General features: G+C 63.4%; 41 protein-coding genes and 1 rRNA gene (1 of these 42 running past the window's edge). 21 read left to right on the top strand and 21 right to left on the bottom strand.

The genetic code is table 11. The features are described from left to right. Together ampD and ampE are read left to right on the top strand one after the other, a co-directional pair. Nucleotides 1-299 carry the 3' portion of a 1,6-anhydro-N-acetylmuramyl-L-alanine amidase AmpD gene (gene ampD, locus ACIOAU_RS21740; RefSeq protein ID WP_401184562.1) on the top strand. It extends 268 nt beyond the left edge of the window, so the window shows 299 of its 567 coding nt (coding positions 269-567); its start codon lies off the left edge, out of view; the stop codon is at nucleotides 297-299. Further along, nucleotides 296-1,126: a regulatory signaling modulator protein AmpE gene (ampE, locus tag ACIOAU_RS21735; RefSeq protein ID WP_401184559.1), complete on the top strand. Its 831-nt coding sequence runs from the start codon at nucleotides 296-298 to the stop codon at nucleotides 1,124-1,126. Before ampD ends, ampE begins: the two co-directional genes overlap by 4 nt. An 8-nt stretch (nucleotides 1,127-1,134) precedes the next feature. Here ampE and ACIOAU_RS21730 read toward each other — a convergent pair whose 3' ends face one another. Beyond that, the gene (locus tag ACIOAU_RS21730) at nucleotides 1,135-1,911 is read right to left on the bottom strand and encodes a TatD family hydrolase (protein ID WP_401184557.1); all 777 of its coding nucleotides are present in this window, start codon (nucleotides 1,909-1,911) and stop codon (nucleotides 1,135-1,137) included. A 2-nt stretch (nucleotides 1,912-1,913) separates the two neighbouring features. Further along, nucleotides 1,914-2,909 carry a catabolite repressor/activator gene (gene cra, locus ACIOAU_RS21725; protein WP_101316594.1) on the bottom strand — a complete coding sequence of 332 codons (996 nt, stop codon included), beginning with the start codon at nucleotides 2,907-2,909 and terminating at the stop codon, nucleotides 1,914-1,916. A 282-nt stretch (nucleotides 2,910-3,191) separates the two neighbouring features. On the opposite strand from cra, the gene ptsP reads away from it, so the two are divergent. Genes ptsP through ACIOAU_RS21710 form a run of 3 tightly spaced genes read left to right on the top strand, consistent with a single transcriptional unit; the run spans nucleotide 3,192 to nucleotide 8,724 of the window. Beyond that, nucleotides 3,192-6,044 (top strand): phosphoenolpyruvate--protein phosphotransferase, encoded by a 2,853-nt coding sequence (gene ptsP, locus ACIOAU_RS21720; RefSeq protein WP_220633102.1) that lies wholly within the window; start codon nucleotides 3,192-3,194, stop codon nucleotides 6,042-6,044. Further along, nucleotides 6,044-6,991, top strand: coding sequence for a 1-phosphofructokinase (gene pfkB / locus ACIOAU_RS21715; RefSeq protein ID WP_401184553.1), 948 nt, complete (start codon nucleotides 6,044-6,046; stop codon nucleotides 6,989-6,991). The genes ptsP and pfkB overlap by 1 nt, the downstream gene beginning before the upstream one ends. Beyond that, nucleotides 6,988-8,724, top strand: coding sequence for a PTS fructose-like transporter subunit IIB (locus ACIOAU_RS21710; protein WP_101316600.1), 1,737 nt, complete (start codon nucleotides 6,988-6,990; stop codon nucleotides 8,722-8,724). The genes pfkB and ACIOAU_RS21710 overlap by 4 nt, the downstream gene beginning before the upstream one ends. A 34-nt stretch (nucleotides 8,725-8,758) precedes the next feature. Here the strand turns inward: ACIOAU_RS21710 and ACIOAU_RS21705 are convergent, their stop codons facing one another. Further along, nucleotides 8,759-8,980, bottom strand: a complete 222-nt coding sequence (locus ACIOAU_RS21705; RefSeq protein WP_401184550.1) for a DUF3820 family protein — start codon at nucleotides 8,978-8,980, stop codon at nucleotides 8,759-8,761. Nucleotides 8,981-9,179: 199 nt separating this feature from the next. Between ACIOAU_RS21705 and ACIOAU_RS21700 the strand changes: the two genes are divergently transcribed. Beyond that, entirely contained in the window at nucleotides 9,180-9,656 is a 477-nt protein-coding gene (locus ACIOAU_RS21700; RefSeq protein WP_401184547.1) for a PA2169 family four-helix-bundle protein, read from the top strand. Here ACIOAU_RS21700 and ACIOAU_RS21695 read toward each other — a convergent pair. From ACIOAU_RS21695 to norR, 15 genes are all read right to left on the bottom strand, one after another. Next, nucleotides 9,653-11,149, bottom strand: coding sequence for a sensor domain-containing diguanylate cyclase (locus tag ACIOAU_RS21695; RefSeq protein WP_101322943.1), 1,497 nt, complete (start codon nucleotides 11,147-11,149; stop codon nucleotides 9,653-9,655). The genes ACIOAU_RS21700 and ACIOAU_RS21695 overlap by 4 nt on opposite strands. A gap of 203 nt (nucleotides 11,150-11,352) precedes the next feature. Then, the gene (locus ACIOAU_RS21690) at nucleotides 11,353-12,675 is read right to left on the bottom strand and encodes an OprD family porin (protein WP_401184544.1); all 1,323 of its coding nucleotides are present in this window, start codon (nucleotides 12,673-12,675) and stop codon (nucleotides 11,353-11,355) included. A 205-nt stretch (nucleotides 12,676-12,880) separates the two neighbouring features. Beyond that, entirely contained in the window at nucleotides 12,881-13,105 is a 225-nt protein-coding gene (locus ACIOAU_RS21685) for a hypothetical protein (protein ID WP_188035371.1), read from the bottom strand. Nucleotides 13,106-13,235: 130 nt separating this feature from the next. Beyond that, nucleotides 13,236-14,648 carry a heavy metal sensor histidine kinase gene (locus ACIOAU_RS21680; protein ID WP_150570081.1) on the bottom strand — a complete coding sequence of 471 codons (1,413 nt, stop codon included), beginning with the start codon at nucleotides 14,646-14,648 and terminating at the stop codon, nucleotides 13,236-13,238. Continuing rightward, nucleotides 14,623-15,297: a heavy metal response regulator transcription factor gene (locus ACIOAU_RS21675; protein ID WP_103436083.1), complete on the bottom strand. Its 675-nt coding sequence runs from the start codon at nucleotides 15,295-15,297 to the stop codon at nucleotides 14,623-14,625. Before ACIOAU_RS21675 ends, ACIOAU_RS21680 begins: the two co-directional genes overlap by 26 nt. A 9-nt stretch (nucleotides 15,298-15,306) precedes the next feature. Beyond that, on the bottom strand, nucleotides 15,307-18,399 hold the full coding sequence (locus tag ACIOAU_RS21670; protein ID WP_150573626.1) for a multidrug efflux RND transporter permease subunit: 3,093 nt from the start codon (nucleotides 18,397-18,399) through the stop codon (nucleotides 15,307-15,309). Beyond that, nucleotides 18,396-19,559, bottom strand: coding sequence for an efflux RND transporter periplasmic adaptor subunit (locus tag ACIOAU_RS21665; protein ID WP_401184539.1), 1,164 nt, complete (start codon nucleotides 19,557-19,559; stop codon nucleotides 18,396-18,398). Before ACIOAU_RS21665 ends, ACIOAU_RS21670 begins: the two co-directional genes overlap by 4 nt. Nucleotides 19,560-19,720: 161 nt before the next feature. Beyond that, nucleotides 19,721-20,455 (bottom strand): YkgJ family cysteine cluster protein, encoded by a 735-nt coding sequence (locus ACIOAU_RS21660; protein ID WP_401184536.1) that lies wholly within the window; start codon nucleotides 20,453-20,455, stop codon nucleotides 19,721-19,723. Then, nucleotides 20,452-20,763: a hypothetical protein gene (locus ACIOAU_RS21655; RefSeq protein ID WP_101316620.1), complete on the bottom strand. Its 312-nt coding sequence runs from the start codon at nucleotides 20,761-20,763 to the stop codon at nucleotides 20,452-20,454. Before ACIOAU_RS21655 ends, ACIOAU_RS21660 begins: the two co-directional genes overlap by 4 nt. Nucleotides 20,764-20,867: 104 nt before the next feature. Continuing rightward, nucleotides 20,868-21,767 carry a chemotaxis protein gene (locus ACIOAU_RS21650; protein WP_101316622.1) on the bottom strand — a complete coding sequence of 300 codons (900 nt, stop codon included), beginning with the start codon at nucleotides 21,765-21,767 and terminating at the stop codon, nucleotides 20,868-20,870. A gap of 246 nt (nucleotides 21,768-22,013) precedes the next feature. Beyond that, complete coding sequence (locus ACIOAU_RS21645; RefSeq protein ID WP_101316624.1) at nucleotides 22,014-23,198, bottom strand: HlyD family type I secretion periplasmic adaptor subunit; 1,185 nt, start codon at nucleotides 23,196-23,198, stop codon at nucleotides 22,014-22,016. Next, on the bottom strand, nucleotides 23,195-25,387 hold the full coding sequence (locus ACIOAU_RS21640) for a type I secretion system permease/ATPase (RefSeq protein ID WP_188035374.1): 2,193 nt from the start codon (nucleotides 25,385-25,387) through the stop codon (nucleotides 23,195-23,197). The genes ACIOAU_RS21645 and ACIOAU_RS21640 overlap by 4 nt, the downstream gene beginning before the upstream one ends. Continuing rightward, nucleotides 25,384-26,817, bottom strand: coding sequence for a TolC family outer membrane protein (locus tag ACIOAU_RS21635; RefSeq protein WP_150570087.1), 1,434 nt, complete (start codon nucleotides 26,815-26,817; stop codon nucleotides 25,384-25,386). Before ACIOAU_RS21635 ends, ACIOAU_RS21640 begins: the two co-directional genes overlap by 4 nt. A gap of 58 nt (nucleotides 26,818-26,875) precedes the next feature. Next, nucleotides 26,876-39,409 carry a BapA/Bap/LapF family large adhesin gene (locus ACIOAU_RS21630; RefSeq protein WP_401184530.1) on the bottom strand — a complete coding sequence of 4,178 codons (12,534 nt, stop codon included), beginning with the start codon at nucleotides 39,407-39,409 and terminating at the stop codon, nucleotides 26,876-26,878. A gap of 168 nt (nucleotides 39,410-39,577) precedes the next feature. Next, complete coding sequence (gene norR, locus ACIOAU_RS21625) at nucleotides 39,578-41,128, bottom strand: nitric oxide reductase transcriptional regulator NorR (protein WP_188035377.1); 1,551 nt, start codon at nucleotides 41,126-41,128, stop codon at nucleotides 39,578-39,580. Between the two features lie 150 nt (nucleotides 41,129-41,278). Between norR and hmpA the strand changes: the two genes are divergently transcribed. From hmpA to ACIOAU_RS21565, 12 genes are all read left to right on the top strand, one after another. Then, a complete protein-coding gene (gene hmpA, locus ACIOAU_RS21620) occupies nucleotides 41,279-42,451 on the top strand; it encodes an NO-inducible flavohemoprotein (RefSeq protein ID WP_101316634.1) in 1,173 nt (390 codons plus the stop codon). A gap of 281 nt (nucleotides 42,452-42,732) precedes the next feature. Then, nucleotides 42,733-43,239 carry a disulfide bond formation protein B gene (locus tag ACIOAU_RS21615; protein ID WP_101316636.1) on the top strand — a complete coding sequence of 169 codons (507 nt, stop codon included), beginning with the start codon at nucleotides 42,733-42,735 and terminating at the stop codon, nucleotides 43,237-43,239. A 559-nt stretch (nucleotides 43,240-43,798) separates the two neighbouring features. Continuing rightward, nucleotides 43,799-44,743: a ubiquinol oxidase subunit II gene (cyoA, locus tag ACIOAU_RS21610; RefSeq protein ID WP_101316638.1), complete on the top strand. Its 945-nt coding sequence runs from the start codon at nucleotides 43,799-43,801 to the stop codon at nucleotides 44,741-44,743. A 3-nt stretch (nucleotides 44,744-44,746) separates the two neighbouring features. Continuing rightward, the gene (cyoB, locus tag ACIOAU_RS21605) at nucleotides 44,747-46,765 is read left to right on the top strand and encodes a cytochrome o ubiquinol oxidase subunit I (protein WP_101316640.1); all 2,019 of its coding nucleotides are present in this window, start codon (nucleotides 44,747-44,749) and stop codon (nucleotides 46,763-46,765) included. Nucleotides 46,766-46,768: 3 nt separating this feature from the next. Continuing rightward, nucleotides 46,769-47,392, top strand: coding sequence for a cytochrome o ubiquinol oxidase subunit III (locus tag ACIOAU_RS21600; RefSeq protein ID WP_101316642.1), 624 nt, complete (start codon nucleotides 46,769-46,771; stop codon nucleotides 47,390-47,392). Further along, entirely contained in the window at nucleotides 47,392-47,724 is a 333-nt protein-coding gene (gene cyoD, locus ACIOAU_RS21595; RefSeq protein WP_150570092.1) for a cytochrome o ubiquinol oxidase subunit IV, read from the top strand. The genes ACIOAU_RS21600 and cyoD overlap by 1 nt, the downstream gene beginning before the upstream one ends. A gap of 11 nt (nucleotides 47,725-47,735) precedes the next feature. Continuing rightward, entirely contained in the window at nucleotides 47,736-48,623 is an 888-nt protein-coding gene (gene cyoE, locus ACIOAU_RS21590) for a heme o synthase (RefSeq protein ID WP_103436097.1), read from the top strand. Between the two features lie 134 nt (nucleotides 48,624-48,757). Beyond that, nucleotides 48,758-49,882 (top strand): hypothetical protein, encoded by a 1,125-nt coding sequence (locus ACIOAU_RS21585; protein ID WP_401184522.1) that lies wholly within the window; start codon nucleotides 48,758-48,760, stop codon nucleotides 49,880-49,882. A 191-nt stretch (nucleotides 49,883-50,073) separates the two neighbouring features. Beyond that, nucleotides 50,074-51,282, top strand: coding sequence for an alanine transaminase (gene alaC, locus ACIOAU_RS21580; RefSeq protein WP_101316650.1), 1,209 nt, complete (start codon nucleotides 50,074-50,076; stop codon nucleotides 51,280-51,282). A gap of 149 nt (nucleotides 51,283-51,431) precedes the next feature. Next, nucleotides 51,432-51,806, top strand: a complete 375-nt coding sequence (locus ACIOAU_RS21575) for a YkgJ family cysteine cluster protein (protein WP_101316652.1) — start codon at nucleotides 51,432-51,434, stop codon at nucleotides 51,804-51,806. 86 nt (nucleotides 51,807-51,892) lie between these two features. Further along, nucleotides 51,893-52,456 (top strand): GNAT family N-acetyltransferase, encoded by a 564-nt coding sequence (locus ACIOAU_RS21570; RefSeq protein ID WP_101316654.1) that lies wholly within the window; start codon nucleotides 51,893-51,895, stop codon nucleotides 52,454-52,456. 52 nt (nucleotides 52,457-52,508) lie between these two features. Next, nucleotides 52,509-53,048, top strand: coding sequence for a hypothetical protein (locus tag ACIOAU_RS21565; RefSeq protein ID WP_150570100.1), 540 nt, complete (start codon nucleotides 52,509-52,511; stop codon nucleotides 53,046-53,048). A gap of 11 nt (nucleotides 53,049-53,059) precedes the next feature. Here the strand turns inward: ACIOAU_RS21565 and ACIOAU_RS21560 are convergent, their stop codons facing one another. Then, a complete protein-coding gene (locus ACIOAU_RS21560; protein WP_101316656.1) occupies nucleotides 53,060-53,533 on the bottom strand; it encodes a DMT family transporter in 474 nt (157 codons plus the stop codon). Nucleotides 53,534-53,623: 90 nt separating this feature from the next. Here ACIOAU_RS21560 and ACIOAU_RS21555 point away from each other — a divergent pair, with 90 nt between their 5' ends. Continuing rightward, nucleotides 53,624-54,532 carry a LysR family transcriptional regulator gene (locus ACIOAU_RS21555; protein ID WP_401184517.1) on the top strand — a complete coding sequence of 303 codons (909 nt, stop codon included), beginning with the start codon at nucleotides 53,624-53,626 and terminating at the stop codon, nucleotides 54,530-54,532. A 95-nt stretch (nucleotides 54,533-54,627) separates the two neighbouring features. Continuing rightward, nucleotides 54,628-55,020: a lysozyme inhibitor LprI family protein gene (locus ACIOAU_RS21550; RefSeq protein ID WP_258197239.1), complete on the top strand. Its 393-nt coding sequence runs from the start codon at nucleotides 54,628-54,630 to the stop codon at nucleotides 55,018-55,020. An 18-nt stretch (nucleotides 55,021-55,038) separates the two neighbouring features. On the opposite strand, the gene ACIOAU_RS21545 is transcribed toward ACIOAU_RS21550, so the two are convergent. Both ACIOAU_RS21545 and ACIOAU_RS21540 read right to left on the bottom strand, forming a co-directional pair. Further along, on the bottom strand, nucleotides 55,039-55,932 hold the full coding sequence (locus ACIOAU_RS21545; RefSeq protein ID WP_101322946.1) for a bestrophin family protein: 894 nt from the start codon (nucleotides 55,930-55,932) through the stop codon (nucleotides 55,039-55,041). Nucleotides 55,933-56,035: 103 nt separating this feature from the next. Continuing rightward, nucleotides 56,036-56,686, bottom strand: a complete 651-nt coding sequence (locus tag ACIOAU_RS21540) for a trypsin-like peptidase domain-containing protein (RefSeq protein ID WP_101322947.1) — start codon at nucleotides 56,684-56,686, stop codon at nucleotides 56,036-56,038. 638 nt (nucleotides 56,687-57,324) lie between these two features. Here ACIOAU_RS21540 and ACIOAU_RS21535 point away from each other — a divergent pair. After that, a 16S ribosomal RNA gene (locus ACIOAU_RS21535) occupies nucleotides 57,325-57,671 on the top strand; the annotation flags it as partial.

The following is a 57,671-nucleotide window of genomic DNA, read 5'->3' as shown; positions in this document are numbered from 1 at the left end:
TCTCTTTGCTTGACCGTGCCTGGCATGCTGGCGTGTCGCGCTTCGATGGGCGGGAAGGCTGCAATGACTTTTCCATCGGCATTGAACTGGAAGGCACCGACGAAATGCCTTACAGCGATGCTCAGTACGCGACCCTGGCGCGCCTTACGCAACAGATATGTGCGGCCTGGCCGGCGATCGATGTGCAGCGCATTCGCGGCCATGACGAGATCGCGCCGGGGCGCAAGACCGACCCCGGCGCCGCCTTTGACTGGCCACGTTATCGCGCCGACTTGCTGAACAATGAGGGACAACCATGAGTTTTCTGGTGTTGGTGCTGGTGCTGTGGGTCGAGAAGTTTTCGGCGCTGCGTCAGCGGTTGCAACGTGACGGCTTTTTTCTAGGCGAGCTGGCCCGGCTTGAGCGCAGTGGCAAACAACAGCCCTGGTGGCAGTTGGCGGTTCTGGTACTGGCGCCGGTCGCGCTGCTTGTTTTGCTGCTGCATGTGCTCGAGCCGGTGGCGTACGGCCTGCTGGCATTGCCGGTGCACTTGCTGGTGTTGATCTACAGTCTAGGCCGCGGTGATGCCAAGGCGGCGTTGGGGCCATTGCGCGATGCCTGGCACCGGGGGGATGAGCAGGCGGCGCTGCATGTCGCTGATCGTGACCTGGGCATGCAGGCCGATGATGCGCCGAGTTTGCTGGTGAAGGTGCAGGGGTATCTGTTGTGGCACGCCTACCAGAGTTTCTTTGCGGTGATCTTCTGGTACTTCCTGCTCGGGCCTGGCGCGGCATTGGCCTATCGGCTGCTGGTGCTGTGTAGCGAGTACAGCGGACAGCCCGCGCTTAAAGCCAGGGCCGAGCAGCTGCGGCATGTCATGGATTGGCTGCCAGTGCGGGTGCTGACCCTGAGCTTTGCCCTGGTCGGCAACTTTGTCGCGGTGATGCGGGTAATGCTGCACGAGTTGCTCAATTGGCGTATCAGCGCTGCGCTGCTGGTAACCCGGGTTGGGCGTGCCGCTGACGACATCCCCGAACAGGAAGATAGCCAGTTGGGCCTGGCCCGTCTGGACAGCTTGTGGGAGTTGCTGTTGCGCTCGGCAGTGCTGTGGTATGCGGCCTTTGCTCTGTGGACGGTGTTGCTGTAGAGGAGGCGCTACCAGCCAAACAGCCCGCAGGCTGTGCGGCTGGACGCGGCCGCCAGCTGCTCCGGGGCGACGCCCATCAACTCGGCCAGCACCTGAGCGATCTGCGGTAAGTGCTCGGGGCTGTTACGCAGGCCTGGGTACATTGCCGGCGCCATGTCCGGCGCGTCGGTCTCCAGTACCACGCTTTCCAGCGGTAAGCGTGCCACGGTCTTGCGCAGGCGTAGCGCTTGCGGCCAGGTCGCCGCGCCGCCCAAGCCCAGCTTGAAGCCGAGCTTGATGTATTCGCGGGCCTCTTCGAAGCTGCCGGCAAAGGCGTGGATGATGCCAGCCCGTTGCAAGCGATAACGCTTGAGCGTGGCGATCACCTGGGCATGGCTGCGGCGTACGTGCAGCAGCGCCGGTAGGTCGAAGTCGCAGGCGATCTGCAATTGCGCTTCAAACAAAGCCTGTTGTTCGGCAGGGTCGAGCTCCGGCAGGTAGTAGTCCAGGCCGATCTCGCCCACCGCACATAGGCGCGGGTCGCCGCGCAGGCGCTCGAACCAGTTGCGCAGTTCCAGCAGATGTTCAGGCCGATGCTGGGCCAGAAACACCGGGTGCAGACCTAGTGCGGCATACACACGCGGGTCGCTGCAAGCCAGTTGCCAGACCCGCTGCAGGTTATCTGCCGTCACCCCCAGTACCACCACCCGTTCCACGCCGCTCGCTGCGGCATTACCCAAAACATGCTCGCGGTCGGCGTCGAACTCTGGGAAGTCCAGATGGCTGTGGGTATCGATCAGGCGCATGGTCAGGTCGGCTGAATACGTTGCTTGAAGGTTCGCGGTACCGCGTGCACACCCGGCTGGTAGCGCTTCTGTTCGATGGCCGCCAGGGCCAGCTCCAGCGCGGCGGCGGCGATCAGCCCGTGCTGCTGGGCCATGGCATTGACTGGCAGCGGCAGGAAATCGAGCAATTGGTTGTCACCGAAGGTGCCCAGCTGCAGCTGGCGTGATTCGGCCGGGCGGGCCTGGAGGGCGTCGAACACCCCTTGCAGCAGTACATAGGAGGTGGTCACCAGCGCATCCGGCAAGCCGCCATGCTCGGCAATCAATTGCTCCATCAAGCGCTGGCCGCACTCGCGGCTGAACGCTTCGCCCTGATAGCGGCGGATCTCCCCGGTGAACTGCTGCAGGGCTTGATCGAAGCCGCCGGCCCGGGCCTGGCTGACCGACAGTTCTGGGCGTGCACCGATCAGGGCAATGCTGCGCGGGGCGGTTGCCAGCAGGCTGCGGGCGAGTTGCTGGCTGGCATCGCGATCGTCGCTGATGACCGAGCAGAAGTGCGTAGGGTCAAGGCCACGGTCGATGGCAATTACCGGCAGGCCTTTGTCTTGCAAGGCGCGGTAGCTATCGTCCTCACCTGGCAAGCAACTGGCGACGAACAGCGCATCGCAGCGCCGGGCCCGGAACAGCTGCTGCAGTTGCCGCTCGATGTCCGGCTGGTCGTCGCTGCTGGCGATCAGCAGTTGGTAGCCACGCGCGCGGGCCGCCTGTTCGAGTTGCTTGGCAATGCGTGCATAGCTGGGGTTCTCCAGATCCGGGAGAATGAAGCCCAACGTGCGCGTGTGCCGGCTGCGCAGACCCGCCGCCTGGGGGTTTGGCGTGAAACCATGGGCGTCGACAACCGCCTGGACACGCTCGACGGTGGCGCTGCTGATACGCTGCTGTTCGGCCTTGCCGTTGATGACATAGCTGGCGGTGGTGACTGAAACACCTGCCAGACGGGCGATATCACTGAGTTTCACCGAATTTTCCTTGTTATTTCCGGGACTGGCTGTGGCACCTGATTGGGTAGTTTGACCCAGCCTCAAGCCTGCGCGCAGGCGACCATTGTCGCAATTGTCCGACGGGATGGGGCTTTTTCGTCGCAAGATTATCGAGTAACGTGGCCGCCTGGTCAGATTAAACGTTTCAGCCGACAATTATCAGCGGGCACTGCCGCCTGCGTCGGCTGTTGAGCTGGTTGTTTTGCTGAATTTCACAACAATACCTCAGTACCCGCTGCGGGACTGCAAAAGGAGAAGGTCATGCTCGAGCTCGCCAAAGAGCAGATAGCCATGGGTCAGTCTGCCGCCGACAAAGGCCAGGCTCTGCGCCTGCTGGCTGACTGCCTGGTTGCCGATGGGCTGGTTGCCGAGGGCTACCTGCAAGGCTTGCAGGACCGCGAGGAGCAAGGCTCGACCTTCCTCGGTCAGGGCATTGCCATTCCCCACGGCACGCCGCAGACGCGTGATCAGGTGTTTGCCACCGGCGTGCGCTTGATGCAGTTCCCCGAGGGCGTGGACTGGGGTGATGGGCAGATGGTCTACCTGGCGATTGCCATCGCCGCCCGCTCCGACGAACACCTGCGCCTGCTGCAACTGCTGACCCGCGCCCTCGGTGAGACCGACCTGGCCCAGGCACTGCGCCGGGCCAGTTCGGCCGAGGCGCTGCTCAAACTATTGCAGGGCGCACCGCAGGCGCTGGCGCTGGATGCGCAGTTGGTCAGCCTGAACCTGCCGGCTGACGACTTCGAAGAGCTGGCCTGGCGCGGCGCTCGTTTGCTGCAACGCGCCGGCTGCGTCGAAAGCGGCTTTGCCGCCATGCTGCAGCAGGCCGAGCCGCTGCCGCTGGGCGAAGGCCTGTGGTGGCTGCACAGCGAGCGGCAGGTACGCCAGCCGGGGCTGGCGTTCATCACCCCGCAGCAGCCGCTGCGTTATCGCGATCAGCCGCTCAATGGTCTGTTCTGCCTGGCCAGCCTGGGTGCTGCCCATCAGGCGTTGCTCGAGCGCCTGTGCGAAGTGCTGATCGAAGGCCGTGGACAGATGCTCTATCAGGCCACCAGCAGCCGCACCGTGCTTGAAGTGCTCGGCGGTGAAGTTCCGGCCGACTGGCCCAGTGCACGGATTGTGCTGGCCAATGCCCACGGCCTGCATGCACGCCCGGCCAAGGTGCTGGCGCAACTGGCCAAAGGCTTCGAGGGTGAAATCCGTATTCGTCTGCTCGACGACAGCCAGCCGGCGGTATCGGTGAAGAGCCTGAGCAAGCTGCTCGGCCTCGGCGCCCGCCGTGGTCAGACGCTGGAATTGATTGCCGAGCCGAATATTGCCAACGATGCCCTGCCGGTGTTGCTGGCGGCCATCGCCGACGGTCTTGGTGAAACCGTTGAAGCACTGCCCCAAGCTTGCACCGAAGAGGTCGTAGTGGTTGCCGAACCGCTCTCGGCACCTGTGCCTGGCAGTCTGATTCAAGGCGTGCCTGCGGCCCCGGGGATTGCCTGCGGGCCGGCGCATATCTGCGTCGAACGTGACATCGACTATCCGCTGCGCGGTGTCTCGCCAAGCCAGGAGCGAGCGCAATTGCGCGCTGCGCTGGAAACCGTCAATGCAGAATTGCAGGCACTGGTGCAGCGCAGCGACAAAGCCATCGGCGAGATATTCATCACCCATCAGGAAATGCTCGCCGACCCGGCCCTGATGGACGAAGTCGAGCAACGCCTGGGCCAGGGCGAAAGCGCTGCCGCCGCCTGGATGAGCGTTATCGAGGCCGCCGCGCGCCAGCAGGAAGCCCTGCACGACGCACTGCTCGCCGAGCGCGCCGCCGATCTGCGTGACATTGGTCGGCGCGTGCTGGCGCAACTGTGCGGCGTCATCGATACCCCTGAGCCAACAGAGCCGTATGTGCTGGTGATGACCGAAGTCGGCCCGTCCGACGTCGCCCGGCTCGATCCGCAGCGGGTCGCCGGCATCGTCACCGCCCAAGGTGGCGCTACTGCCCATAGCGCCATCGTTGCGCGTGCGTTGGGCATCCCGGCGGTAGTCGGTGCAGGCGCGGCGATGCTGTTGCTGGCCCCCGGCACGCCGCTGCTGCTCGACGGCCAGCGCGGCCGGGTCAGCGTGGCGCCGGCCGCGGATGAGCTGCAACGCGCGTTGACCGAACGCGACCAGCGTGAACAGCGCCTGCAGCAAGCCTGGGCCAGCCGCCATCAACCCGCCGTCACCCGCGACGGCCATGCCATCGAAGTTTTTGCCAACATCGGCGGCAGCCAAGGCATCGACAAAGTGGTCGAGCAGGGCGCCGAAGGGGTTGGCCTGCTGCGCACCGAGCTGATCTTCATGGCCCACCCGCAGGCGCCCGACGTGGCAACCCAGGAAGCCGAATACCGGCGCGTACTCGATGGTCTCGACGGGCGGCCGCTGGTAGTGCGCACGCTGGATGTCGGCGGCGACAAACCGCTGCCGTACTGGCCGATCGCACGCGAAGACAACCCGTTCCTTGGCGTACGCGGTGTGCGCCTTACCTTGCAGCGCCCGCAGATCATGCGCGACCAGTTGCGCGCATTGTTGCAGGCCGCCGACGGCCGCCCCCTGCGGATCATGTTCCCGATGGTCGGGCAGATCCACGAGTGGCGCGAAGCCAAGGCCATGGTCGAACAACTGCGCGAAGAGATCCCGGTCGCCGACCTGCAACTGGGGATCATGGTCGAGGTGCCTTCCGCGGCCTTGCTGGCGCCACAGCTGGCGCGCGAGGTGGACTTCTTCAGCATCGGCACCAACGACCTGACCCAGTACACCCTGGCCATCGACCGCGGCCACCCGAGCCTGTCGGCCCAGGCCGATGGCCTGCACCCGGCAGTGCTGCGCCTGATCGACATGACCGTGCGCGCCGCCCATGCCGAAGGCAAGTGGGTGGGGGTCTGTGGCGAGCTGGCCGCCGACCCGCAAGCGGTGGCCATATTGCTTGGGCTTGAGGTCGACGAGCTCAGCGTGGCCTCGCGCAGCGTCGCCGAAGTCAAGGCGCTGGTGCGCCAGCGTGATTACCAGACGGCCCGTGCGCTTGCGCTCGAGGCCCTGCAACAAGACAGCGCCGCCGCCGTGCGCGCGTTGGTGGAGCACTACTGATGGCCAAGATCCTCACCCTGACCCTGAACCCGGCGCTGGATATCACCGTCAGCCTCGACAGCTTGCGCGCAGGCCAGGTCAACCGCAGCCAGGCGCAGCACAGCCACGCCGCCGGCAAGGGCCTGAATGTCGCCCAGGTGCTGGCCGACCTTGGCCACAGCGTGACCGTCGGCGGGTTTCTTGGCCGCGACAACCTGCAGCTGTTTGAAGCGCTGATCCAGTGGCGCGGCTTTGCCGACTGCTTTGTCCGCGTGGCCGGCGAGACGCGCAGCAACATCAAGCTGGTCGAGGCCAACGGCTGCGTGACCGATATCAACGGTCAGGGCCCGGAGGTCGATGCCGCTTCACGCAGCGCGCTGATGCGCAAGCTGCTGCAGATTGCGCCAGGCCATGACGCGGTGGTGGTCGCCGGCAGTCTGCCGCGCGGCATCGACCCGCAGTGGTTTGCCGAGCTGCTCGGGCAGCTCAAGGCGCAAGGCTTGAAGATTGCTCTGGACAGCAGCGGCGAGGCCTTGCGCGCCGGCCTTCAGGCAGCGCCCTGGCTGGTCAAGCCGAACACCGACGAGCTTGCTGAGGTGCTCGGCCACAGCGTCACCGGCCGGGCCGAACAGCAGCAGGCTGCCAGCCAACTACTGGCAAGCGGCATCGAGCATGTAGTGGTGTCGCAAGGCGAGCACGGCGTCAGCTGGTACCGCGCAGGTACCGTGCTGCACGCACAACCGCCGCAGGTGCGCGTGGCGAGCACGGTCGGTGCCGGTGACTCGCTGGTGGCCGGCATGGTCCATGGCCTGTTGCAGGGCGAGGCGCCAACACAGACGCTGCGCCGCGCCACCGCCATCGCCGCCCAGGCGGTGACGCAGGTCGGCTTTGGTATCCGCGACCGCGTGCAGCTGGAGCAACTGCAAGCAGGCGTACACATCACAGAACAACAAGAGGCTTGCCGATGAACATTGCCATTGTCACCGCCTGCCCCAACGGCCAGGTCTCCAGCGTACTCAGCGCGCGTCTGCTGGCGGCTGCAGCGCAGCGACGCGGCTGGAGCACCAGCGTCGAGGTGCAGGATGCCGAGCACCCCGAGCGCAATTTGAGCGCCACGCAGATCGCCGAGGCCGACTGGGTGCTGGTGATCAGTACCGGCGCGGTCGATCTGTCGCGCTTCGTTGGCAAACGCCTGTACCAGAGTACACCGGCTCAGGCGTTGGCCGATCGCGAGAGTTTTCTCGATGAGGCAGCTGCACAGGCGCAGGTCCACAGCGCCAGCGCCGTGGTCGATGCACCGGCCGCGCTGGGGCCGCCGAAGATCGTCGCGGTCACGGCCTGTCCAACCGGCGTGGCCCACACCTTCATGGCTGCCGAAGCCTTGCAGCAGGCAGCGCAGCAACTGGGCTACCAGCTCACGGTGGAAACTCAGGGTTCGGTCGGTGCGCGCAATCCGCTGTCGGCGCAGGCCATTGCCGAGGCCGATGTGGTACTGCTGGCGGCCGACATCGAAGTGCCCACTGCGCGCTTTGCCGGCAAGCGGGTATACCGCTGCGGTACCGGCATTGCTCTCAAGCAAGCCAAGGCCACCCTCGACAAGGCCCTGCTCGAAGCCAAGCAGGAAAGCGCTGCCGATGCCGCCGCGGGGGCCACGGCCAGCAGCGAAAAAAGCGGCGTGTACAAGCACCTGCTGACCGGTGTGTCGTTCATGCTGCCCATGGTGGTAGCTGGCGGTTTGCTGATCGCCTTGTCCTTCGTGTTCGGCATCAATGCCCACGAAGTGCCCGGCACCCTGCCGGCGGCGTTAATGCAGATCGGCGCTGAGGCAGCCTTCAAACTGATGGTGCCGCTGTTGGCTGGTTACATCGCCTGGTCGATTGCCGACCGCCCTGGCCTTGCGCCGGGGATGATCGGCGGGATGCTGGCGACCATTCTTGGCGCGGGCTTTATCGGCGGCATCGTAGCCGGCTTTCTGGCCGGCTACAGCGCCAAGGCGATCAGTCGCTGGGTGCGCTTGCCGAGCAGCCTCGAGGCACTCAAGCCGATCCTGATCATCCCGCTGCTGGCCAGCCTGTTCACCGGCCTGGTGATGATCTATGTGGTGGGCCAACCGGTCGCCTCGATGCTTGCGGGCCTGACCCAGTTCCTCGACAACATGGGCACCACCAATGCCATCCTGCTCGGGCTGCTGCTGGGCGGGATGATGTGTGTGGACCTTGGCGGGCCGATCAACAAGGCGGCCTATGCGTTCTCGGTCGGCCTGCTGTCGAACCAGAGCTTTGCACCGATGGCCGCGACCATGGCTGCCGGCATGGTGCCGCCGATCGGCCTGGGAATCGCCAGCCTGATCGCCCGCAGCAAGTTCGCCCAGAGTGAGCGCGAGGCAGGCAAGGCAGCCTTGGCATTAGGCCTGTGCTTTATCTCCGAAGGGGCGATCCCGTTTGCTGCCAAGGACCCGTTGCGGGTGATACCAGCAAGCGTCATCGGTGGCGCGTTGACCGGGGCGCTGTCGATGTACTTTGGCTGCAAGCTGATGGCGCCGCATGGCGGCCTGTTCGTGTTGTTGATCCCCAATGCGATCAACCATGCGCTGTTGTACTTGCTGGCGATTGCCGCCGGCAGCCTGGTCACGGCGCTGATCTATGCCGTGCTCAAGCGTAAAGAGCAGGTCGAGCTGGCGATAGCGCCGGTCAAGGCCTGAGACCTGAGCGCCAGGCCCCTTCGGGTGAAGGGGCCTAGCGTTTGTGCTTGTGCCGCAATGGCACCAGCAGTTCACCCAGCCCGTTGTGATCAATCTCATGCATCAAAGCCAGCAGCGCCCCTAGCTCACCTGGCGGAAAGCCCTTGCGCGCAAACCAGCCAAGGTAATCGCCAGGCAGATCGGCCAACAGCCGGCCCTGGTACCTGCCGAATGGCATGCTGCGGGTCACCAGCAGTTGCAGGTATTCAGGTTTCATCGCCAGCCGCCTCCAGATAAAGCGCCGACGATACTGCAATCTGCACGAGGGCCCAAGCGGTGATCATGCAGAACGCCGTTTACAAGCGTTAAGCATTAATCCGTAAGCTAATGATTTATAAGTATTTTTTGTTGCTCGATAAATTGGCACGAAGCCTGCTCTGTATATAACCACTTCCCACTGCCAAGGAGTTTGAGCAATGAGCAATCCAAACAAAGATGTAATCGACGTCCTCAACGACCTGATCGAATACAGCAAGGATGGCGAGAAAGGCTTCAAGACCTCTGCCGAGGACGTGAAGAATCCTGAGCTGAAAGCGTTCTTCGTCAAGCGCGCTGCTGGCTGCGCTACCTCGGCTGCCGAGCTGCAGAGCGAAGTGCGTCGTCTGGGCGGCGATCCAGAAACCTCTACCAGCGTCAGTGGTGATCTGCACCGCGGTTGGGTCAATCTGAAGTCGCTGCTGACCGGCAAGGACGACGAAGCGATCCTCAATGAAGTCGAGCGCGGTGAAGACCACGCCCTCAAGGCTTACAAAGAGGCCCGTGAGAAGCTGGTCAAACTCGGCCGTACTGCTACCGATAGCAGCTACAACCTGGTCGAAACCCAGCTACAAGGCGTACAGCGCAATCATGATGAAGTGAAGGCCCTGCGCGACGCAGCACGCGCCCGCTCTTAATCGAGCGGTCCCTCTACCCGGTTACGGCCTTTGGCCTTGGCCCGGTAGAGGGCCTCGTCCGCGGTGCTCAGCAGACTGGCCAAGTCTTGCTGGGTACCGGGGATGTACAGGCCGATGCCGATGCTCACCGTCACCGAGTGGGTATCTGCGCCAAATGGCGCCAAGCCCTCCACCCCCTGCTTTATCCGCTGCGCCAGCAGCAGTGCGCCAGCCTGTTCGGTTTCCGGCAGCACGATCTGAAATTCCTCGCCGCCGTAGCGCGCTGCCAAGTCTGAAGGCCTGCGAATACAGCCTTCTATGGTTTTCGCGACCTCCCGCAATGCATGGTCACCACCGGCATGCCCGTGGCGTTGATTGAACGCCTTGAAATGATCGATATCGACCATCAGGATCGCCAACGGCCTGCGGTTGCGCTGTGCCCGTGCCCATTCCAGACGCAGCACCTGATCCAGCCGCCGGCGGTTGGCAAGGCCGGTCAAGCTGTCGGTTGCCGCCAGTTTTTCCAGGCCTAGTTCGAGCTCCTGACGACGGCGCAGCTCGCGTCCGAGCAGCACCGTCAGCCACAGGATGGCGATGCACAGCACGCCCGTGGCGATGCTCACCACGGCGGCGGTACGGCGCCATGACTGGAATACTTCATCGCTCGAGTGCGCTACCACCACAACGAGTGGCTGGTCGGCAACCTGGGCGAAGGTGTACAGGCGCTCGACCCCGGAAGCACTGGACTTGGCAGTAAAGCTGCCACTGCGTTGGCTGAGGATGCGCTGGAAGTTGGGCCGGCTGCTGAAGTTGCTGCCGATCAGCGTACTGGGTGCCGCACTGGGATGGCGCGCCAGCAACTGACCGTCGGTGTTGAACAGGCTGATGCTGCTGTCGACACCGATATCCAGGCGCTGGAACAGCTCGCTGACGTAACCCAGGCGCAGTGCGCCGGCAGCAATACCTGCGAACTCACCATTCAGCCCGTTGATACGCCGGCTGAAACTGATGCACCAGTCCAGGTCGCCAAGCCTGGCCTTGAACGGTGGGCCGATCAACATGCCCAGGCTGGGGTCGGCCTGATGGGCCTTGAATACCTTTGTGTCGGCGAAGTTGGCCTTGCGCGGGACAGCGCTGGTGGAGTCGCCAATCACGTTCCCCTGCGCATCGATCCACAGTACGTCACCGCGCCGGCGGTCGATGAAGGCTTCGTTGAACAGCAGCCGCTGGCGCAGCTCGCTCGGCACGCCAGTCAATTCCTTGCGCCCGACTGCCCAGATCAGCCCTTGCAGGGACTGGTCGTAAAGCTCGATGTTGCGTAGCACATCGCTCTCGATCAGCTGGACGATGTTACTCGACGAGCGGATTGCCGACTGCTCGACGCTGTCGCGTTCGCGGGCGAGCAAGAACACCACTATCGCCAAAATCGCGAGCACAGCCAGGCAGCTGCCTAGATTGAGCAACAGTTCGGGGTGCGACTTGAGCGGGGCATTCCCCGGTGATCGATTGGGCAACATGAGGCTCGCAACTGCGTAAGTCCCTCGTGTCCTTGAGGGGAGGGCCAGGGCGGGGCGGCGGTAGTGTAGGGAAGCGGTGATTGTCGGACAAGAAGTTATCTGGCCATCCGACGAGTGCGTGCAGCGCTGGCGGGGCTGATACGGGGCGCTCTGCAGCGGCAAAGCCGCATTGCAGAGTGCCCCGTGCTTGCAGGCCGCGATCAGAACAGGTTGAGCGGATAATCCACGATCAGGCGGATTTCATCGTTGTCCTGCTCGGCAGCGTAGGCCTGGTTGGCGCGATGGCTGGCATAACGCAGCAGTACCGACAGGTCTTTGAAGTCGCCCTGCTGGAATACGTACTTGATGTCCAGGTCACGTTCCCAATGGGTGGCGTGCTTGCCGTCGGCATTGTAGTAGTCGTAGTAGGCGTTGTTTTGCGCTGCCTTGGTCAGGTCAGCTTCACCGCGTGAGTACGACAGCTCAGTGCTCAGGCCATCGACGCCGAGGCCGGCAAAATCATAACCGTAGGCCAGCTTCCACGAGCGCTCGTTCGGTGCGTTGAAGTCCGAGTACATCCGCGAGTTGTCGAGGAACACGCTGTCACCCAGATTGATGTAGTCGAACGGCGTGTTGCCGTTGACCCGCTGATAGGCGGCGGTAACGCTGTGATGACCGGCGTTGACCGTGAAGTGCAGGCTGAACGTGTTGTTGTCGATGTCGCCCAGCAGCGCCTGGCCGGTGTCCTGGGTGTGATAGAAGTGCAAACCCGGGTTGAAGCTGACCAGGTCGTTGACTGCATAGGTGTAGTCAAAGTCGAAGTAGTACTGGTTCCAGATGTCCTTCAGCTCGGCTGCATAGAGGTTGCTGGTGATCGCTTCGCTGCCGCTCCAGGAGGCGCCGGCCCAGCTCAGGTGCTGACTGTCGCGGTTGTCCTGCAAGGCGCCGTAGTAAGTGTCGATGCGGCGGTGGCCGCTCTGGTTGTACGGCTTGGTGAAGCTGACCTGGCCGCCTTCGAGGAGCAGGCCGTCGATGCTGTTGTTGCTCAGGCTGACGCCGCGAAAGGTCTGCGGCAGCATGCGCGTTTCGCCGCCGGCGATGACCGGGTTGCTGAGGAACAAGTCTCCGGCCTTGAGCTCGGTGTCGAACGCCTTGAGCTTGAGCGCGGCACCGGCAGTGGAGAAGGCGTGCGGCGCAGCGCCCAGCTCGCCGTTGGCCTTGGTGTGTTCAGGCAGGATGCTGGTGCCGGCATAGCCGCCACCGCCATCGAGCTTGAGCCCGAGCATGGCGTGCGCATCCAGGCCGAAGCCGACAGTGCCCGGGGTGTAGCCGGACTCGAAGCGGGCGACGAAACCCTGGCCCCATTCACGGTTGTCGCGCACACCGCTATTGAGGTTGTTGCGGTTGAAGTAGGCGTTGCGCAGATGCAGGTTGAACGAGGAGCCTGCGACAAAACCTTCAGCGGCTTCGTCGGCGTGGGCAACGCTTGGCATCGTTGCGGCGAATGCAATGAACAGCGGGGTGAAACGGAAAGCGGAAGACACCGGTTAGAGCTCCTTTGGTCTGACGGTGGGGCAATTTTTATTGTCGAAAAACGCAGTGACTGCAGTGAGTCAAGGTATCTGCGTGGTGCAAATTTTGGACATAAAAAAAGCCGCTGATCAGCAGCGGCTTGAAGAGGCTAACATATCGGCGCGCAGGGCGCCCACGTGCAGGCCTTGGGAAGAGGGGCAGATGCAGGCAGCTCGATCAGCTGTCGCTGGCAGCATCCTGGTCAGTCTTGGCAGCTGTCTGCTGCGCATCTTTGCCGGCCTCAGCCGATTGCGCGGCATAGCCTTCGCGGGCTTCTTGATGAGCCGTGGCAAGGGCTGCGTTACGGGCGACAAAGGCCGGCGATTCTTCCGCCATGGCCAGCGGTGACAACAACAGGGAAGAGGCAACGAACAGGCTCGCGATACCCATACTGTTGGACATTTGAAACAACCTTCTTGCGCTGCAAGTGTGAGTGAGGACAGGCGCCAAATTAGTCCTGTTCAGCCCGCAGAAACAGCATCCGCTTGGAGATGCACTGTTGCGAAAAAAGTAATGATAACCGGCGAAACCATCAGCTATCAGCGGCAAACCCGCTGGCTTGAGCGCTCGGCAGGCGTATGCCGAAGGTGTTGCTGCCGTGGTTGCTGCGCACAAATACTTCACCGCCGTGCATCAGCGCGATTGCCTTGACGATCGCCAGGCCCAGGCCATGATTGCCAGCGCCGTTGTTGCTGCGCGCGGCATCGACCCGGTAGAAACGCTCGAACAACAGTTGCAGGTGCTCGTCGGCGATGGCCGGGCCGGGGTTGCTTACGGCAATACTTACCTGCTCAGGCTGCGCATCGATGCGCACGGTGATCACCTGATGGGCCTGGGTGTGCTGCACGGCGTTGTGCAACAGGTTGATCAGCGCTCGGCGCAACTGCGCGGTTTCGATCGGCGCGATGGCATCGCCGCTGACCCTGACCTGCACCTGGGCGTCTTCGAGGATGTAATCCAGGTAGTCGAGGGTGGTGGCTACTTCAGCGGCCAGCGACGCCTGGGTCAGCGCGGTGGCCTTGCTGCCCTGATCGGCGCTGGCCAGGAACAACATGTCGTTGATGATGCTGCGCAGCCGTTCCAGCTCTTCAAGGTTCGATTGCAGTACTTCAAGGTAGTGCTCGGCGCTGCGTCCGCGGGTCAGTGCCACCTGGGTCTGGCCGATCAGGTTGGTCAGCGGCGAGCGCAGTTCGTGGGCGACATCGGCGTTGAACGCCTCGAGTCGCGAATAGGCGAGGGTGACCCGCTCCAGGGTGGCGTTGAAGGCGCCGGCAAACTGCGCCAGCTCAGGGGCCAGTTGCTCGGTCGGCAGCCGCCCGTCCAGGCGCGGCACGGCCAGCGCCTGGGCTTTGCTGGACAGCGCTGACAGCGGCCGTAAACCGATGCGTGCCACCCAGTAGCCCAGCAGGGCGGCCAGCAGCACGCCCAGCGCGGCCAGGCTGACGATGGCCACCAGCAAGCTGTGCTGCGCCTGCCAGAAGGTTTCGGTGTCGATGCCGATAATGAAGCGCAGCGCCGGCCGCTGTGCCAAGGGCGGCAGCTCACTGACCAACATCTTGTACGGATAGGGGCTGCCGTTCAGGCGCAGGTCGCGCATGCCCTCGGCGCCTTCGGCGAAGGCGCGGATCTGTTCGCTGGGTTTGCCGTACTCGAACTGCGGGTCGCTGCTGACCGCCCAGAAGCGGATGCGCCGATCTTCTTCACTGAGCAAATTGAGCTTGTTGCTGACCTTGAGCCAATGCTCGTGGGTGCCGAAGCGCTTCAAGGTCGACTCGAGCACGCTGTAGCGGGCGTCCAGTTCGGCCGCGGGCAGCAGGTCGAGGCTGCGGTCGACCTGGCGATACAGCGCAGCGCCGATCAGCAGGAATACCGCCAGCGCCACCAGCATGAACAAGCCTGCCAGGCGCAGCGCGATGGAATTAACCGGCACGGTTTTCCAGGACATAACCCATGCCTCTGATGGTATGCAGCAGCTTGTTGGCGAACGGCCCGTCGAGTTTGGCCCGCAGGCGCTTGATCGCCACCTCGACGACATTCGCGTCGCTGTCGAAATTGATGTCCCAGACCAGCTCGGCAATGGCGGTCTTGGAGAGGATTTCGCCCTGGCGTCGGGCCAGCACGCTGAGCAGCGAGAACTCCTTGGCGGTCAACTCCAGACGCTGGCCAGCGCGGCTGGCCTTGCGGCTGATCAGGTCGATGGAAAGGTCAGCGACCTGCACCTGCAGCGGCTCATGATTGCTGCTGCGACGGGTCAGCGCCTGCAGGCGGGCGACCAGTTCGAGAAACGAAAACGGTTTGCCGAGGTAGTCGTCAGCGCCCTCGCGCAGGCCATGGATACGGTCTTCGACACGCTCGCGGGCAGTCAGCATGATCACCGGCGTCTGCTTGCGTGCGCGCAGGCCACGCAGCACGCCGTAGCCATCCAGGCCGGGGAGCATGACGTCGAGCACGATCACGTCATAGTCGCTGTGCAGGGCCAGGTGCAGGCCGTCGGTGCCATCGCGGGCGACGTCAACGGTGAAGCCTTGCTCGCTCAGGCCCCGATGCAGGTAGTCGGCGGTTTTTTCTTCGTCTTCGACGATCAGTACTCGCATGGTCTGCTCTCAGCTGATACGTGGCGCGGCGGCGTCGGTGCGGTGGCGGCGATGGAACAGGCGCTCCAGCGCCAGGTAGATCACCGGCGTCGTGAACAGGGTCAGCGCCTGGCTGACCAGCAGACCGCCGACCACGGCGATGCCCAGCGGCTGGCGCAGTTCGGCGCCGGTGCCAAAGCCGAACATCAATGGCACCGCGCCCAGCAGCGCGGCCAGGGTGGTCATGATGATCGGCCGAAAGCGCGTCAGGCACGCCTGGTGAATGGCCTGCTCCGGGCTCATGCCGTGTTTGCGCTGAGCCTCCAGGGCAAAGTCGATCAGCAGGATACCGTTCTTCTTGACGATGCCAATCAGCAGCACCACGCCGATCAGGCCCATGATGCTGAAGTCCTGCCCCATCGCCCAGAGCAGAATCAGCGCACCGAGCCCCGCCGAGGGCAGGGTCGAAATGATCGTCAGCGGGTGCACGAAGCTCTCGTAGAGCACGCCGAGGATGATGTACACCGCCACCAGCGCAGCGAGGATCAGCCACGGCTGGCTCGACAACGAACTCTGAAAGGCCTGCGCTGCGCCTTGGAAGTTGCCGCTGATCGAATCGGGCATGCCCAGCTCGCGCTGGGTCTGCTCGAGGATGCGCACGGCATCGCCAAGGGCCACTCCCGGCGCCAGGTTGAATGACAGGTTGGCGGCCGGGAACAGGCCGTCATGGGCGATCGACAGCGGCCCAGTACTCGGCGCAGCGACATGCGCCACCGCTGCCAGTGGCACCATTTCGCCGGTCAGCGGCGAGCGCAGATAGAAGTAGTTGAGGCTTTCGGCCTTGCCACGCTGGCGCGCGTCCAGTTCGAGGATCACCTTGTACTGGTTGGTCTCGGTCTGGAATTCGCTGATCTGCCGCTGGCCGAAGGCGTCGTACAGTGCCTGGTCGATATCGGTGGTGGTCAGGCCGAAGCGTGCGGCCGCCTGACGGTCGATGTCGATGCGGGTGACGCTGGCGCCCAGCTGCAGGTCATTGGACAGGTCACGCAGGGCCGGCACCTCGCGCAGGCGCTCGGTCAGGCGTTGGGTCCAGAGGTTCAGGGCAACGCCGTCGTTGCTCTTGAGCACGTATTGATACTGCGTGCGCGACGGCCCGGAGCTGAGGTTGATGTCCTGGCCGGCGCGCATGTACAGCACCACCCCAGGCACCTTGGCCAGTTGCGGGCGCAGCCGGTCGATCAGTTCGCTGGCGGTGACGTCGCGCTCGCCGCGGGGTTTCAGGGCAATCCAGAAACGGCCGTTGGCGATGGTCTGGTTGTTGCCGGTCACGCCCACTGCGTGGGAGAACGCGCGCACGGCCGGGTCAGCCTCGATGATCTTCGCCAACGCCTCGTGCTTGGCGACCATCGCCGGGTACGACACATCCGCCGCCGCTTCGCTGGTGCCAAGGATGAAACCGGTGTCTTGCAGCGGGAAGAAGCCTTTGGGGATGGCCACGTAACCGACTACCGCCAGCGCCAGGGTCAGGCCGAACACGCCGAGGGTAAGCCGCTGGTGGGCGAGGGCGCGATTCAGGCCCTTTTCGTACCAGCGCAGCAAGCGCTCACCGAAACCGCCATGCTGCTCGGCACTCGGCCTGCGCATGAACAGGGCGCTGAGCGTGGGTGCCAGGGTCAGCGAGACCAGCACCGAAATCAGGATGGTCGCGGTGGCAGTCAGGGCAAATTCCTTGAACAGCCGGCCGACCACACCGCCCATGAACAGCAGCGGGATGAACGCGGCAATCAACGAGAAGCTGATCGAAATCACCGTGAAGCCGATCTCGCCAGCGCCTTTGATCGCCGCTGTACGGCTGTCATCGCCGGCTTCAAGGTGACGGTGAATGTTCTCGACCACGACGATGGCATCGTCGACCACAAAGCCGACCGAAATCACGATCGCGACCAGGGTCAGGTTGTTCAGGCTGAAGCCCATCACGTACATCAGTGCGCAACTGGCAATCAGCGACACGCCAAGCACGCTGGACACCACCAGGGTCGCCGACCACTGGCGCAGGAACAACGCCATCACTCCGATCACCAGCACCACCGCAATCAGCAAGGTCAGCTCGACCTCGTGCAGCGAGGCGCGGATGGTCTGGGTGCGGTCCTGCAGTACTGACACTTCGACCGAGGCCGGCAGCATCTCCTGCAAGCGCGGCAGCGCCGCCAGCACGCGGTCGACGGTGTCGACGATATTCGCCCCCGGCTGGCGGAACACCACCAGATTCAACCCCAACTGATCGCCGGCCCAGGATTTGACGTAAGCGTTCTCGGCGCCCTCGATCACCTTGGCGACATCGCTCAGGTAGACCGGTGCGCCATCGCGATAGGACACGATCAGCCGGGCGTAATCCTCGGGATGAAACAGCTGATCGTTGGCGCTGATGGTCGACACGCTGTGCTCACCGTACAGAGCGCCTTTGGCCAGATTGAGGCTGGTCTGCTGGATGGCCAGGCGGATATCGGCCAGGGTCAGGCCGATGGCGGCGAGTTTTTCCGGCTGCGCCTGAACCCGGATGGCCGGGCGCAGCTGGCCGGAAATATTGATCAGGCCGACCCCGTCGATCTGGCTCAGCTGGCGCGCGAGCAAGGTCTCGACGTAGTCGCTCAGTTCGTTGCCGGGCATTTGTGCCGAGCTGACGGTAAGCACCAGCACCGGACTGTCGGCCGGGTTGACCTTGCGCCAGGTCGGCGGGTTGGGCAGGTCCTGGGGCAGTTTCGAGGTGGCCGTGTTGATCGCCGCCTGGACTTCCTGGGCGGCGGTGTCGATGTTCTTGTCGAGGCTGAACTGCAGGATCAGGTTGGTCGAACCCAGTGCGCTGCTGCTGGTCATCTGGGCCAGGCCGGGGATGGCGCTGAACTGCACCTCCAGAGGCGTGGCTACCGATGAAGCCATGGTTTCAGGGCTGGCCCCGGGCAGCTGGGTGGTGACCTGAATGGTCGGAAAATCCGCCTCCGGCAGCGGCGCCACTGGCAACCTGGGGAAGGCAATCGCGCCGAGCAGGATCAGCGCGAAGGTCAGCAGCAGGGTTGCCACCGGGTGATCGATGCACCAGGCCGAGAGGCCGTTGCGGCTGTTCATGGCTGTAGCCTGGGCTCGGCCAGCTCAGTGCTGGCGGGTGGATCGCCGAGCACTTCGACGCGCGCGCCAGGTTTGAGCCGCGACTGGCCATCGACTACCAACTGGTCGCCGGCGGCTACCCCGCTGATGATGGTCAGGTCGCTGTCTTGAAACAGCACCTTGACCGGCACGCTGGTGACCTTGTCGCCGTCCAGGCGATAGACGTAGTGGCCATCGATGCCGCGTTGCACCACCGGCGGTGGCACCACCAGCGCGCCGCGATCAAGCCCTGTGCGCAGTTTGACCGTGACCAGTTGGCCGGGCCAGAGCAGGCCGTCCTTGTTATCGAACTCGGCCTTGATGCGTAGGGTGCCGGTGTTGGCTGATATCTGGTTGTCGATCAAGGCCAGGCGGCCTTCACCGAGCAGCGTGCGCTGATTGTCGGCATCCATGAACGCTTGCACCAGTGCCGGCTCGGGTGCCTTGAGCAACTGCTGCAAGGTGGGCAGCAGTTGCTGCGGCAGGGCGAACTCGACTGCAATCGGATCGATCTGGGTCACGCTGAACAGGCTCTGGGTATCGCTGCTGCGCACCAGATTGCCGGGGTCGACATTGCGGATACCGACTCGCCCGGTCACCGGCGAGCGGATCTGCGTGTACGACAGCTGCACCTGCGCGTTGACGATGGCCGCCTGATTGCCTTTAGCGGTTGCCTGCAGCTGCTTGACCAGCGCTTGTTGCTGGTCAAAGGTCTGCTTCGATACGCCGTCATCGCTGCTGAGCAAGCGATAGCGTTTGAGATCGACCGCAGCCACCTGCAACTGCGCCTGGCTCTGCTCGAGCAAGGCGCGGGCCTGATCGAGACTGGCGCGGATGGCCCGGTCGTCAATGACCGCGAGCAGATCGCCCTGCTTGACCCACTGACCTTCCTTGACCAGCACCTGGGTGAGAATGCCGTCGACCTGCGGGCGGATCTGCACGTTGTGCAGCGACAGCACGCTGCCGATCGCCGTGGCGAAGCGCGGCACGTCCTGCTGCGCCACCTTGGTCACCCGCACCGGCACTGCGCTGGGCGCGTGATTCTGCGGCGCTGCCTGGCGCTGGCTGAACCACCAGGCAAGCGCGAGCAGGACGATCAGCGCAATACACAGCACAATCACAGAGCGGGACGGACGTCGCATCGGGTCGGGTACCGTAGCCGAAGGGAAGGGGGAAACGCTTTGGTCTACTCACAGCTTATAGCCCGGCAACCGGGTCGCCAGGGTGACAGCCAGCTGTCAGCCCTGACAGTTTTGCCCGGCACAGCGGCGCGCTCAATGCCTGCGCCGCACTGCAGTGTCGTTCAGAAACCGATAAAGGCGTAGTACTGCGGCGTCTCGGCGGTCGTGCGCAGGCCATGTTCGAGCAGCTCGGCGCTCAGCGCCGGGTCGACCACATGCACGCTCCAGGCAGCACGCTTAGCGCTGGCGACCTGCTCCAGCGCTGTGCTGAATGCGCCCATGTCCGGCAGGTACGCAGTGAAGCCGTTGCCTTTCAGGGCACTGGTGTTCATCCCCAGCGCTTCGCAGATGGCCACCTTGGTGGCGATGTCATCGCGGTCGGCCTGGCGTGACGCGGCGATCAGTGCGACCAACTGCGGATCGGCCAGCATCTGCCCATGGATCAATTCAGGGCCTTGTTGCCATGCCTCGGGCGGGCAGTCCTTGTTCTCCGGCCGCAGCGGCAGATGCGGATTGATCTCGGCGGGATAGATCCGGCACACCAGCGGCCGTGTTTCATAGATGCGGCACAGGTCGTGTTCATCGAGGTTGCGGCAGCGGCCAGGGTTGAACGCGGCAAAGGTCACCGACACGCGCAGCTCAGCTGCGCCGCAACTGACCGGATATGAACGCCCCAGCACATGTTCGCGCTGGTCCAGCGGCATGCCTGGGCCATCGCTGACGAAGCCTTCGATCAACACCACTACCTGCCCCTCTGCGGCCACCCATTGGCGGGCCTCGGCGAGGGTCAGTGGCACATGGTGGCCGGTGCAGCATTTGCCACAGCCGGTGCAGGCAAAACGAATGGGTGGATTCACTTGGCGCTGGGGTTCCACTCGCTGACGTAGGCCTGCTTGTGCGCACGGTCATACAGGCACAGCTCGGTGCCGGTGCGCTTTTTCATGTGCTTCTGCGGGTAGATGCCTTCGATCAGCAGGGCGCTGTAGCCGACCCGATCATCGAACTCGGTGGGTTTGCCGCGGGCGTGGGCGTCTTTCAGTTGGCTGGCGGCCAGGCAGTCCTTGAGCATCTGCTGGCGATATTCGTTCCAGGCTTCACTGCTGGAAGCCTGGGCGACACCGCTGCTCAGGGCGCAGACAGCGAGGAGGTAGCGCAAACACTTCATACAGGGTACCGGTAACAATTGCCCAGGGAGCGCCGATTATGCCTGACTCGTCACCCGCTGGGCATGCAGCTGGCGGTGTGCGCCGGGCAAATGGCAACCAGGTGTTACCGTTCGGCGAATACCACGGTGCGCGCTGCGGTGACCAGGCACTCGGTGAGGTCGGGCGAGGAGAACTTGGTGAGGATCGCATTGGCGCCGGCATTCTTCGCCTTCTCGCTGCTCATGGCGCTATCCAGCGAGGTATGCAGGAGGATGTACAGGTGCTGGAAGTCGGGCGTCTCGCGCAGGGTACGGGTGAAGGCGTAGCCGTCCATCTCGGACATCTCGATATCCGAGACGATGATGTTGATCTCGCGTTCGGTGCCTTGCAGCTCGAGCAGGACGTTGATCGCATCCTTGGCACTGCGTGCGGTGTGGCACTCGATACCGAGGCCGCGCAGGGTGTGCACCGACTGCTGCAGGGCAACCTGGCTGTCATCGACCACCAGGATGTTGGCGGCCGCGAGCAGGCTGGCGTCTTCCTCGCCGAGTTCGCCCGGCAGCGGCTCGGCTGGCGCCGGGGCGATGGCGTGGATGACCTTTTCGATATCCAGTACCTGCACCAGGGTGTTGTCGACCCGGGTCACGCCGGTGATGAACGAACGGTTGCCCGAGCCGAATGGCGGCGGTTTGATGTCGGTGCTCAGGCAATGCACGATGCGGCTGACGGCCTGTACATGCAGGCCTTGGCGCGAGCGGCTGATCTCGGTGACGATCAGGCAGCCGCCATCGGGGTCGGCCAGCGGCCGTTCGCCGATGGCCAGCGACAGGTCGATCACCGACAGCGAGTTGCCGCGCAGAGTGGCCACGCCTTTGACGTGCGGGTGCGACTCGGGCAGCTTGGTCAGCTGTGGACAGGTGATGATTTCACTGACCTTGAGCAGGTTGATCGCCATCAGCTTGCCGCTGCGCAGGGTGAACAGCAGCAGCGACAACGAGTCCGCGCGGGCATTTTGGGTGGCCATGGGCAACCTTCGGCTAAGTCAGAATAGGGAGGATGCCGGGTTATCGGCCTGCCCGGCCCAGGCTTTAGCACCATCCTTTATCAACGGCGCACGCGTACTACTGTAGGAGCGGCCTTGTGTCGCGAAAGGGCTGCGTAGCGGCCCCAGGATCTGCGCAACACCACATAATCGCCGGGCCCGCTTTGCGGGCCTTTCGCGACGCAAGGCCGCTCCTACGGGGACCGTGTTGGTCTTGGGGCAACCGGTTCAACGTTCGCGCAGGGCCTCCTTGGCTCGATTGAGTGGCTTGATCAGGTAATCGAGGATGGTTTTTTCGCCGCTGCGGATGTCCACCGTAGCGATCATGCCCGGGACAATGGCGAAATGTTTGCCGGCCTTGTTCTGCAGGCTGTCCTGTTCGGTGCGGATGAACACCCGGTAGTAATAGATCTCGGGTTTGAATTCGTCCTGCAGGGTATCTGGCGAGATACCCACCACCTTGCCTTCGAGGCCGCCATAGATTGAGTAGTCGTAGGCGCTGATCTTGACCTTGGCCGCCTGATCGGGGTGGATGAAGGCGATATCGCGCGGGGCAATGCGTGTTTCGATCAGCAGGCGCTCGTCCATCGGTACGATTTTCATCACCTGGCCGCCTGGCTGGACCACCCCGCCAAGGGTATTCACTTCGATATCCTTGACGATGCCGCGTACCGGCGAGCGCAGGGTCAGGCGGGACAGCGAGTCGTTGCGGCCGCGGATCACCTGCTCGAGGCTGTCGGCTTCGGCGCTGGCCCTGGCCAGGTCTTCGCGGGCGCGCACCAGGTAGTCCGAGCGCGCTTCGTTGGCCTTGAGTTCGAGCTCCGAGCGCTGGCGGTTGAGGCGGATCACTTCGACCCGGCTGGAGGCGCCCATCTTGGCCAGGTTTTCGGTGATTTTTAGTTCGCTGCGCACCAGCCGCAGCGAGTCCTCGATGCCGGCCAGGGTCTGCTCGAGGCCGCGGCGGCGGGTCTGGTACAGCGCGGTTTCGGTCTCGATCAGCTCCGGCGACTTGCTCAGGCTGGGCGGGAAGTTCAGCGGCTTGCCGGTGACCTCGGCGCGCAGCCGGGCGACGCTGGCCAGCGCTGCCCAGTACTTGGCCTCGCTCTCGCCGACGCTGGATGAGGTCTTGGTTGGATCGAGCTGGGCCAGCACCTGGTCGCGCTCGACCAGATCGCCTTCGGCGACGTTCATCTGCGCGACGATGCCGCCTTCAAACGACTGGATCACCTGCTCGCGCGAACTGGGGATGACCTTGCCGGTGCCGGTCGACACCTCGACCACCTCGAACCACGCTGCCCAGGCCAGAAACGCCGCCAGCATCAAGGCGCAGACCATGATGATGCGCCCGGCGCGCAGCACGGCGTGGTCGTCTTCTCCATCCAGGTATGATGCCGGAAGTTCGTGGCTGCTCATGCTTTGCCTCCCTGGCTTGGCTGACCGCCCTGACTCAAACGTGACAGGGCAGCGTCACGTTTGTCGTCGATGATGATCCGCCCGCCATCGAGCACCAGCACCCGATCGACCCGTTGCAGGACGCTCATGCGGTGGGTGGCGATGATCAGCGTGCGGCCCTGGCAGAAGCGCTCGAGGTTATCCAGCAGGCGCCGTTCGCTGATGTCATCCAGCGATGCGGTCGGCTCATCGAGCAGCAGCACCTGTGGCTGGCGCACCAGCAGCCGCGCCAGGACCAGGGCCTGGCGTTGCCCGCCGGACAAGCCTGCGCCGCCTTCGAGCACCAGGTGGTCCATGCCCTTGGGCAATTGCCGGACGAATTCCAGCGCGCCACTGGCAGCCAGGGCGGCGAGCAGTTCCTGGTCGCTGGCCTGGCCGGCGCCGAGGGTGAGGTTTTCCCGCAGGGTGCCGTGGAACAGCCGCGAGTACTGCGCCAGCAGGCCGACGTCGCGGCGCAGGTCGGCCGGGTCGAGGTGGGCCATGGCGATGCCATCGAGCGTGACCTCGCCCTCGACCAGATCCATCGCCCCGCCCAGGGCCTGCAGCAGGGTCGACTTGCCAGCGCCATTGCGGCCCAGAATCGCGATGCGTTCGCCAGGCTGAATGTTCAGTTGGTTGATGTTCAGGGCCGGCGGTGCTTCAGGGCTGTAGCGGAAAGTGGCTTGGCGCAGCTGATATTCGCCACGAATTGCCGGCAGATGCACGCGTGCTTCGCTTTCGGGGTGATCGACTGGTGACTGCATCAATTTGTCCAGCCCTTGCAGGGCGACCTTGGCCTGTTGCCAGCGGGTCAGCACGTGGGTCAGTTGGGCCATGGGCGCCATCATCCGCGACGACAGCATGGATGCCGCGACCAGGCTGCCGGTGGTCAGGTCACCCGCAATCACCATCGGCGCGCCGACCACGATGACCACGGCAAACACCGCGCCCTGGACGTTCTGGGTCCAGGTCACCAGGCCATTGGTCAGCGTGCGCAGGCGCAGGTTGCTGTGGGCGCAGGCGGCGTTGTACTGGTTCCATTGGCGCTCGAAGCGGGCCTCGGCCTGCAGCGCCTTGATCTCGTCCATGCCCTGGATGCTCTCGACCAGCATGGCGTTGCGCAGCGCCGACTCGCGCATCGACGCATTCGCCAGACGTGCCAGCCGCCGTTGCGCGAGCAGGCCGGGCAGGAGCATGGCCACCAGCGCTGCCAACGGGATCACCACCAGCACGCCGCCGATCAGCCAGAACACCAGCAGGAACAACAGGAAGAACGGCAAATCGGCCAGCGCCGTGGCAGTGCTCGAGGTGATCAGGTCGCGGATCTGTTCCAGTTCGCGCAACTGTGAGATGAACGAGCCGGTAGATTTTGGCCGCACCGAGTTGCGCAGGCGCAGGGCATGGCCGAAGACCAGGTCGGAGATGCGCAGGTCGGCGCGCTTGCCGAGCAGGTCGGTGACCTTCAGGCGCAGCAGGCGCATGCTGAAGTCGAACACCAGCGCCAGCACTACGCCGCCGAACAACACGTACAGGGTCGGCAGCGATTCGGCCGGGATCACCCGGTCGTATACCTGCATCGAGAACAGCACCCCGGCCAATGCCAGCACGTTGGCCACCAGTGAGGCGAGCATGACCTGGCCATACGGGCGCAGGTCGCGCAGGACGATGCGGGCGAACCAGTGGCGGTCATACGGCGCGGTGTAGTCGTCGGTGCGCACATCGCGCAACGGCCGCGCCGGACGCAGCAGGGCTACCCGCACGATGCGGCCGGTCAGCGCCTCACGGGGCAGCCGTGAGGTCAGCCCCTGATCACCGGCGAACACCACTGCCAGATCGTTTTCTTCGGTAACCGCCTCGACCGTGGCCAACTGGCCGTCGTCGAGTTCCAGCACCATCGGGGTGCGCCACTGGCGCAGGCCTTTGGCATCGAAGCGCACGAAACGCAGGGTCAGCCCGGCCTGCCGCGCCATGTGCCGCAGGATCTCGTCCAGCGGCCGCGCATCCTCAATGGCGGCCAAGCGGATGCGCTGCGGCGAGACGTCCAGGCGGTAGTGGTGGGCGACCTGCAGCATCACCTCCAGCCACGGTCCGAGGTCAGCCCGGGGCGGTGCGTCCGGCGCAGCCGCGGCCTGTTGCGTCTGCTGCAGATCAAGGTTGACGGTGTCGCTCATGGTTGAATCTCCACGCCTTGCAGGCTGCGGCCTTCAAGAGCGAAGGCCGAGCGCAGCGCACTGCTGTTGTAGAGGCAGTCGATATCCAGTCGGAGCAGGTCTGAGCGAGTGCCGGCCAGTTCGAAGCGTGACTGGTAGATCTCCTGCTCGGCGTTGAGCAGGTCGAGCAGCGGTCGCGTGCCGAGGTCCAGGTACTGCCGGCCATAGAGCATGCGCGCCTCCTGGATGCTGACCTGGCGCGCTTCCAGCGAGCGCAGCCGCCGCGCCAGGCCGGCGGTCTGCGCCTGCGCCTCAGCCAGGCCGCGGCGGGCCTGCAGGCGAGCGGCGTCTTCAGCAGCGTCGGCCGAGGTCAGCGCATATCCCGCGGCGCGGCTGCGGGCACTGACGGCGCCGCCTTGATAAATCGGCACTTCGAGGTTGAGGTAAATGCCGGCCTGGGTGCGGTCGAGGCGCGAATTGTCGCGGTCGTATTCGTTGTCCAGGTAGTGATTGACCTGCGGCTGCAACGACAGGGTCGGGTAGGCTTCAGCCTTGGCCTGGGCCAACTCGGCCTGAGACTGCGCACGCAATGCCAGGGCCATCAGCACCGCTGGCAAACGCTCGTCGCCGCCTTGGGTGCGGCTGCAGGCACCCTCCAGTTGGCGCGGTGACTCCTCGGCCAGCGCCGGTGGCGAGATGCGCCCGAGCAGCGCCGCCAGGGTCGAGCGCCAGCGTTGGTGCTGCGCTTGATATTCAGCGAAGGTGGCTCGCGCGCTTTCGACCCGTGACTCGGCCTGCACCGTGTCGGAACGGGCGCTGGCGCCCATGTCGCTGCGTTGCCGGGCGAGCTCGACGATGTCGCCGACGCCGCGGATCTGCTCGCGTGCGATCAATGTCAGTTGCTCGTAGCGGCGGGTTTCGATCCAGGCATAGGCGGTGTCGCGGGCAAGGTCATCGAGCACCAGCAGGATGTTGGCCTGGGCCCGGGCGGCAGCGGCGCGGGCGGCGCTGACGGCGTTGTCGACCTTGCCGAAGTCATACAGCATCTGCTTGAGCGACAGGTTTAGTGCCTGGCTGCTGCGGTCGGCGCCGTTGCCGGTGTCGTAGCCGCCGCGCAGGCCGCCGGAAATCTGCGGGTAATAACCAGCGCGGGCGACGTTGATGCCTTCGCCCTGTTTGTACAGGTTGCCTACCGCTTCGGCGATGCTGGGGTGCCATTGCGCGGCCATCAGCACCGCCTCGTCGATGCCGAGGCGGTCGCCAGCTATGGCCGACTGGCCGACCGGCGCGCGCGCCGGTACGGCATCCGGAGCATCGCGCAACAACGACGGGCCGATCTGGCGCAGTTGCGGGTCTATGTCATCGGCCGCCATGGCGACCGGGTAGAGGTTGCACGCGAGGAGCCCGAGGGCTCCCAGTAACAGCGGTGACAGCTGACAGCCTCGCTTCACAGGTTTCCCTTACTGCTGGTCGTCCTTGCCGCCGGTTGCCCGGCGGGATTCATCAGCTTCAAACAACGTGGATGCCGTTCTGTACCCACAAGTGGTGGCTTGGATCCTCCTGAGCGGTGTACTGGGTATAGTCGATACCGTCGGCATTCTGCTGGCCGGTCAGGGTCCAGTTGTCGCTGAGCTGCACGGTATCGTTGCTGTCACCCTTGATCAGCAGAGTGTCGTTGGCGCTTTCGGTCACCGCCACCACGTCGGCCAGGCTCAGGCTCAAGGTCACCGAACTGCTGTCATTGAGGTCGATCACCTCGATGTTGTGCAGGCGCCCAACCAGGCTGCCGAGGTCGATACTGGCATCGCCGCCGGCCCACAACAGGGTGTCGGTACCGCTGCCGCCGTCGACGTTGGTGAACTGCTGATCGACGATCACCAGGGTGTCCTCACCGGCGCCGCCGGTCAGGCTAATTGCCCCACCCTGACTGCCGTCGAGGTGGTCGTTGCCATCGCCGCCGTGCAGCCCTTCGACCGCAGTGGCGGCGGCCACACTGAACAGCGCGCCGGCGTCATCGTCGCTGCCGGCCAGCAGTGCCGAGGTAGCGGCAAAGGCCCCGGCATTGTTTAAACCGATGGTCAGGGTGGCGGTGTCGGTGGTGCCGTTGGGGTGGGTCAGTTCGTAGGTGAAGGTGTCCTGCTGGCCAATCACGGCAGCGCTCAGGCCGGGCTTGAGGGTATAGCTGTAGCTGCCATCTGCCTGCACCAGCAGCGTGCCGTAGGTGCCGGTGACACTGATGCCGTTGTAGCCGGGGATGGCATAGGTGTTGGCCGCCACCAGCACGCTGAGCACGGTCAGGCTGGAGCCGAGGGTATCGCTGCCGGTACCGGTGGTGTCGTTGAGCAGGTTGCCGCTGACCGGGGTGTAGCCACTGACTACGAATTCCTTGGTGTAGGTCGTGGTGGTGTTGATCGTGGTGGCAATCGAAGCGGCCAGGCCAATGCCGCCGGCGCTGACGCGAATTTGATACGAACCTGGCCCCTTGTCCTGGAAGGTGTACGCCGCGCCGCCGCCGAGCAGGCTGACCAGTGAACCGCCGGTAACGGTTTGCTCAACTACATACAGACCTGTTGCCGGATTGAGCTTGAGCAGCTCGATCTTGGTGCCGTTGAGCAGCCCGAGCAGATTGCTCGAGTTGAGCACTACCTGCAGATCGGCAGTGGTATCGACCGCAACCGTATTGGTTGCCGACGTCACCGAGCGGCTGCCAATCAGCGGCAAGCTCAGGTTGGCCAGGTTGGCGCTGCCGCTGGTTTCACGGTTGACCAGGCTGATACCGGTGCTGTCGAGGTCGTTGACCGCGTCGACCACGGTGGCTGGCGCGCTGTAGTTGTTGTCGTTCCAGATCTCGGTGGCTTGTGGGCTGTCGATGCGCACGTAGAGATTGGCGGTGTCTTTGAGGCCGTTGGCATGCAGCAGCTGATAGCTGAACACATCGACCTTGCCCACACTCGACGGGCTGCCGTTGGGGGTATAGCTGTAGCTGCCATCGGCGCGGATCAGCAAGGTGCCGTACAGACCCTGCACTTCGGTGGCGGCGCCGGCGGAGACGTAGCTGCCGTTTTTCAGTACCTGCACCACCGCGCCGTTGTCCGGGCCGGTCTGGTCGACGCTGCCGTCGGTGCCAGGGTCGCTGAGGACGTTGCCGGTGGTCGGCGTGCCGGTGCCGGTGAACTGGGTCAGGCTGGTGGACTGCACGTCCAGACTGGTGGTGACTGTGGTCAGCAGACCGATACCGGTACTGTTGACCGTTAGCCGGTAGTCACCCGCCAGCAGTTCGCCGATATTGACCTGCAGACCCTGGCCCAGCGGCAGCAGGATCAGGTCGAGCAGCCCCTGGCTGCTGCCGGTGGCGAGGGTGACCCAGGCGCCGGCAGCATTCTTGACCTGCAGGGTGTAGGTCGCGCCGTCGAGCAAGGCCAGGGCGCTGCTGGTGTTGAGGGTCAGGGTCGGATCGGCAGTAGTGCCGGCGGCGACCGTCCAGGTGAAGGTTTTCGAGAAACCGGACAACAGCGTACTGAAGCTGTCGGTGAAGGTCTTGGTGGTGACGACCGGGGCCAGGTTTACCGTGGCTACCGCCAGGTTGTCGCTGGCCGAGACTGGCGCGTTGGCGTCGACGTCCGGCGCGATCAGCGCAACCCCGGCGGAGACGTTGTTGCGCGGGTCGGTAAGGGTGATCGAAAGGGCTTGGCCGTTATCCTGGGCAGGGCTCAGGGTTACCGTGAAGGTGCCGTCCGGATTGACCGTGGCAGGCTGCGAAACGACCCCGCTGGGACCGCGCACCGTCACCGTCGCGCCAGGCTCGCCGCGCCCGGTGATGACGCTGCCGTCGGCATTGATCACCAGATTGCTGGCGATGGCGGGTGGGGTGATGTCCGGGGCAGTCAGGGCCACCCCGGAGGTATTGCCCGCGGCATCGCTCTGGTTGACCGTCAAGGCCTGGTTGTCGACCTGCGCCGCCAGCAAGCTGACCACGAACAGGCCGTTGGCGCCGACGATGGCGCTGCCCAGCACTACGCCGCCGGCGCCGAGCACGGTGATCTTGTTGCCGGCGATGCCGGCGCCGCTGACCAAGGTGCCAGCAGCATTGATGGTGGCGGTGGGGGCGGGCGGTGGCGTAGTGTCCGGCGCGCCGATGGTGGTGGTGCCGGAGATATTGCCAGCGGCGTCGGACTGGCGCACGGTCAGCACCTGGCCGTCGTTCTGGGTAGCGGTGAGGTTGACGGTAAATTGCCCGTTGGGGCCGACCACGGCGGTGCCCAGCGGTGTGCCTGTAGCCGAGAACACGCTAACGGTGGCACCGATTTCGCCCGTGCCACTGAGCTGGGTGCCCAAGCCATTGACCAGCAAGTTGCCTGGCGGGTTGGGCGCCTGCACGTCAGGGGCGATGAAGCCCACGTTGTCGGACAGATTGAGGGCAGCATCGCGCTGGCTGACCTCAAGGATCTGACCGTTGAGCTGTGGCGCATTGAGATTGATGCTGAAGGCGCCGCCAGCGTTGACCAGGCCACTGCCGAGCAGATTGCCCTGGGTATCCCGTACGAACACGGTGGCTCCCGCCTCACCGGTGCCGGTCAGGACCAGACCGTTGCTGGACAGTGCGCTGACTACCGGTATCGCAGGTGGAGTGGTATCACCGGCCTGGACAATGACCGGGGCCGATTCGCCGGCGTCGGCTGCGTCGGCGGTTACCGAGAGCACCTCGCCGTTGCGTTGCGGTGGGTTCAGCGTAACGCTGAAACTACCGTTGGCTTGAACGACCAAGGCCTCGCCAATGACCTGACCGGCCGCGTTGTAGACGGTGATGCTGGCGCCGAGGATCGAGGTACCTGTCAGGGTTTCGCCATTGGCAATCAGCGCGACATTGAGCGGCGCGGCGGTCAGCGGTACCAGCGGCGGGGTGTAGTCGGCCGGCAGCGAAGGGTTCTGCGCGGCATCGGTCTGCACCACGCTGAGTTCTATACCTGGCAGGGCCAGGGTATCGAGCTCGATCTGGAACGTGCCGTTGGCGAGTACGGTGCCCTCGCCGATCTGCACGCCGTTCTGGCTGACGATCACACTGGCGCCGGCTTCGCCGCGGCCGCTGAGTACGCTGTAGGTCGCATCGATCACCAGGTTGCTGACCGGTGCCGGTGGGCTGGTGTCTTCAGCCGTGACAGTCACCGCCAGCGCGGCGTTGCCGGCGGCGTCAGTAGCAACCACGTCGAGTATCTGGCCGTTGTTTTGTGGCGGGTCGAGGGGCACGCTGAAGTTACCGCCCGGGGGGACCTGGATGGAACCGACCACGGTGTTGTCCGGGGCACGTACGGTGATGAAGCTGCCGGGCTCGCCAGTGCCGATGAGCAGTGTGCCCTCAGGGTTCACGGAGAGGCCAGTGGGTTGCGCTGGCGGGGTCAGGTCAGGTGCCGTGACGACAAAGGCCGGCGACGGATTGCCGGTAGCATCCTGGGCAACGATGCTCAGCACCTGGCCGTCAAGTTGCGCCGGTGACAGGTTGAGGACGAAGGTGCCATCGGCGGCGATGCTGCCCTGACCGACCAGGTCGCCCTTGTCGTTGAGCACGGTCAGCCGTGCGCCGGCCTCACCGGAGCCTTTGAGCTGGGTGCCGCTGGCGTTGATGGTGGCGTCGACGGCAGGCGGTGGAGTGGTGTCCGGCGCGGTCGCCGGGGTGCTTGGCGACAGGTTGCCTTTGGCATCCTCAAGGGTCACCTGCAGTTGCTGGCCGTTGTTCTGCGGCGGGTTCAATGCCACCACGAACCTGCCATCGGCGCCAACCTGCACGGTGCCGATCTGGCTGCTGCCAAGGTAGACCCTGGCGGTACTGCCTGGCTCGCCGACGCCGCTGAGTTGGCTGCCATCGGCATTCAGTTGCAGTTGCGCAGGTGCCTCAGGTGGGGTCAGGTCAGGTGCCTCGACGCTGACCGGCTGGCTGACGTTGCCGGGCGGGTCGGCCTGTTGCACCGCGAGCACTTGCTGGTTGATCTGCGCGGGCGTGAGCATGACCTCGAAGCTGCCGTCGGCAAGCACTTTGGTGGTGCCCAGCAACGTGCCGTTGGCATCGGTCACGGTGACGGTTGCGCCGGCTTCACCGCGGCCGGCGATCATGCTGCCGTCGGTACTGATAGTCACCGCAGTGAGCTGCGCCGGCGGGGTGAAGTCAGGCGTATCGAGAGTTGCTGGCGCAGAGACGTTGCCGGCCAGGTCGGTCTGGGTCAGGCTGAGCCGTTCGGCATTGCCCAGGGCAGGGTTGAGGGTGAGGGTAAAGAAGCCGTTGGCATCGACCAGTGCTTCGCCCAGCGGCGCGCCATCCGGGCCGCTGACCTTGACCGTGGCCCCGGCCTCGCCGCGACCAGTCAGGGTCGCGCCGTCGCTGGCAATCGCCAGCGCCGTCAGCGCATCCGGTGCGGTGATATCGGCCGCGGTGGTGCTGGCCGCCTGCGATTGGTTGCCGGCGTTGTCAGTGAGCACGACCTGCAGGCTTTGGCCGTTGGCCTGGATCGGATTGAGCGAGACCTGGAAACTGCCGTCATCACGCACGATGCCGCTGCCGATGACGCTGCCGTCAGCGGCCAGCACAGTGACTTTGCTGCCAGCTTCGCCGGTGCCGTCGAGCAGGGTGCCGCCGCCGGTGACGGCGAGGTTGCCCGGTGCGTTCGGGGCGAGCAGATCGGGTGCGGTCAGGCTGACGCTGTTGGATTCGTTGCCGGCGGCATCGGTCTGGCTGGCGTTGAGCGCCTCGCCATTGCGCTGCGGAGCAGTCAGTTGCAGGCTGAACCGGCCGTCGGCGCCGACCACCCCTTCGCCCAGATCGACGCCTCCAGGGCCGCTGATGCTGACCCGGGCGCCGGGCTCGCCACGGCCGGTTAAGGTCAGCCCATCACTGGCCAGTTGCAGTTCGCTGAGCGGCTGCGGCGCAGTGGTATCCGGCGCCTGCAGGGTGGCCGGCAGCGAAGCGCTGCCGTCGGTGCCGACTGCGCCGACCTGCAGGGTTTCACCGTTGGCCTGGACGCTGTTGAGCGCCACCGTGAAGGTGCCGCCTGCCGCTACCACCGCAGTGCCAAGCACTACGCCGCCTGGGCCGTACACCGTGACCGTGCTGCCGGGAGTGCCGCTGCCGGTCACGCTGAGGCCATCTGCGGCCAGCAGCAGATTACCGGGGATATCCGGCGCCAGGCTGCCTGGGGCAGTGACGGTTTCGGCGGGCGAGGCGTTGCCGCTGGCGTCGCTCTGGACCACGCTGAGATTGCTGCCGACGATTGCCGCCGGGCTCAGATTGACCGTGAAACGGCCGTCCGCAGCCACTGTACCGGTCCCCAGCAAGGTGCCATCGGCTGCCCGCACTGCCACCGTTGCGCCAGCTTCGCCGGTGCCGGCCAGGCTGGCGCCATTGGCGGCCACGGCGAGGTTGGCGACGGCGGCGGGCGGGGTAGTGTCAGGTGCGGTGAAGTTACCGGGTTGGGACACGTTGCCGGCGGCGTCGGTGGCGGTCACTTGCAGGGTTTGACCGTTGGCCTGGACGCTGTTGAGGGTGACCTGGAAGGTGCCATTGCTGGCCGCGACCACGCTACCGAGAACATTGCCGGCACTGTCGCGGACAGTGACCGTACTGCCCGCCTCGGCGGTGCCGCTCAGTTGCACGCCGTTACTGGCCAACAGCAGATTGGCAGGCTCTGCGGGAGGGGTCAGGTCCGGAGCTGTCACGGCCACAGGCGCTGAGATGTTGTTGCTGGCGTCGCTCTGGGTCACGCTCAGGCGCTGGGCGTTGAGTTGTGCGTTATCCAGAGTCAGGGTAAAGCTGCCGTTGGCGGCGACGTTGCCGCTGCCAATGATGGTGCCGTCCGGGCCGCGCACCGTGACGCTGGCGCCGGGCTCGCCCAGGCCGGTCAAGGTCAGGCCATTGTTGTTGAGCATCAGGTTGGTCAGCGGTGCCGGTGGGGTCAGGTCAGGCGTGTTGACCGAGGTCGCGGGTGAGGTATTGCCCGCGGCGTCCTGCTGGGTCACGCCGATCGGCTGGCCGCTGGCCTGTGGGCTGTCGAACGTCACGCTGAAGCGCCCGTCGGCACCCACTGTGGCTGTGCCAAGCAAGGTGCCGGCACTGTTGCGCACCTCGACACTGGCACCGGCTTCGCCCAGACCGGAAAGCTGACGGCCGTCGGCGCTGAGCACGGTTTGGGTGACCGCCGCAGGTGGCGTGCGATCGGGTGTGGCCAGGCTGGCGGGAGCAGAAACATTGCCAGCCGCATCGCTCAGGGTGACCTGCAGGGGCGCGCCGCTGGTTTGCGCTGCCGGCAGGGTGATCTGGAACTGGCCGGACGGGTTGACGGTACCGCTAGCCAGCACCGCGCCACTGGCGTCGCGCACGGTGACGTTGGCCCCGACTTCGCCCTGGCCGCTGACCACGGTAGCTGCGCTATTGAGGCTGACGCCGCTGGCCGCCAGGGGCGCCTGCAGGTCTGGCGCAGTGGTCGTCGCTGCCAGCGAAACGTTGTTGCTGGCGTCGCTCTGGGTGACGGTCAACAACTGCGCATTGGCTTGTGGCGGAGTGAGGCTGATGCTGAACAGGCCGGTACTGCCGACCGTCGCCGAACCGAGCAGGGTGCCATTGGCATCCACTACCGAAACGGTCGCGCCGACCTCGCCGCGACCCGTCAGCAGGCTGCCGCTGCGGTCAATCGCCAGTTGTGTTGGCGCATCAGGCGCCGTGGTGTCCTCAGCCGTGACGATAGCCGGTACCGAAGGTTTGCCTGCGCCAAAGCGCGCGTTGACCTGCAGGGTCTGGGCGTTGAGTTGAGCGTTGCTGAAGAACACCCGGAAGATACCATCGCTGCCCACCGTCGCAGTGCCCAGGGTGGCGCCGGCGGAGGTCACAGTGATCAGTGCACCGACTGTGCCCATGCCGGTCAGGACGAAGCCGTCGGCGCTGAGGTCGAGGTCGGTCGGTGTTGCGACTTCGCTGCCATCCGGGCCGGCCAGCGGTGTGCTGGCTTCGCCGCCCGGGTCCTTGACCACAACAGTGGCGCTGTCGCCGCTGGCCAGCGGCGGGTTGATCGGCACCACGAAGCTGCCGTCCGGACCTGCCACCACGCTACCTATGTCATTGCCGTCGGCGTCACGCACGATCACCGTGCTGCCGGGCTCGGCGTTGCCGCCGACGCTGGTGCCATCAGGGCTGACGCTGATATCGGTCGCTTCTGCGGGTACGGTGGTGTCAGGGGCGGTGATCGGCAGCACCGGGCTGGTGTTGGTGGCCGCATCGACAGCCTCCAGCAGCAGCGGTTGACCGTTGTTCTGGCTGCCTGGCAGTTGCACGCTGAAGCTACCGTCTGCCTCGACATCCCCTCTGATCAACTCGATGCCGTTGGCATCGCGAATGATCACCTCGGTGGCACCGGGAGCGGTGCCGGTGACCGTGCCGTCATTGGCCACGCTGACGCCGTTGGGCAGGGCTGGCGGGGTCAGGTCGGGCGCGGTGACTGGCACCACATCGGATTCATTGCGGCCATCGGTGGCGACCACGCTCAAGCCCTGGCCGTCTTTCTGCGCTGGGTCGAGAATGACGCTGAAATCGCCGCTTGGCGGCACGGTGGTGCTGCCGATCACAGTGCCGGCAGCGTCACGCACTTCGACCGTACTGCCCGCTTCGCCCCTGCCACTGATCTGGGTGCCATCGGCGTTGACCTGCACGCCGGTTGGCAGGATCGGGGCAGTAGTGTCGATGGCGTTGATCGGCACGCTCGGGGAGGTCTGCCCTTGCAGGTCGGTGACGGTGACCGACAGCGGCTGGCCCGCGACGGGCACCGGGTTGAGGGGGACGCTGAAGCTGCCGTTGGCAGGCACCAGTACGCTGCCGATGACTACCCCGTTCGGGTCGCGCACTTCTACGGTTGTGCCCGGTTCCGCCTGACCGCTGATCAGGTTGCCGCCAGCATTGAGTTGCACACCTTGAGCCGCTTCAGGGGCTTGCAGGTCTGGCGCGGTCAGGGTGTCAGGTTGGGAAATGTTGCCAGCCTGGTCCTTCTGCGTGGCGGTCAGGGTCTGGCCGTTGAGCTGGACGGGGTTGAGGGCGACCTGGAAGCTGCCATCGCCCTGCACGGTTGCGCTGCCCAGGGTGACGCCGCCAGTGCCGGTCACGGTGACGACGCTGCCTGGCTCACCGCGTCCACTGAGCACACTGCCGTCCGCCGCCAATACCAGGCCGGTGGGCGCATCGGGGGCTTGGCCGTCAGGGGCGGTGACGGGCACTGTGGTGGAGATATTGCCCGCCGGATCGCGCTGCTCGACGGTCAGTGCCTGGCCGTTGTTCTGGGCTGGGCTGAGGGGAATCGTGAAGCCGCCGTTGGCTTGCACTACCGCGCTGCCGAGCACTGTACCGTCAGCGGCGCGAACGGTTACGGTAGCGCCGGGTTCGCCAAGGCCTGTGATCTGGCTACCGGTGCCATTGATCGCCTCATTGCTGATCGGCTCCGGTGCCTGAGTGTCGGGCGCAGTGAAGTCGACCGGACCGGCACTGTTGCCGCGGCTGTCGGTGGCTTCGACGGTCAGTTTCTCGCCGTTGCGCTGGGGCTGGTTGAGGGTCACGCTGAAGTTGCCGTCGGCGCCTACCGTGCTACTGCCCAGCACGGTACCGTCGGCAGCCCGCACGGTGACCAGCGAGCCGGCCTGACCGACACCGGTCAGTTGGGTGCCGGCGATATCCAGTGCCATCTGCGCCGGTTGCAACGGGCCGTCGAGGTCCGGCGCAGTTGCGCTGGCGCTGGACTCGTTGCCCGCCGCATCGCGCAGCTCGACGTCGAGCACCTGGCCATCGGTCTGGGCGGGGACGAGGGTGACGGTGAATACGCCATTGGCGCCTACCAGCGCAGTGCCCAGCAGATTGCCCTGAGCGTTGCGCACTTCTACTGTGGCGCCGGCTTCGCCGCGGCCGGTCAGGGTCACGCCGTTGGCGCTGATCTGCAGGTCGCTGGCTTCGCCTGGGGGGGTGATATCCGGGGCAGTGATCTGCGCTGGCAGCGAACTGCTGGCGCCATCCACCGCAACCACGTCGAGCAATTCGCCGTTGGCTTGCGCCGGGCTCAGCGGCAGGGTGAAGGTACCGCCGGCGCCAACCACCGTGCTGGCCAGGACATTGCCTTGGGCATCACGAACGTCGATCCGCGTACCCGGGGTAGCACTGCCGCTGATCGAGCTGCCGTCCGCGGCCAGGCTGAGATTGCTCGGGGTCGCCGGGATGGGTGTAGTGGGTACGGTCAGGTCGAGTTCCGGCGAGGTGTTGCCGGCGGCATCCTTCTGCACCAGGCTGATCGCCTGGCCCGCAGCGGCGGGGATATCCAGATCGAACAGGAAGGTGCCGTTGGCGCCGACTGTGCCAGTGCCGAGCAGGGCGCCATTGGCATCCCGCACCTCGACGATGGCACCTGCTTCACCACGACCGGCAATGGTCAGACCGCCATTGCCCACGGTCACGCCGCTGATGATCGTTGGCGCAGTGATGTCCGGGGCGTCGTAGGCCAGCGGCGTCGATGCGTTGCCGGCCAGGTCGATGACGCGGATATCGAGCGCTTCACCATTGGCCTGAGGTGGGTTGAGGGTCAGGGTGAAGGTGCCGTTGGCAGCTACGATGGCGCTGCCGAGCAAGTCGCCATTGGCGTCGCGCACCTCCACCCGGGCGCCTGGTTCGGCGCTGCCGCTGAGGGTCTCGCCAGCGCTGAGGCTGATGTTTGTAGGCTGGGCGGGGGCCTGCAGGTCAGGGCTGAGCAGCGTAGCTGGGGCCGAGGCATTGCCAGCGGCGTCGGTCAGGGTAACTTGCAGGCTTGAGCCATTGGTAACTGCAGCAGGCAATTGCAGGTTGAAGCTGCCATCGGCCAGGACGGTGCCGATCGCGAGCAGATTGCCTTGAGCGTCAAGCACCTTGACCGTGCTGCCAGGCTCGCCGCGACCCGAGACCGTACGCCCGTCTCCGCTGATGGCCAGCCCGCTGGCCGGGTTTGGTGCGGTGGTGTCGGGGCTGTCCAGGTCGGGTGCGCTGACACTGCCGGGCGCGGAGAGATTGCCCTTGGCATCGGTGGCGGTAACCTGCAGTGCTTCGCCGTTGACCTGGGCCGGATTCAGGGCGATGGTGAACACGCCGGTTGGGCCGACCACAGCTGTGCCGAGTTCAACACCATTGGCGCCCACTACCCGCACCGTACTGCCAGGTTCGGCGCGACCGCTGAGCTGGCTACCGTCAGCGCTGATCACCAGCTGGCTGGGGGCAGCGGGCGCGGTGATATCCGGTGCGCTGATCTGCACTGGCAGGGACACGCCGCCGTTGCCATCAAGAGCAACTACGTCGAGTAACTGACCGTTGGCCTGAGCAGGATTGAGCACCACGATAAAGGTGCCTTCGGCGCCGACGACCACGCTGCCGATTACATTGCCATTGGCGTCACGCACCTGAATGCGGCTGCCAGGCGGGGCGGTGCCGCTGAGCGAGCTGCCATTGGCGGCGATGCTCAGGTCACTCGGGCTGACTGGGGTAGTGGTAAGGGGCACATCGAACTGCAGCGGCGCTGACGCATTGCCGCTGGCGTCGGTCTGCACCACGTTCAGGCGCTCGCCTGGCTGCACGGCGCCGTTGAGCTCGATCAGGAAGGTACCGTTGGCAGCTATCTTGCCGCTGCCGAGCAGCAGGCCATTGCTGTCGCGCACTTCGACCGTGGCACCGGGCTCACCGCGGCCGCCCAATACTTGCCGATCCGGACCGACAACCAGGCCGCTGACAGCGGCTGGGGCGGTGGTGTCGGGGGCATTGAACTGGAGTGGCGCCGAGGTGTTCTGGGCGGCGTCGACCAGGCGCACGTCCAGCGCTTCACCGTTGGCCTGGGGCGGATTCAACGTCAGGCTGAAACTGCCGTCGGCAGCTACAACGCCGCTGCCGATCAGGGCGCCTGAGGCGTCGCGGACCTGCACCGTGGTGCCTGGCTCGCCTTTACCGGTCAGGGTGACACCGTTGCTCAACTGCAGGTCGGTGGGCTGCGCAGGTGCAAGCAGGTCGCGCGACACCACGCTGCCGGCGGCGGAGACATTGCCGGCCGCATCGGTGAGGGTGACCTGCAACGTGCTGCCGTCGAGCACGGCAGGGTCGAGGGTGATCTGGAAGGTGCCGTCGGCGCCGACGGTACCGCTGCCCAGCAGGTTGCCGTCAGCATCGCGCACCTGCACGGTGGTGCCCACTTCGCCGCGACCGCTGAGTTGTTTGCCGGTACCGGCGATGACCAGATCGGTTGGCGCATTCGGCGCAGTGGTGTCGACCGGCGGCGTATCGATGTCCGGGGCCGTCGTGTTGCCAGGCGCTGAGGTGTTGCCGGCAGCATCGGTAAGGGTCACCTCGAGCGCCTGGCCGTTGGTTTGTGGCGGGCTCAGGGTGACATCGAAACGGCCGTCGGCACCGACTGTGCCGGTGCCGATCAGGTTGCCCGCCGCGTCACGGATGTTGACCGTGGTGCCGGCTTCGCCCCGGCCGCTCAGGCGCAGGCCATCAGGCGAGACCAATAGATCGATCGGGCTGGCGGGTGCGGTGGTGTCGCCAGGGTTCGGTGAGCTGCCACCGCTGCTGCCACCGCCACCGCCGCCACCACCACCGCCGATTGCCGCCGCAGCACCACCGGCGCCCAGCAAGCCCAGGGCGGCGATGGCAAAGGTGTTGGTCCCGCTGCCGGCAACGCCGACCCCGGCCATCAGCTCATCCAGCGAGGCGATGTCCTCGAAGGTGAAACCGGTAAAGGCCTCTGCGTTGTACTGGGCGTGCCAGAGCGTGCCGTCTTCGCCGACGAAGACCATGTCGCTCTGCTCGCCCGCCGCGTCGACTACAAAGAAGTTGCCGATGGTGACTTTTTCGCCCGACTTGAGCGTGACGATCAGGTCCTGGCCGCTGCGAGTGACGGTGGCCACTTCGCCGGGCGGCACAGGCATCTGCACCAGGCCCGGCCCTTTCAGGCTCAGATTGCCCCAGGCGTTCTGGGTAACGGCGGCGGTTTGCTTGTCGGCAACGACGATGTTGTCCATAGGTGCTCCCTGCTGATGGACCGGCGGTGAACATAGACCAGAGGGCCGGCGCAGACGTGCGCAGCAGCCGCCCAGAGCGGTCCTTGTTCACCGTTAGTAAGGGAGATATAGCAGCCGTGCGGGAGCCAACCAGAGGCTTTCTGGGTTAATCCTTTTGTACAGTCGCCCTCATTTGAGGCCTAGCCGACGACATAAACGGCTGAGGTTTGCCCGGTCCAGACCGAGCTCGCGAGCCGCGCTCGCCCAGTTGTTCTGGTGCTTTTGCAGGCAGGCCTCGATCAGCTGGCGTTGATAACTATCGACGGCCGTACGCAGGTCGCCGTTCGTCGTCTGAATCGCATCGGCGGGCAGCTGCAGCGCCGCGGCTGGCATGGGCGCTACGCTGCGCAGGTCGAGGTCAGCGGCCTGCAGGGTGAGAATGCGCGGGCGCTGTGCTTGCTGGCCAAGCGCCTTGAGCGCTGAACGGCCAATGAGGTGTTCCAGCTCGCGCACGTTCCCTGGCCAGTCGTACGCCAGCAAGGCGGCCTGGGCTTCGCTGCTCAGACGCAGGCTGTTCAAGCCCAGGCGCGAGCGGTTTTGTTCGAGGAAGTAACCGGCCAGCAGCAGCACGTCGCGGCCGCGCTCGCGCAGCGGCGGCACCTGCAAGGGGTACACACTCAAGCGATGATAGAAGTCGGCGCGGTAACGGCCGTTGCGCACTTCGTCGGCGAGGTCGCGGTTGGTCGCGGCGATCAGGCGCACGTCGACATGGTGCTCGCGGTCCGAGCCGAGCCGTTGCAATTGGCCGCTTTGCAGCACTCGCAGCAGCTTGGCCTGGACCGTCAGCGACAGCTCGCCGACCTCATCCAGGAACAAGGTACCGCCGTTGGCCAGTTCGAACTTGCCGCGACGCTCGCCATGGGCGCCGGTGAAGGCGCCGCGGACATGGCCGAACAGCTCGCTCTCGACCAGGGTGTCCGGCAGCGCTGCGCAGTTGAGGCTGATCAGCGGCTTGTTGGCGCGGCTGCTGGCCTGGTGCAGGGCCTGGGCGACCAGCTCCTTGCCGACGCCGGTTTCGCCGGTGATCAACACGGTCAGGTCGCTGCTGCCGACCAGGCGGATTTCCTCGAGCAGATGGGTGTGGGCCTTGCTCTGGCCGATCAGCTCCTTGTCCTGGCCACTGGCCTGGCGATAGACCTCGGCTCGCTGGTGCTCGTCCTCGGCGCGCAGGGCCAGGTGCTGGATCCGCTCGGCGACGGTGACCGTGGCGGCGGCGAGGCTGGCGAAGGCCTGCAAAGCTTCCAGTTCCAGGCTCTGAAACTGCCCCGGGGTCAGTGCATCGAGGGTCAGCAGACCCCACGGCTGCTCGTCGACCAGCAACGGGCAACCCATGCAGTCATGGACCTCCAGGTTGGCATCAGGGGCATTGACCAGACCGTCGTACGGGTCGGGCAGGTCGCTGTCACTGGCGAAGCGGGTCGGTTCGCTGTGGCTGAGCAGAATCTTGAAGCGCGGATGCTCGCTGACCCGAAAGCGCCGGCCAAGGGTATCCGGGGCAAGCCCGTCGACCGCCAGCGGCACCAGCCATTCGCCATCCAACCGGAGCAACGCAGCCGCGTCGCAAGGCAGCAGGCTGCGCATGGCTTGCAGCAAGCGCCGGTAGCGTTCCTGGTCGGGCAGATCGCGGGACAGGTCGCTGACCAGCGGAAGAAGGGCAGTGAGCAGTGGCTTTGTGGTCATAAAGACTCCTTTTGGTCTTTATGACTATAGTCCGGGATTGGTCATTTTGACACTGCTTGGTTGAATGTCCCGGTTTTGCTGGGGCGGATAGTTGGCATGATTGCTGTAACAGCATCTGCATCCATTTGAAGCCCCTCAGGAGTTGCTGCAATGCTCAATGCCGACCAACGTGCAATCGTCAAAGCCACCGTGCCGTTGCTGGAAAGCGGCGGGGAAGCGCTGACCACCCATTTCTATAAAATGATGCTCAGTGAATACCCAGAGGTACGTCCGCTGTTCAACCAGGCTCACCAGGCCAGCGGCGATCAACCGCGGGCGCTGGCCAATGGCGTACTGATGTATGCCCGCCATATCGACCAGCTCGAGCAACTGGGCGGTTTGGTCGGGCAGATCATCAACAAGCATGTCGCCTTGCAGATCCTGCCTGAGCACTACCCGATCGTCGGTCGCTGCTTGCTGCGCGCCATCGAGGAAGTATTGGGCAAGGACATCGCCACACCTGCGGTGATCGAGGCCTGGGCCGGTGCCTACGGCCAGCTGGCCGACATCCTCATCGGCGCTGAAGAAGGCCTGTATCAGCAGAAGGAGCAGGCCACTGGCGGCTGGCGTGGCGCGCGTGAGTTTCGCTTGGTACGCCGCGAGCAGGAAAGCAGCGAGATCGTCTCGTTCTATTTTGCCGCGCAGGACGGCCAGCCGGTGCTCAAGGCCGAGCCTGGCCAGTACATCGGCCTGCAGCTGTTCATCGATGGCATCGAGCAGCGCCGCAACTATTCGCTGTCGGCACTGAGCGATGGCCAGCAGTACCGCATCAGCGTCAAGCGGGAGGCGGGCGGCAAGGTCTCCAACTATCTGCATGAGCAGCTGATGGTGGGCGATACGCTCAATCTGTTCCCACCGTCAGGCGACTTCACCCTGGCGGCTAGTGACAAGCCGTTGGTACTGATCAGCGGTGGGGTCGGCATCACGCCGACCCTGGCCATGCTCGAGGCCGCCCTGACGACGCAGCGTCCGGTGCATTTCATTCATTGCGCACGTAATGGCGCAGTGCATGCCTTCCGCGACTGGGTCGACGCGCTGGCTGAGCGTCATCCGCAGCTCAAACGCTTTTATTGCTACGCCGAAGCGGGGCAGGGCGCAGACGCCGTGGGCCTGTTGAGCGAGCAGCAATTGGCCGCATGGCTGCCGCAGGAGCGGGATGTCGATGCTTACTTCCTGGGGCCGAAGGCATTCATGGCGGCGGTCAAACGCCAGCTCAAAGGGTTGGGTGTGCCCGAGGCGCAGAGCCGTTACGAGTTCTTCGGGCCGGCGGCTGCGCTGGAGTAAACCCGTTGTAACAGCCGGCTCGCGCGATCACGGGCCGGCTGCAGCTTAATCTCGCTTTAATCCCGCTATCCTTCACTTGCGTGTGTCGAGGCGCCTGCGCCTGCCCGGCATTCGCCCGCCTATATACAGGGCCGTCGTTGAACTGAAGAGGTTTGGCTCGGTCCTAGTGTCTCCGGAGAGTGGCGCTTGCCGTTGTCTCGACGCATCCACGCTCATGGCCAGCGTGTAAACTGCCCAGCGGCTGGCCTGCGTGCTGTCACTCTCCCTCGAAGGAATCGGCAATGAACGAACAACTCTCGCGCCTGAACCGTGAACGGCGCTTTCTGGCCCTGCTGGGCCTGATCTGCCTGGCGCTGATTGGCGGCGCGCTGTATATGCAGATTGTCCTCGGCGAGGCGCCATGCCCGCTGTGCATCCTGCAACGCTATGCATTGCTGCTGATCGCGCTGTTTGCCTTCATCGGCGCGGCAATGCCCAACCGCCGGGGCCTGACCCTGTTCGAAGGGCTGGTGGTACTCAGTGCCATTGGCGGAATCGTTGCGGCTGGGCGCCATGTGTATATACTCGCCAACCCTGCGGTCAGTTGCGGTATCGATACCCTGCAACCGATCGTCGATGACTTGCCACTGGCCAAGGTCTGGCCACTGGCGTTCCAGGTCGAGGGTTTCTGCAGCACGCCATACCCTCCGCTGCTGGGTCTGTCGCTGGCACAATGGGCGCTGCTGGCGTTCGTGCTGACCGCGATTCTGGTGCCGGTAGGCATCTATCGCAACCGCAAACGGGCTTAGACCAAAGTACCGTTTGAGCGCAAGTCTGTTGCACGGCGAGAGAAGCCCCTTTTCTCGCCATTCGCTTGATCCAGATCAACGACAAAGCCTTGCAGGATAAGTGTTTCAGGCCTGTAGGATGGGGTGCGACAAACTGTCGCGAACCTGATTTTCCCTACTCCATTGTTACCGAATCTGCAAAAGACTGTTGCTCAATAAGTCATAGTCAAGGGTGGGCGACCTATCTACAATCGCCCCCAATTTCCGTTCGGCACTGCTTGCGAGTCGCAGGATTTGAAGGAAGCCACGGCCTCCTTTTTGCTGACTTCGTCAAGTTTCGCCCAACGGCGATACCGGGCGGACACCCCTCCGCGTTAACCCGCACCAAATGGACTTGGTACAGCTGTACGGGCCGTTTGCCTACACCATAAATACCGTTAAGCCCGCTAACCGCCCAGGTCCACGTTGAGGACCCCAGGCAGGAGCGAATTCGAGCCAAAATTGCTGACGCTTGGCAGGACGAAGTGTTGGTGACCAAAACACAAATTGCATTGAAGCAAGCTGATCTAGAGGTCGTGAGATGAGTAAAAAGCGTTACCCCAGACTGTTTGGCATATTGCCCTTTTTAGGCATGCTTTTACTCAGTGGGTGCAACTGGACCCTGCTCGACCCGAAGGGTCAGGTCGGCATTGAGCAAAAGAACCTTATCCTGATCGCTACCGGCCTGATGCTGCTGGTGGTTGTGCCGGTCATCATCATGACTTTGGCATTTGCCTGGAAGTATCGTGCTTCCAACAAGGCAGCCACCTACACCCCAGACTGGTCGCACTCGACCAAGATCGAACTGGCCGTGTGGATCATCCCGGTCATCATCATCGTTGCCCTGGGCTACGTGACCTACGTGTCCACGCACAAGCTGGATCCGTATCGTCCGCTGGATTCCGACGTGAAGCCGGTGCAGGTCGATGTGGTCGCGCTGGACTGGAAATGGCTGTTCATCTATCCGGAACAGGGCATTGCCACCGTCAACACGCTGGTCTTCCCGGCCAACACGCCGGTGAACTTCCGTGTGACCTCGGACGCTGTGATGAACTCGTTCTTCATCCCGGGTCTGGGCGGCCAGATCTACGCGATGGCGGGCATGACCACCAAACTGCACCTGATCGCCAACGAGAACGGTGTGTTTGACGGTATCAGCGCCAACTACAGCGGTGCTGGTTTCACCGGCATGAAGTTCAAGGCTACTGCCACTTCCCAGGCCGACTTCGAGAAGTGGGTTGCTGAAGTCAAGCAGTCGCCAAAAACGCTGAGCAAGGCTGAATACGAAGCCTTGGCCAAACCAAGCGAAAACCACCCAGTCACGCTGTACAGCGTGGCCTCGCCTGACCAGTTCCAGACCATCGTCGACAAGTACGAAGGCATGAACCGCGGTCGGCCGAACCACGAAGAACAAGGCAGCAAAGACCTGGCCACAACCCAGGGTGTGGAGTCGAGTAAGCAACCAGCTGCCGGGGCAGAGGAGTAAGAGATGTTCGGTAAATTAAGTCTGGAGGCGATCCCGTATCACGAGCCGATAGTCATGGTGACACTTGCCATGATCGCGCTGGGTGGTATCGCTGTAGTAGGTCTGATCACCTACTTCCGCAAGTGGACCTACTTGTGGACCGAGTGGCTGACGACTGTCGACCACAAGAAAATCGGCGTGATGTACATCATCGTCGCCATGATCATGCTGATCCGCGGCTTTGCCGACGCCATCATGATGCGTACCCAGCTGGCCGTGGCCACGGGTGGCGACACCGGCTATCTGCCGCCTGAACACTATGACCAGATCTTCACCGCGCACGGTGTGATCATGATCATCTTCATGGCGATGCCGTTCTTCACTGGTCTGATGAACCTTGCGGTTCCGCTGCAGATCGGTGCACGTGACGTGGCCTTCCCGTTCCTCAACTCCCTGAGCTTCTACCTGCTGCTGGCAGGCGTGCTGCTGGTCAACATCTCCCTGGGTGTTGGTGAGTTCGCCAAGACTGGCTGGGTTGCGTATCCGCCGCTTGCGGGTATTCAGTACAGTCCGGGCGTGGGTGTCGACTACTACATCTGGGCACTGCAGCTATCGGGTCTGGGGACAACGCTGACCGGCGTCAACTTCCTCGTCACCGTGATGAAAATGCGCGCGCCTGGCATGAAGCTGATGGACATGCCGATCTTCACCTGGACCTGCACCTGGGCCAACGTGCTGATCGTGGCTTCGTTCCCGATCCTGACCGCTGCACTCGCTCTGCTGACTGTTGACCGTTATCTGGACTTCCATATCTTCACCAACGAGCTTGGTGGGAACCCGATGATGTACGTCAACCTGTTCTGGGCGTGGGGTCACCCTGAGGTTTACATTCTGATTCTGCCGGCCTTCGGCGTGTTCTCGGAAGTTACCTCGACGTTCTCTGGCAAACGCCTGTTCGGCCACCACTCGATGATCTATGCATCGGGCGCGATCGCCATTCTCGGCTTTGCAGTTTGGCTGCACCACTTCTTCACCATGGGTGCCGGCGCGAGCGTCAACACCTTCTTCGGCCTGGCGACGATGTTGATCTCCATCCCGACCGGTGTGAAGTTGTTCAACTGGCTGTTCACCATGTATCAAGGCCGCGTGCGCTTCACCGCGCCGATGCTGTGGACCCTGGGCTTCATGGTCACCTTCTCGATCGGTGGTATGACTGGCGTTCTGCTGGCTGTTCCAGGTGCTGACTTCGTGCTGCACAACAGCCTGTTCGTTATCGCTCACTTCCACAACGTGATCATCGGTGGTGCGGTATTCGGCTACATTGCCGGCTTCGCCTTCTGGTTCCCGAAAGCCTTTGGTTTCACCCTGAACGAGAAGTGGGGCAAAGCTGCCTTCTGGTTCTGGATCTCGGGCTTCTACGTTGCGTTCATGCCGCTGTACGCCCTGGGCTTCATGGGCATGACCCGTCGTCTGAACCACACCGAAAACCCACTGTGGGAACCCTACCTGTGGGTAGCGGTAGTCGGCGCCGTGCTGATCCTGTTCGGTATCGCTTGCCAGCTGATCCAGCTGTTCGTGTCGATCCGCGATCGCAACCAGAACCTGGACGTCACTGGCGATCCATGGGGTGGCCGTACGCTGGAGTGGTCGACTTCTTCGCCGCCGCCGTTCTACAACTTCGCTCACATGCCTGAGAAAGTTGGTCTGGACGCCTGGCACGAAGCCAAGGAAGCCGAAGTTGCGTACAAGGTTCCGGCCAAGTACGAAGCGATCCACATGCCAAGCAACACCTCTACCGGTCTGTTCATGGGCCTGTTGTTGACCGTCTTCGGCTTTGCCTTCATCTGGCATATCTGGTGGCTGGTTGGCGCAAGCCTGGTAGCAACCATCGCAGTCTTCGTTCGCCACGCTGCACGTGACGACCAGGGCTACATGGTGCCGGCTGAAGAAGTGGCGCGCATCGAAGGCGAGCGCATGCAAGCGTTGGCCAAAGCAGGTGCTCTGCCTGCCGGCGCACGTGTCGAATCGTTTGAACGGGTGTAATCAATGTCCAGTCAAGTAATCCACGGTGACGCTCATGGTCATGACCATGGGCACGACGATCACCACCACGACTCGGGCCAGATGACCGTACTTGGTTTCTGGCTGTACCTGATGACCGACTGCATCCTGTTTGCGTCGCTCTTCGCCACCTACGCGGTGCTGTCCGGCGGTTTCGCCGGCGGCCCGTCGGGTCACGACATCTTCCAGCTCGACTTCGTGCTGGTTGAAACCGCGTTCCTGCTGCTGTCCTCGATCACCTTCGGCTTCGCCATGCTGAAGATGTTCGACGGCAACAAGGCAGGTGTACTGGGCTGGTTGGCTGTGACCTTCCTGTTCGGTGCTGGCTTCATCGCGATGGAAATCTATGAGTTCCATCACCTGATCTCTGAGGGTTACGGCCCGCAGCGCAGTGGCTTCCTGTCGGCGTTCTTCGCGCTGGTCGGTACCCACGGTCTGCACGTGACTGCCGGTCTGATCTGGATGGCGATCATGATGTATCAGATCAACAAGCACGGCATCACGCCGACTGCCAAGACCCGCATGAGCTGCCTGAGCCTGTTCTGGCACTTCCTCGACGTGGTCTGGATCTGCGTATTCACCGTCGTTTACCTGTTGGGGGTTCTGTAATGGCTAACGCACACGACACTCATCACGAAGGTAGCCACGGCAGCGTCAAGTCGTACATGGTCGGTTTCGTACTGTCGATCATCCTGACTGCGATCCCGTTCGGCCTGGTCATGTTCCCGACCTTTCCGAAGAACCTGACCGTCCTGATCGTGGTGGCCATGGCCGTCATTCAGGTAGTGGTACACCTGGTGTACTTCCTGCACATGGACCGCTCGAAAGAGCAGCGTTCCAATGTGTCGACGTTCCTGTTCACCATTCTGGTAATCGCGCTGCTGGTCGGCCTGTCGCTGTGGATCATGTTCAGCATCCACTTCGAAATGATGGCCAAGTGAGGTAAGACTGCATGTCACTGAAGCACTTTATCCAAATCACCAAACCGGGGATCATTTTCGGTAACGTGCTTTCCGTGGCAGGCGGCTTCTTCCTTGCCTCCAGCGGGCATGTGGATTTCGCCCTGTTCCTGGCGGTGGTGCTCGGTACCTCGATGGTGGTGGCGTCCGGTTGCGTGTTCAACAACTGCATCGACCGTGACATCGACATCAAGATGGAGCGCACCAAGAACCGCGTGATGGTCCAGGGCGGCATGTCGCTGCCGCTGGCGCTGATATACGCCACCCTGCTTGGGCTGGGTGGTTTCAGCTTGCTGTACGTGCAGGCCAACCCGTTGGCGGCGTACTGCGCCCTGATCGGGTTCGTCGTCTACGTCGGTTTCTACAGCCTCTGGCTGAAGCGCAAATCGGTGCACGGCACCTTGGTTGGCAGCCTGTCCGGTGCCATGCCTCCGGTGATCGGCTACTGCGCCGTGAGCAACAGCTTCGACCTGGCTGCAGTGACCCTGCTGGTGATGTTCAGCCTGTGGCAGATGCCGCACAGCTTTGCCATCGCGATCTTCCGCTTCAAAGATTACAGCGCTGCCAATATTCCGGTTCTGCCGGTGGCGCGCGGTATCCTCGCGGCGAAAAAGCAGATCGTGCTGTACGTGCTGGCATTCGTCCTCGCTACCCTGATGCTGACCCTCGGCGGTTACGCCGGGCTCGGCTACATGGCGGTTGCCGCCGGTATGGGCCTGTACTGGTTGTACATGGCCTGGGGCGGCTACAAGGCTGAAGATGACAGCAAGTGGGCGCGCAAGGTATTCGGCTTTTCTATCCTCACCGTGACCGCCTTGAGCGTGATGATGTCGGTAGACAGCCAGACTGCTGCTGACGTGTTGATGACTTACGCCCGCTGAAGACATTTGTTGTGAAGAAGCCCTGGCCGTGTGTCGGGGCTTTTTTTTGCCTTGAGCATGGCAGGTTTTCCGCCTGCTCGGCACCGCCTCACACGCCATATGGTGTGCCTCCCTAGTCCCCAGGAGACATCCAGATGAGTGTATTTACGGCCTATTTCTGTGGCACCGGTTCCACCCGCTATGACACCGCCAACCCTGATTTCTGGAACGGCGAACTGGTCTCGACGTTGGCCCACAACGACCAAGGCCGGCTCTGGGCTGAGCAAATTGCTGTCGATGGCCCAGGCAGCGGCAACCTGCAGGACGATGACCTGTTCGTCAAGCCAGGCAGTTATTTCAACTGGACCGGTCAGCTGTTTGGCCGCGGCTGGGAAGAAAACGTCGCCCACGTGGTGCAGGTGATCAGGGGCAAAACCAACTGGCAGCGCACCAAGCTCAGCAAAGAAGAGTACGAAGACCTGAAGAAACGCGGGGTTGAGGTCCCGGATGCCGAGGCTGGCTCTTCGTGGTTCTGGCGTACGTACGACTATGGCGACAGCTTTGCCAAGCAAGAGCTCTATCAGGAGATCATTACTCGCTTCCGCAAACCGCTGATTCCGACCCAGATCAATCTGGTCGGCTGGAGTCGCGGCGGCATCAGCTGCCATATGCTCGCCAATGCCTTGGCCAGCGACCCGGAACTCAAGCACATTCCGGTCAACATCTTTGCCATCGACCCCGTACCCGGGGTAGGCAATATCGACAAGCGCCGCGTACAGCTGGCCAGCAATGTGAAGGAGTACGTCGGCTTCTACTCGCGTGACGAGCGTTCAAAAGGCTTTGCCTGCGTTATACCGAGTGTGGCCGCGACTACTCGCATCCATGTCTTCCCTATGCACGGTCGGCATGCCACGTTGGTCGGTAACGCTTCGGTCGATGGTGCCGGCGGTGGCAAGCACCTCGATGAGCCGGGCTTGCTGGTGCGCCATTTTGCCGAAGTCTGCCTGACCCGTTGGGGCGTGAAGCTCAACAACCGGCTGCAGCTCAACGACATCCAGTTGATGCAGTATCACAAGGAAATGATCGCAGAGAACGAGCGCTACACAGCGATGCGCAAGAAGTCCTACACGGTGGTGACAGAGGGCAGTGCAGCAGACCGCTTTGTTCACTTCGGCACCGATGAAACGTCCTTCAGCAAGGTTACCGGCAGTGCATTCAAGCCCAGTGAAGGCTTGGCATTGGAGCGGGTAACCGTAGACAGCTACAAGGTACTACGCTGATCGAGCTGGCTGTTCAGCGCGCGCCACTGAGCAGCCGCTTCTGAGGAATTGTTTAATACGCCTGAAAATATATAAAAAAACAGAAAATTATCCTTTGCAGATAAATCATTTCGGCATTATTGTCTGATCTGGCCGCTACAGCGGCTAACGTCGCTCGGACGGTTCCGGGCGCTTACGTCTTCGAGGTACACATGGCCGACCAAGGTTCGCCGCGCCGCTTTGCGCGCATAGATCGTCTCCCGCCCTATGTTTTCAACATCACTGCCGAGCTGAAGATGGCTGCCCGCCGTCGTGGCGAGGACATCATTGATCTGAGCATGGGCAACCCCGATGGCGCCACGCCGCCGCACATCGTCGAGAAGCTGGTGCAGGTTGCCCAGCGTGACGACACTCATGGTTACTCCACCTCGCGCGGCATTCCGCGCCTGCGCCGGGCGATTTCGCGCTGGTATCAGGACCGCTATCAGGTCGATATCGATCCTGAGAGCGAGGCCATCGTCACCATTGGCTCGAAAGAGGGCTTGGCGCACTTGATGCTGGCCACCCTTGATCATGGCGACACGGTTCTGGTGCCCAACCCCAGTTATCCCATCCACATCTACGGTGCCGTGATCGCCGGTGCACAGGTGCGTTCGGTGCCGTTGGTGCCGGGGGTGGATTTCTTCACCGAGCTTGAGCGGGCGATCCGCGAGTCGATCCCCAAGCCGAAAATGATGATCCTCGGCTTCCCGTCCAACCCGACTGCGCAGTGTGTCGAGCTGGATTTCTTCGAGCGTGTGGTAGCGCTGGCCAAGCAATACGACGTGCTGGTCATCCACGATCTGGCCTATGCCGACATTGTCTACGACGGCTGGAAGGCCCCTTCGATCATGCAGGTGCCCGGTGCCAAGGACATCGCGGTGGAGTTCTTCACCCTGTCCAAAAGCTACAACATGGCCGGCTGGCGGATTGGTTTCATGGTCGGCAATCCAGAGCTGGTCAGCGCCCTTGGGCGGATCAAGAGCTATCACGATTACGGCACCTTCACCCCGCTGCAGGTAGCGGCCATTGCCGCCCTTGAGGGTGATCAGCAATGCGTGCGCGACATCGCCGAGCAATACCGCCAGCGCCGCAATCTGTTGGTCAAGGGCTTGCACGAGCTGGGCTGGATGGTCGAGAACCCCAAGGCCTCGATGTACATCTGGGCGAAGATACCCGAGGCATACGCACACCTGGGCTCGCTGGAGTTCGCGAAGAAGCTGCTGGCCGAGGCCAAGGTCTGCGTATCGCCAGGGATTGGTTTCGGCGATTACGGCGATGATCATGTGCGCTTTGCCCTGATCGAAAACCAGGACCGCATTCGTCAGGCGATTCGTGGCATTCGCCAGATGTTCCGGGCGGATGGGCTGACCGCCAAGTAACCTCTTCGTACGCTCAACAGCCAACCGACATGCCGCCGATCAGCGGCATGTTTTTTTTCATATACCCTCTTCTCAGCTACCCCCGGTTGGATCAACAATGGCGCCGCGGGCCAAGCCCCGATAACAACAACTCTCCCTCCCTGGCGATCATGTCCGAATATAACCCTTGCCTTGACTGCGGCGCGTGCTGCGGGTACTTCCGTGTGTCCTTCTTCTGGGGCGAATGCCAGTCATCGGGCGGTGTCGTGCCGGACGATCTGGTGGTGCAGATCACCCCAAGCCGGGTCGCCATGATTGGCACCGACGCCAAGCCGTGCCGCTGCATCAGCCTCGATGGCGAGATTGGCAAGCAGGTGGGGTGCAGCATCTACGCCAACCGTTCCACGCCCTGTCGCGAGTTCGAGGCGTCCTGGGTCAATGGCGTGCACAATCCCAGTTGCGACGCAGCCCGTGCTGCCTATGGGTTACCGCCGCTGGAGGCCAACGAGCCGCACTGGCCAGATGAAGGCGCCGAGGTGGCGTGATTGCACTGGGTTGAAAATGCCCGGTGACCCTGGGGTCCGACTGACGCTAGACTGTCATCTTTCCAGCGATGGACAGGAGGTCCGGCGTGACCCAGCCCCGCAGTTTCCCCTCTGACTTGCTCCTTGAAAGCCCGCGCCTGCAACTGCGCCCGATGCGTCATGCCGACGCCGCGCAGTGGTTGGAGATGATGGCCGACCCGCAGGTCATGCGTTACTGGCACCACGCCCCGTGGCAGGACCTGGCCGAGGCGCAAAGCGCTCTGGCGGCAGACCGCGAAGCGTACGCCAAGGGCGAGCAACTCAAGCTTGGCATGTACCGGCGCGACACCGGGGCGCTGATCGGCATGGTCCAGCTGTTCAACATCGACGACGTCTCCCGCCGTGGCGAAATCGGCTATTGCCTAGCCAGCAGCGTGCAGGGCCGCGGCTACATGGACGAAGCACTGACCTGCTTTATCGATTACCTTGCGCACACGCTGCACCTGCGCCGCCTGGAAGGTGAAATCGACCCGCGCAATCAGGGCTCGGCACGTACCCTCGAGCGTCAGGGCTTTGTCCTTGAAGGCACCCTGCGGGCACGTTGGTGCGTGGCGGGGGAGTTGTCCGATTCGGGTATCTACGGCTTGTTGCTGGAGCCACCGGTTGCCTGATATGACGGTGAATGACGGTCGGGTGAACGCCGGTCGCCCTTGGTTCCTCCAGTTGCCCACGTTCTATATCGCCCTGAGCCTGTTGCTGTTCCTCTGCAGTCTGGCGTTTGACGGTGTCTACCTGAGTGCGGGGCGGCATATGCCCGCCTTGCAGATCCTGCTATACGGGCCTTGGGGGATTCCGTTCGAGCACTACCAGTGGTTTGCCAATCCTTTGTTGGCCCTGGCCGTGCTCAGCCACCGGCGCTTTCGTCGGCTGGCACTGGTGCTGGGCCTCGCCGCGCTGTATCTGGCGGCGAGCAGCCTGGGCATTGATCGCCTGCCGGACAATCGCAGCTATGCCTTCCAGGACCTGATTGGTTTTGGCGCGGGCTTTTACCTGTGGCTGGCGGCAATCGCGTTGTTCTGCGCGGGCCAGGCCTGGTGGTGCTGGAAGGCCCGCAGTGCCGCGCAAATGCCAGGATGGCGCTGGCTCGACGTGGCCTTGATCGCCGCGTTGGGGGTGACGGTGTACGTGGCCACCGAAATGCCCTCGCTGCGCTTTCAAGTGGAAAGAGTGCTGGACCCGCCCATTCAACCGCAGGCCTTCTGACCGGTCTGTTGTCAGCGCGCAGTGCCCCACTGCACCAGCAGCATGCCGAGCACGATCATGCCCACGCCGGCCAGCCTGAGACTGTTGACGGGTTTTTCCGGCAGGCCCATCAAGCCCCATTGATCGATCAGCAATGAGGACAGTACCTGCCCGGCGATCACGCAGACGATAAACCCGGCCGCACCCAAGCGCGGTGTGAGGATCAGCGCAGCAGTGATGTACAACACGCCTGCCAATCCTCCCAGCCAGGCCCACCACGGCGCCTGGGTCAGATTCTGCAGCTGCGGCAGCGGTGCCCGTAGCACCAGCAATGCCGGTATCAGCAGCATCAGGCTGACCAATAACGAAACCCCCGCGGCCCATAACGGATGCCCCAGCAGTCGGCCGAGGGCGGCGTTGCTGCCTGCCTGGAACGGCACAGCTGCGCCGGCCAGCAGGGCGATCAGCATGGGAAGCAGGACAGACAAGGTAAGTGCATGCGGCATTGGGATGCTCCTGAAGAAATCACTGGCTGCAGTCTGTGTTATCCATTTCAATGATGGAAATTCGAACTCCGCACAGTTGGTATTCGCTAGATGGATGATCTGCGCCGCATCGACCTCAATCTGCTGCTGACGCTAAACGCGCTGCTCAGTGAGCAGCACGTGTCCCGCGCCGCGTTGCGTCTGCATCGCAGCCAGCCTGCGGTGAGCCATGCGCTGGCTCAGTTGCGAGAAATCTTTGCCGATCCGCTGTTGGTGCGGCGTGGCGGCAGGCTGCAATTGAGCCCCCGGGCGCAATCCCTGCGCGAGCCTTTGCAGCATGCGTTGCAGCAGTTGGACGGTCTGCTTGGCAGTCCTGGCTTTGAGGCCGGCAAATCGCGTCGTACTTTTCGCCTGTCGATGTCGGACTATGGCGCCAGGGTGTTGCTGCCCGGCCTGTTACGGCAGGTCCGCGAAGAGGCGCCCGGGGTCGACCTGGTGGTCTCGCAGGGCAGCCGGGAAGCCATGCTGGGGCAGTTGATCGACGGAGAAGTGGATCTGGCGCTCGGCGTGTTCCCCGATTGGCCGGCTGAAGTGCAGCGCCAGGTGCTGTTCGACGAAAGTTTTGTCTGTGTGGCCGACCGCAGGAACCTGCCGCAGCGCGCAGGGCTGAGCTTGAGTCAGTGGTTGCAGCGCCCCCACGTGCTGGTTGCGGTGCGGCCGGGCATCGACAATGAGATCGATCGCGCCCTGCAGCAGGTGGGCGAGCAACGGCGGATTGCCTTGACGCTGCCGCACTGGGGCGTAGCGCAGACACTGTTGGTTGGCACCGATCTGATACTTACGGTGGCGCGGCGCAGCCTCAGCGGGGCTCGTCTGGACCCGGCGCTGCGTACCTTCGCCCCGCCGTTGGCGATCGCACCTTTTGCTTTTGCCCAGGCGTGGCATGCACGCCGCGAAGGCGACGCCGGCCATGCCTGGTTGCGTGCGCGGGTGGCGAGCATCTGTCAGAACACGGAGTGAGCCGAGTGGGTTTGGTCTGATTGTTGCCGTTGGTAGCCGACCTTGGATGGGGAAGTGCTAGGCTGGTCGCCGTCACTCATCCGCGAGACTTGCTCATGCGTAACCGCACTACTATCGTCATGACCTTGATCCTGGGTTGCTCGAGCGCAGCCGCGAGCGCCGACGACTTTTCCACCAGTTATACCGAGTGTATGGACAAGGCCTCCAGTACTGTTGCCATGAGCAGCTGTATCCAAAGCGAGAGCAGCCTGCAGGATCAGCGTCTGAACCGTGTCTACAAGCAGTTGCAGGCCAAGCTTGCAGGCGATGCACAGAAGGCCTTGCGCACTGCGCAGCGCAGTTGGATCAAGTATCGCGATGACAACTGCGCCCTCCATAGCCAGGCCAGCGGCGGCACCCTGCGGCAGATCGAGGCCGGCACATGTGTGATGGGCATGACCCGCGACCGTGCGGCGGAGCTTGAGCGGATACTCAGCCCGGGGCAATGACTGGCTGGCCTTGGATGATTAGTCCGTGGTTACCTGGCCGCACTGGGCTTCGCGCTGCATCGACTCCAGATTGCGCTCGATGGTTTCGCAGATGGTGTCCATCTGGATCTGATGCTCGCTGAAGCGGAACGGGCTCTGCAGGTCGGAGCCGATCCGCTCGATCGCCAGCAGCATGAAGCCCACCACGGTCGATGCCAGTGGAGTGAACCAGCCCAGCGACTCGACCAGGCCGATCGGCACGATCAGGCAGAACAGCGAAATGAACAACCGCGGGAAGTACACATAAGGGTAGGGCAATGGCGTGTTGGCGATCCGCTCCATCCCGCCTTGCGCGTTGGACAGGTCGACCAGGGTCGACTCCAGCCTGGCCAGGCGAATGCTGTCCAGCCGGCCGGCCTTGTATTCGCGGGCGAGCAAGGCGGCCGAGCCGCTGAGGATGTCATTGGCGAAGTTGTTCGAGCGATTACGCCGCTCGAATTCCTTGGGTGGTATAAACGCCATCAGCTCGTCTGGGCATGCTTCCCCCTTCAAGTGCGCCGCCAGGCAATTCACGTAGGCGACATGCCGGCGTAACAAGGTAGCTTTGATCGGGTTCAAGCCCTCATCGCCGTCATCAATCAGGGTCAGCACCTGGCGCGCGAAACTGCGCGAGCTGTTTACCAGCGCGCCCCACAGGGTGCGTGCCTCCCACCAGCGGTTATAGGCACTGCTGTTACGGAAGCTGACCAGTACCACCAGAGCAGAGCCGAGCAACGTCAGTGGCATCAGCGGCAAGGTGAACTTGCTGTTGAAGAACAGCATGAAATCGATTGTGACCAGGACATCCCAGATCAGCAGCCAGAACAGCGACCAACCGATATAGCCGAAGGTCTTCGCCACCAGGCGCAGCTTGCGGGCGATGAGTTGTTTCACGCGGTAGACCTCGAACGGAGCGGATGCAGATCCGACGCCGGACGAGGTCCAAGGTTCGCGGCTGTTGGTCGGGGCGCTGTAACCAAACGTTTTCACGCTTGGTTCATCGTGCTGTGGCAGCGACTACCATGCCTCTGACCGGCGTCACTGGCAGTTGCGGCCTGCCCTTCTTGGCCAGCAGATGCTGATAACGCCGCCATTCCTTGTCGATCTCGCTGTAGGACATGAACACACTGATGTGCTCGCTGCTGGCCAGGTCGGCGCGGTCATGTGCCTGCACTTCGTCCCTGGACAGATAAGCGATATTGATACCCAGCACCTTGCCGTCGTCGGCAAACACCGGGCCGCCCGACATGCCTTTGGTAATAGGGCCGTCATGCACGCCATAGAACACGCTGCCCTTGGTACCTTGCAGGCGCACCAGTGATGGCAATGCGTGGCCTTTGCCTTGCATCGGCATCATCAGGCTGTTGAAACCGACGGCTGTCACTGCTTCGCCAGGCACATACTGGCGCCACAGCGGAACCTGGGTTGCCTTGTGCTTGAAGAACACCACATCGCCCAGGCCTTCATGGACAATGTTCGGCAGAAATGGGGTGTGTTTGGCGGTGACGGCGTAGTCCTCGTTCCACTGAATGGCAGAGGCCATCAACAGCATCGGCAACGGGCCGCGCGAGGTGACTACGAAAGCCTGATCATAGACCGGATCAGATACATACGAGGTTGGCACTCCATTGCACCCACTCAGCAGCATCATTGCTGCCAGACAGGGCACGATTTTGCTCATGAATCACACACACAAGAATGGAACGCCAATATGGCGATGAGCCATCACCAAGGCAATACTTTATTGCTATACCCGACGAGCGACAGCTTAAGGTGTAGATGGCCACTGGCCCAATTGATTCGGCGGATGCCTGCGGCTGCTGCCGCCAGCGTACGGGCGCCAGTGTTTTGCCTGGCGGGTGTGGCGCGGGCAGACCGCTCTTCTATATAGAGAGGAATCGCAGTGGAGGCTGGCTGTATGCGACCCGCCATAAAAAATGCGGGAGGGGGGTTGACCGGCTTTTTCTATCCTGTATTATTCGCCTCCCGCTAGCGAGAAGCTTCAAGCTGATCCTGGCGCAAGCAACTGATTTGATTGAACAAATCAAAAATAAAAGGTTGCTAAGTGAGATGAGCTTCTGTAGGATGCGCATCTCGGTTGAGACAACAAGTTCTTAACCAACCGCTCTTTAACAAATTGAATCAAGCAATTCGTGTGGGTGCTTGTGAGTACGGTTTGATAGTCGCCAAGATTATCAGCATCACAAGTGGCCGCATGAGAAATCATAGTAGTCATTTGAGATTGCTGAGCCAAGTTTAGGGTTTCTTAAAAACCCAAGCAGTATTGAACTGAAGAGTTTGATCATGGCTCAGATTGAACGCTGGCGGCAGGCCTAACACATGCAAGTCGAGCGGATGAGAAGAGCTTGCTCTTCGATTCAGCGGCGGACGGGTGAGTAATGCCTAGGAATCTGCCTGGTAGTGGGGGACAACGTTTCGAAAGGAACGCTAATACCGCATACGTCCTACGGGAGAAAGCAGGGGACCTTCGGGCCTTGCGCTATCAGATGAGCCTAGGTCGGATTAGCTAGTTGGTGAGGTAATGGCTCACCAAGGCGACGATCCGTAACTGGTCTGAGAGGATGATCAGTCACACTGGAACTGAGACACGGTCCAGACTCCTACGGGAGGCA

Source organism: Pseudomonas sp. NPDC088322 (assembly GCF_044740745.1).
In the GTDB taxonomy this organism is placed as follows: domain Bacteria; phylum Pseudomonadota; class Gammaproteobacteria; order Pseudomonadales; family Pseudomonadaceae; genus Aquipseudomonas; species Aquipseudomonas shirazensis.
Note: the sequence above shows the minus strand (reverse complement) of the source record. Positions and strands in the feature narration are given on the sequence as shown.

Coding starts and splice junctions, on each gene's coding strand:
- ampE (WP_401184559.1), top strand. CDS start 296: ATGAGTTTTCTGGTGTTGGTGCTGGTGCTGTGGGTCGAGAAGTTTTCG.
- ACIOAU_RS21730 (WP_401184557.1), bottom strand. CDS start 1,911: ATGCGCCTGATCGATACCCACAGCCATCTGGACTTCCCAGAGTTCGAC.
- ptsP (WP_220633102.1), top strand. CDS start 3,192: ATGCTCGAGCTCGCCAAAGAGCAGATAGCCATGGGTCAGTCTGCCGCC.
- pfkB (WP_401184553.1), top strand. CDS start 6,044: ATGGCCAAGATCCTCACCCTGACCCTGAACCCGGCGCTGGATATCACC.
- ACIOAU_RS21710 (WP_101316600.1), top strand. CDS start 6,988: ATGAACATTGCCATTGTCACCGCCTGCCCCAACGGCCAGGTCTCCAGC.
- ACIOAU_RS21705 (WP_401184550.1), bottom strand. CDS start 8,980: ATGAAACCTGAATACCTGCAACTGCTGGTGACCCGCAGCATGCCATTC.
- ACIOAU_RS21700 (WP_401184547.1), top strand. CDS start 9,180: ATGAGCAATCCAAACAAAGATGTAATCGACGTCCTCAACGACCTGATC.
- ACIOAU_RS21685 (WP_188035371.1), bottom strand. CDS start 13,105: ATGTCCAACAGTATGGGTATCGCGAGCCTGTTCGTTGCCTCTTCCCTG.
- ACIOAU_RS21680 (WP_150570081.1), bottom strand. CDS start 14,648: ATGTCCTGGAAAACCGTGCCGGTTAATTCCATCGCGCTGCGCCTGGCA.
- ACIOAU_RS21675 (WP_103436083.1), bottom strand. CDS start 15,297: ATGCGAGTACTGATCGTCGAAGACGAAGAAAAAACCGCCGACTACCTG.
- ACIOAU_RS21670 (WP_150573626.1), bottom strand. CDS start 18,399: ATGAACAGCCGCAACGGCCTCTCGGCCTGGTGCATCGATCACCCGGTG.
- ACIOAU_RS21665 (WP_401184539.1), bottom strand. CDS start 19,559: ATGCGACGTCCGTCCCGCTCTGTGATTGTGCTGTGTATTGCGCTGATC.
- ACIOAU_RS21655 (WP_101316620.1), bottom strand. CDS start 20,763: ATGAAGTGTTTGCGCTACCTCCTCGCTGTCTGCGCCCTGAGCAGCGGT.
- ACIOAU_RS21650 (WP_101316622.1), bottom strand. CDS start 21,767: ATGGCCACCCAAAATGCCCGCGCGGACTCGTTGTCGCTGCTGCTGTTC.
- ACIOAU_RS21645 (WP_101316624.1), bottom strand. CDS start 23,198: ATGAGCAGCCACGAACTTCCGGCATCATACCTGGATGGAGAAGACGAC.
- ACIOAU_RS21640 (WP_188035374.1), bottom strand. CDS start 25,387: ATGAGCGACACCGTCAACCTTGATCTGCAGCAGACGCAACAGGCCGCG.
- ACIOAU_RS21630 (WP_401184530.1), bottom strand. CDS start 39,409: ATGGACAACATCGTCGTTGCCGACAAGCAAACCGCCGCCGTTACCCAG.
- norR (WP_188035377.1), bottom strand. CDS start 41,128: ATGACCACAAAGCCACTGCTCACTGCCCTTCTTCCGCTGGTCAGCGAC.
- hmpA (WP_101316634.1), top strand. CDS start 41,279: ATGCTCAATGCCGACCAACGTGCAATCGTCAAAGCCACCGTGCCGTTG.
- ACIOAU_RS21615 (WP_101316636.1), top strand. CDS start 42,733: ATGAACGAACAACTCTCGCGCCTGAACCGTGAACGGCGCTTTCTGGCC.
- cyoA (WP_101316638.1), top strand. CDS start 43,799: ATGAGTAAAAAGCGTTACCCCAGACTGTTTGGCATATTGCCCTTTTTA.
- cyoB (WP_101316640.1), top strand. CDS start 44,747: ATGTTCGGTAAATTAAGTCTGGAGGCGATCCCGTATCACGAGCCGATA.
- ACIOAU_RS21600 (WP_101316642.1), top strand. CDS start 46,769: ATGTCCAGTCAAGTAATCCACGGTGACGCTCATGGTCATGACCATGGG.
- cyoD (WP_150570092.1), top strand. CDS start 47,392: ATGGCTAACGCACACGACACTCATCACGAAGGTAGCCACGGCAGCGTC.
- cyoE (WP_103436097.1), top strand. CDS start 47,736: ATGTCACTGAAGCACTTTATCCAAATCACCAAACCGGGGATCATTTTC.
- ACIOAU_RS21585 (WP_401184522.1), top strand. CDS start 48,758: ATGAGTGTATTTACGGCCTATTTCTGTGGCACCGGTTCCACCCGCTAT.
- alaC (WP_101316650.1), top strand. CDS start 50,074: ATGGCCGACCAAGGTTCGCCGCGCCGCTTTGCGCGCATAGATCGTCTC.
- ACIOAU_RS21575 (WP_101316652.1), top strand. CDS start 51,432: ATGTCCGAATATAACCCTTGCCTTGACTGCGGCGCGTGCTGCGGGTAC.
- ACIOAU_RS21560 (WP_101316656.1), bottom strand. CDS start 53,533: ATGCCGCATGCACTTACCTTGTCTGTCCTGCTTCCCATGCTGATCGCC.
- ACIOAU_RS21555 (WP_401184517.1), top strand. CDS start 53,624: ATGGATGATCTGCGCCGCATCGACCTCAATCTGCTGCTGACGCTAAAC.
- ACIOAU_RS21550 (WP_258197239.1), top strand. CDS start 54,628: ATGCGTAACCGCACTACTATCGTCATGACCTTGATCCTGGGTTGCTCG.
- ACIOAU_RS21540 (WP_101322947.1), bottom strand. CDS start 56,686: ATGCTGCTGAGTGGGTGCAATGGAGTGCCAACCTCGTATGTATCTGAT.